The 53113-nt window shown below is 43.7% G+C and carries 52 protein-coding genes and 4 pseudogenes; 20 read left to right on the plus strand and 36 right to left on the minus strand.

The features are described 5' to 3' along the window. Positions 1–137: 137 nt before the first annotated feature. The 6 genes from ACQEXR_RS12825 to ACQEXR_RS12850 all read left to right on the plus strand — a co-directional run bounded on the left by ACQEXR_RS12825 (position 138) and on the right by ACQEXR_RS12850 (position 7041). The gene (locus ACQEXR_RS12825; RefSeq protein ID WP_427020460.1) at positions 138–1097 is read left to right on the plus strand and encodes a hypothetical protein; all 960 of its coding nucleotides are present in this window, start codon (positions 138–140) and stop codon (positions 1095–1097) included. 8 nt (positions 1098–1105) lie between these two features. Further along, positions 1106–1450 carry a DUF2523 family protein gene (locus ACQEXR_RS12830; RefSeq protein ID WP_427020461.1) on the plus strand — a complete coding sequence of 115 codons (345 nt, stop codon included), beginning with the start codon at positions 1106–1108 and terminating at the stop codon, positions 1448–1450. A 2-nt stretch (positions 1451–1452) separates the two neighbouring features. Beyond that, complete coding sequence (locus ACQEXR_RS12835; RefSeq protein WP_427020462.1) at positions 1453–2874, plus strand: zonular occludens toxin domain-containing protein; 1422 nt, start codon at positions 1453–1455, stop codon at positions 2872–2874. Positions 2875–3659: 785 nt separating this feature from the next. After that, a complete protein-coding gene (locus tag ACQEXR_RS12840) occupies positions 3660–4577 on the plus strand; it encodes a reverse transcriptase family protein (RefSeq protein WP_427020463.1) in 918 nt (305 codons plus the stop codon). 166 nt (positions 4578–4743) lie between these two features. After that, the gene (locus tag ACQEXR_RS12845) at positions 4744–5946 is read left to right on the plus strand and encodes an AAA family ATPase (RefSeq protein WP_427020464.1); all 1203 of its coding nucleotides are present in this window, start codon (positions 4744–4746) and stop codon (positions 5944–5946) included. Positions 5947–6525: 579 nt separating this feature from the next. Continuing rightward, positions 6526–7041, plus strand: a complete 516-nt coding sequence (locus tag ACQEXR_RS12850; protein ID WP_427020465.1) for a helix-turn-helix domain-containing protein — start codon at positions 6526–6528, stop codon at positions 7039–7041. Here ACQEXR_RS12850 and ACQEXR_RS12855 read toward each other — a convergent pair. From ACQEXR_RS12855 to ACQEXR_RS12875, 5 genes are all read right to left on the minus strand, one after another. Next, positions 6955–7224 carry a Txe/YoeB family addiction module toxin gene (locus ACQEXR_RS12855; RefSeq protein ID WP_138971494.1) on the minus strand — a complete coding sequence of 90 codons (270 nt, stop codon included), beginning with the start codon at positions 7222–7224 and terminating at the stop codon, positions 6955–6957. The two genes, ACQEXR_RS12850 and ACQEXR_RS12855, sit on opposite strands and share 87 nt — an antisense overlap. Beyond that, positions 7217–7471, minus strand: a complete 255-nt coding sequence (locus ACQEXR_RS12860) for a type II toxin-antitoxin system Phd/YefM family antitoxin (RefSeq protein ID WP_138971495.1) — start codon at positions 7469–7471, stop codon at positions 7217–7219. Before ACQEXR_RS12860 ends, ACQEXR_RS12855 begins: the two co-directional genes overlap by 8 nt. A 207-nt stretch (positions 7472–7678) precedes the next feature. After that, positions 7679–8179 carry a hypothetical protein gene (locus ACQEXR_RS12865; RefSeq protein ID WP_138971496.1) on the minus strand — a complete coding sequence of 167 codons (501 nt, stop codon included), beginning with the start codon at positions 8177–8179 and terminating at the stop codon, positions 7679–7681. A 7-nt stretch (positions 8180–8186) separates the two neighbouring features. Next, positions 8187–8522 carry a hypothetical protein gene (locus ACQEXR_RS12870; RefSeq protein WP_427020466.1) on the minus strand — a complete coding sequence of 112 codons (336 nt, stop codon included), beginning with the start codon at positions 8520–8522 and terminating at the stop codon, positions 8187–8189. Next, positions 8522–9040: an Hcp family type VI secretion system effector gene (locus tag ACQEXR_RS12875; RefSeq protein WP_427020467.1), complete on the minus strand. Its 519-nt coding sequence runs from the start codon at positions 9038–9040 to the stop codon at positions 8522–8524. The genes ACQEXR_RS12870 and ACQEXR_RS12875 overlap by 1 nt, the downstream gene beginning before the upstream one ends. 539 nt (positions 9041–9579) lie before the next feature. On the opposite strand from ACQEXR_RS12875, the gene ACQEXR_RS12880 reads away from it, so the two are divergent. Then, positions 9580–10650: a GTP pyrophosphokinase gene (locus tag ACQEXR_RS12880; protein ID WP_427020468.1), complete on the plus strand. Its 1071-nt coding sequence runs from the start codon at positions 9580–9582 to the stop codon at positions 10648–10650. A 40-nt stretch (positions 10651–10690) separates the two neighbouring features. Here ACQEXR_RS12880 and ACQEXR_RS12885 read toward each other — a convergent pair whose 3' ends face one another. The 12 genes from ACQEXR_RS12885 to ACQEXR_RS12940 form a co-directional block, all read right to left on the minus strand. After that, positions 10691–11056: a regulator gene (locus ACQEXR_RS12885; protein ID WP_427020469.1), complete on the minus strand. Its 366-nt coding sequence runs from the start codon at positions 11054–11056 to the stop codon at positions 10691–10693. 147 nt (positions 11057–11203) lie between these two features. Then, positions 11204–11617, minus strand: a complete 414-nt coding sequence (locus ACQEXR_RS12890) for a hypothetical protein (protein WP_427020470.1) — start codon at positions 11615–11617, stop codon at positions 11204–11206. Between the two features lie 141 nt (positions 11618–11758). Next, positions 11759–12169 (minus strand): hypothetical protein, encoded by a 411-nt coding sequence (locus tag ACQEXR_RS12895; RefSeq protein WP_138971501.1) that lies wholly within the window; start codon positions 12167–12169, stop codon positions 11759–11761. 526 nt (positions 12170–12695) lie between these two features. Further along, the gene (locus tag ACQEXR_RS12900) at positions 12696–12842 is read right to left on the minus strand and encodes a YoaH family protein (protein ID WP_006880120.1); all 147 of its coding nucleotides are present in this window, start codon (positions 12840–12842) and stop codon (positions 12696–12698) included. 80 nt (positions 12843–12922) lie between these two features. Further along, positions 12923–14131, minus strand: a complete 1209-nt coding sequence (locus ACQEXR_RS12905; protein ID WP_331416624.1) for a conjugal transfer protein TraF — start codon at positions 14129–14131, stop codon at positions 12923–12925. Positions 14132–14190: 59 nt separating this feature from the next. Next, on the minus strand, positions 14191–15072 hold the full coding sequence (locus ACQEXR_RS12910) for a DUF2861 family protein (RefSeq protein ID WP_427020471.1): 882 nt from the start codon (positions 15070–15072) through the stop codon (positions 14191–14193). Then, complete coding sequence (gene vxrB / locus ACQEXR_RS12915) at positions 15072–15731, minus strand: response regulator transcription factor VxrB (RefSeq protein WP_138970607.1); 660 nt, start codon at positions 15729–15731, stop codon at positions 15072–15074. The genes ACQEXR_RS12910 and vxrB overlap by 1 nt, the downstream gene beginning before the upstream one ends. After that, positions 15706–17169 carry a sensor histidine kinase VxrA gene (vxrA, locus tag ACQEXR_RS12920; protein WP_171052117.1) on the minus strand — a complete coding sequence of 488 codons (1464 nt, stop codon included), beginning with the start codon at positions 17167–17169 and terminating at the stop codon, positions 15706–15708. Before vxrA ends, vxrB begins: the two co-directional genes overlap by 26 nt. 139 nt (positions 17170–17308) lie before the next feature. After that, the gene (gene pntB, locus ACQEXR_RS12925; protein WP_138970609.1) at positions 17309–18685 is read right to left on the minus strand and encodes a Re/Si-specific NAD(P)(+) transhydrogenase subunit beta; all 1377 of its coding nucleotides are present in this window, start codon (positions 18683–18685) and stop codon (positions 17309–17311) included. Between the two features lie 13 nt (positions 18686–18698). Continuing rightward, on the minus strand, positions 18699–20249 hold the full coding sequence (locus ACQEXR_RS12930) for a Re/Si-specific NAD(P)(+) transhydrogenase subunit alpha (protein WP_427020472.1): 1551 nt from the start codon (positions 20247–20249) through the stop codon (positions 18699–18701). A 301-nt stretch (positions 20250–20550) separates the two neighbouring features. After that, the gene (locus ACQEXR_RS12935) at positions 20551–20829 is read right to left on the minus strand and encodes an HlyU family transcriptional regulator (protein WP_427020473.1); all 279 of its coding nucleotides are present in this window, start codon (positions 20827–20829) and stop codon (positions 20551–20553) included. 18 nt (positions 20830–20847) lie between these two features. Continuing rightward, the gene (locus ACQEXR_RS12940) at positions 20848–21213 is read right to left on the minus strand and encodes a late competence development ComFB family protein (protein WP_427020474.1); all 366 of its coding nucleotides are present in this window, start codon (positions 21211–21213) and stop codon (positions 20848–20850) included. 222 nt (positions 21214–21435) lie between these two features. Here ACQEXR_RS12940 and ACQEXR_RS12945 point away from each other — a divergent pair, with 222 nt between their 5' ends. Continuing rightward, positions 21436–22671 carry a GGDEF domain-containing protein gene (locus tag ACQEXR_RS12945; protein ID WP_426951358.1) on the plus strand — a complete coding sequence of 412 codons (1236 nt, stop codon included), beginning with the start codon at positions 21436–21438 and terminating at the stop codon, positions 22669–22671. 3 nt (positions 22672–22674) lie between these two features. Here the strand turns inward: ACQEXR_RS12945 and ACQEXR_RS12950 are convergent, their stop codons facing one another. Continuing rightward, a complete protein-coding gene (locus ACQEXR_RS12950; protein ID WP_427020475.1) occupies positions 22675–23664 on the minus strand; it encodes a Solitary outer membrane autotransporter beta-barrel domain in 990 nt (329 codons plus the stop codon). 77 nt (positions 23665–23741) lie between these two features. After that, positions 23742–24674, minus strand: a complete 933-nt coding sequence (locus tag ACQEXR_RS12955) for a GGDEF domain-containing response regulator (protein ID WP_427020476.1) — start codon at positions 24672–24674, stop codon at positions 23742–23744. 214 nt (positions 24675–24888) lie between these two features. Here ACQEXR_RS12955 and ACQEXR_RS12960 point away from each other — a divergent pair, with 214 nt between their 5' ends. Next, entirely contained in the window at positions 24889–25326 is a 438-nt protein-coding gene (locus ACQEXR_RS12960) for a DUF3069 domain-containing protein (protein WP_138970615.1), read from the plus strand. A 34-nt stretch (positions 25327–25360) separates the two neighbouring features. On the opposite strand, the gene modC is transcribed toward ACQEXR_RS12960, so the two are convergent. Genes modC through ACQEXR_RS12980 form a run of 4 tightly spaced genes read right to left on the minus strand, consistent with a single transcriptional unit; the run spans position 25361 to position 29393 of the window. Then, on the minus strand, positions 25361–26464 hold the full coding sequence (gene modC, locus ACQEXR_RS12965; RefSeq protein ID WP_427020477.1) for a molybdenum ABC transporter ATP-binding protein ModC: 1104 nt from the start codon (positions 26462–26464) through the stop codon (positions 25361–25363). Beyond that, entirely contained in the window at positions 26461–27159 is a 699-nt protein-coding gene (gene modB / locus ACQEXR_RS12970; RefSeq protein WP_331426808.1) for a molybdate ABC transporter permease subunit, read from the minus strand. The genes modC and modB overlap by 4 nt, the downstream gene beginning before the upstream one ends. A 6-nt stretch (positions 27160–27165) precedes the next feature. After that, positions 27166–27930, minus strand: coding sequence for a molybdate ABC transporter substrate-binding protein (gene modA / locus ACQEXR_RS12975; protein WP_427020478.1), 765 nt, complete (start codon positions 27928–27930; stop codon positions 27166–27168). Further along, on the minus strand, positions 27930–29393 hold the full coding sequence (locus tag ACQEXR_RS12980; RefSeq protein ID WP_427020479.1) for a cobyric acid synthase: 1464 nt from the start codon (positions 29391–29393) through the stop codon (positions 27930–27932). The genes modA and ACQEXR_RS12980 overlap by 1 nt, the downstream gene beginning before the upstream one ends. 167 nt (positions 29394–29560) lie before the next feature. Between ACQEXR_RS12980 and ACQEXR_RS12985 the strand changes: the two genes are divergently transcribed. After that, on the plus strand, positions 29561–29935 hold the full coding sequence (locus ACQEXR_RS12985; protein WP_427020480.1) for a YgiW/YdeI family stress tolerance OB fold protein: 375 nt from the start codon (positions 29561–29563) through the stop codon (positions 29933–29935). A 95-nt stretch (positions 29936–30030) separates the two neighbouring features. Continuing rightward, positions 30031–30549: a hypothetical protein gene (locus ACQEXR_RS12990; protein ID WP_427020481.1), complete on the plus strand. Its 519-nt coding sequence runs from the start codon at positions 30031–30033 to the stop codon at positions 30547–30549. 69 nt (positions 30550–30618) lie between these two features. Here the strand turns inward: ACQEXR_RS12990 and cra are convergent, their stop codons facing one another. Beyond that, on the minus strand, positions 30619–31596 hold the full coding sequence (gene cra, locus ACQEXR_RS12995) for a catabolite repressor/activator (protein ID WP_269378471.1): 978 nt from the start codon (positions 31594–31596) through the stop codon (positions 30619–30621). 315 nt (positions 31597–31911) lie between these two features. Between cra and fruB the strand changes: the two genes are divergently transcribed. The 5 genes from fruB (at position 31912) to glgC (ending at position 39258) form a co-directional block, all read left to right on the plus strand. After that, a complete protein-coding gene (gene fruB, locus ACQEXR_RS13000) occupies positions 31912–33045 on the plus strand; it encodes a fused PTS fructose transporter subunit IIA/HPr protein (protein ID WP_427020482.1) in 1134 nt (377 codons plus the stop codon). Between the two features lie 9 nt (positions 33046–33054). Continuing rightward, complete coding sequence (gene pfkB, locus ACQEXR_RS13005) at positions 33055–34029, plus strand: 1-phosphofructokinase (protein ID WP_331416638.1); 975 nt, start codon at positions 33055–33057, stop codon at positions 34027–34029. A 19-nt stretch (positions 34030–34048) separates the two neighbouring features. Then, a complete protein-coding gene (gene fruA, locus ACQEXR_RS13010; protein WP_427020483.1) occupies positions 34049–35782 on the plus strand; it encodes a PTS fructose transporter subunit IIBC in 1734 nt (577 codons plus the stop codon). A 206-nt stretch (positions 35783–35988) separates the two neighbouring features. Next, a complete protein-coding gene (locus tag ACQEXR_RS13015) occupies positions 35989–37890 on the plus strand; it encodes a sensor domain-containing diguanylate cyclase (protein WP_427020484.1) in 1902 nt (633 codons plus the stop codon). Between the two features lie 153 nt (positions 37891–38043). After that, complete coding sequence (gene glgC, locus ACQEXR_RS13020; RefSeq protein ID WP_427020485.1) at positions 38044–39258, plus strand: glucose-1-phosphate adenylyltransferase; 1215 nt, start codon at positions 38044–38046, stop codon at positions 39256–39258. Positions 39259–39306: 48 nt separating this feature from the next. On the opposite strand, the gene ACQEXR_RS13025 is transcribed toward glgC, so the two are convergent. After that, positions 39307–42456 carry a chitinase C-terminal domain-containing protein gene (locus ACQEXR_RS13025; RefSeq protein ID WP_427020486.1) on the minus strand — a complete coding sequence of 1050 codons (3150 nt, stop codon included), beginning with the start codon at positions 42454–42456 and terminating at the stop codon, positions 39307–39309. A gap of 377 nt (positions 42457–42833) precedes the next feature. Continuing rightward, positions 42834–43072 (minus strand): annotated as a pseudogene (locus ACQEXR_RS13030) (helix-turn-helix domain-containing protein); the annotation flags it as partial. A gap of 10 nt (positions 43073–43082) precedes the next feature. On the opposite strand from ACQEXR_RS13030, the pseudogene ACQEXR_RS13035 reads away from it, so the two are divergent. Beyond that, positions 43083–43270: pseudogene (locus ACQEXR_RS13035) on the plus strand (NADH-dependent alcohol dehydrogenase); the annotation flags it as partial. Between the two features lie 67 nt (positions 43271–43337). Here the strand turns inward: ACQEXR_RS13035 and ACQEXR_RS13040 are convergent. After that, entirely contained in the window at positions 43338–43862 is a 525-nt protein-coding gene (locus tag ACQEXR_RS13040; RefSeq protein WP_138970630.1) for a GNAT family N-acetyltransferase, read from the minus strand. A gap of 9 nt (positions 43863–43871) precedes the next feature. Further along, complete coding sequence (torS, locus tag ACQEXR_RS13045; protein WP_427020487.1) at positions 43872–46769, minus strand: TMAO reductase system sensor histidine kinase/response regulator TorS; 2898 nt, start codon at positions 46767–46769, stop codon at positions 43872–43874. Positions 46770–46849: 80 nt separating this feature from the next. On the opposite strand from torS, the gene torT reads away from it, so the two are divergent. The 3 genes from torT (at position 46850) to ACQEXR_RS13060 (ending at position 48759) form a co-directional block, all read left to right on the plus strand. After that, positions 46850–47860: a TMAO reductase system periplasmic protein TorT gene (gene torT, locus ACQEXR_RS13050; RefSeq protein WP_426951382.1), complete on the plus strand. Its 1011-nt coding sequence runs from the start codon at positions 46850–46852 to the stop codon at positions 47858–47860. A gap of 9 nt (positions 47861–47869) precedes the next feature. Then, positions 47870–48325, plus strand: coding sequence for a methylglyoxal synthase (locus tag ACQEXR_RS13055; RefSeq protein ID WP_138970633.1), 456 nt, complete (start codon positions 47870–47872; stop codon positions 48323–48325). Between the two features lie 236 nt (positions 48326–48561). Then, the gene (locus tag ACQEXR_RS13060) at positions 48562–48759 is read left to right on the plus strand and encodes a hypothetical protein (protein WP_269378439.1); all 198 of its coding nucleotides are present in this window, start codon (positions 48562–48564) and stop codon (positions 48757–48759) included. A 7-nt stretch (positions 48760–48766) separates the two neighbouring features. Here ACQEXR_RS13060 and ACQEXR_RS13065 read toward each other — a convergent pair whose 3' ends face one another. The 8 genes and pseudogenes from ACQEXR_RS13065 to ACQEXR_RS13100 all read right to left on the minus strand — a co-directional run. Further along, positions 48767–49414, minus strand: coding sequence for an HAD-IA family hydrolase (locus tag ACQEXR_RS13065; RefSeq protein WP_427020488.1), 648 nt, complete (start codon positions 49412–49414; stop codon positions 48767–48769). Between the two features lie 150 nt (positions 49415–49564). Then, a complete protein-coding gene (locus ACQEXR_RS13070; RefSeq protein ID WP_269378437.1) occupies positions 49565–50071 on the minus strand; it encodes a flavodoxin in 507 nt (168 codons plus the stop codon). 184 nt (positions 50072–50255) lie between these two features. Beyond that, on the minus strand, positions 50256–50669 hold the full coding sequence (locus ACQEXR_RS13075; protein WP_427020489.1) for a hypothetical protein: 414 nt from the start codon (positions 50667–50669) through the stop codon (positions 50256–50258). A 133-nt stretch (positions 50670–50802) separates the two neighbouring features. After that, entirely contained in the window at positions 50803–51168 is a 366-nt protein-coding gene (locus ACQEXR_RS13080; protein ID WP_427020490.1) for a hypothetical protein, read from the minus strand. 190 nt (positions 51169–51358) lie between these two features. Beyond that, a pseudogene (locus tag ACQEXR_RS13085) lies at positions 51359–51502 on the minus strand (S-type pyocin domain-containing protein); the annotation flags it as partial. A gap of 402 nt (positions 51503–51904) precedes the next feature. Continuing rightward, the gene (locus tag ACQEXR_RS13090; RefSeq protein WP_427020491.1) at positions 51905–52303 is read right to left on the minus strand and encodes a hypothetical protein; all 399 of its coding nucleotides are present in this window, start codon (positions 52301–52303) and stop codon (positions 51905–51907) included. Between the two features lie 178 nt (positions 52304–52481). Next, positions 52482–52736, minus strand: coding sequence for a bacteriocin immunity protein (locus tag ACQEXR_RS13095; RefSeq protein ID WP_138971736.1), 255 nt, complete (start codon positions 52734–52736; stop codon positions 52482–52484). A gap of 2 nt (positions 52737–52738) precedes the next feature. After that, positions 52739–53113: pseudogene (locus tag ACQEXR_RS13100) on the minus strand (S-type Pyocin domain-containing protein); the annotation flags it as partial.

Consider the following 53113-nt stretch of genomic DNA (forward strand, 5'->3'; position numbering starts at 1 on the left):
CCGAATACATTAGCGCAAACCAACTCCGTTATTACTAAATTGTAGTTGCAATAACGGGGCGGACCATACATTTTTATGGCGATTATGATGCGACGAGATGCACGCTTAATTTGTCAGGCTCTACCGCTTGTGTGGATGTGGGAAGTAATTCGGAGATAACACCAAGCACCACCTGTTCTGCTGAATTTTCTTACAGTGGCGCAAGCTGTACTGATGCCCCTTTTTACGGTGGTACGCCTCCAGAAACACCGACTGACCCTGATAAACCCGATAAACCTGATAATTCTGGTGACGGTGTAACAGATTATATTCATGTCAAAACGCTCTCGGTTGATGGCTTGCAAGGATTGGCCTCACAACTCAGTCATGGTCATAACCAAATCAATAAGCAATTGTCGAAAAACAGTACAGCACGATTCAACGAGCACAATTTAGTTATGGAGCAAGACAAAAACCATTACCAAAAAATAGAGCCGTTACTTGCCAGCATGGATAGTCACCTTTCAAACATTCGTGCCAAGCCTGATTCGCCTTGGACTCAAGAAACGTTAGATAAACTCATCGATGGGATAAACATTCTCAAAGACTGCGCTCAAGGTGCTGAAGATTGTAAAACTAATTCTGATAATACAAAGAATTGGCAATCGTTGCTTACGGATGTGGGTTATCTGTCTGATACAGTGCCTCGGATAGAGACAGCAATCGGCAATCAGACCTACTCACAAAACAATCATTTATCACGTCTGTTAGATCACTATCTCAATGCTGGAAAATCGTTTACAACGCCCAATGCTCCCGATTTTGAAACACCTTTCAAAGATGGGGTTTCTGCTCTTGAGACTGAAATTGCCGAGCTGAACAAAGAGCTTGAAACCAAATTAAGTCAATCCCCTATTAAGTTGGGTTCAATGAACTTCCAAGGGGGTGGTTATAAAGGGATTAACCTGTCGTTAGATGTTCACGGTCGCCCAATGTCGGTCGGCTTTAATCTTCTCGATACCATCAACCCTCACCTAGACCTAATCAGAGGGGTGATCATCTTTATTGCGCTTCTTGCAGGCGCGGTAATTATTCTAAGTTCTGGCCGTAGTTCATAGGGGCAAAAATGGATTATATCTACTCAATACTCGACTTTATTGCAGGCGTAGGCAGTGACTTAAAACACTTCCTTTTCGGTATTCCTAGCTTCTTTATGGATATGTTCGCTTACGCTTGGTTCTGGGCGATTAAACTCTGGCTAGAGTTTAAAATCGCAGGCGTCGAACTTGCTTATAAAGTCACGACCATGCTCTTGCAGGATTACGAAGTGTATACGGTGCTCAATGGTGCGTTTAATCAGTTGTCCCCTGAGTATCGCGCTATCTGTCATGCAATAGGCATTGTCGAGGCGATACGAATCGTGATTGATGCGTTTGCTACAGCTTTAGTGCTTCGTATTATGGGGTGGTAGTCATGGCGGTTTATTTTAGACACGGCTCCAATGGTGCGTATAAATCGGCTTATGCGGTGTGGTTCGAAATCCTTCCTGCGCTTCGGGCTGGTCGTGTTGTCGTGACCAATATTGAAGGGCTAAAAAAACTAGAGACTATCGAGCAATTGCTTGGCGAGAAGTTTCCAGTCAGTGCGCGGCTCATTCGTATTTTTAGCCGCAAGATACAAGGCATTGAACTCTGGCAAAACTGGTTTAACTGGATGCCTGTTAACTCTCTGGTCGTGATTGATGAATGTCAGGACATCTTTGCGCCTGAAGTTGGTTTTAAGCGTGAGAAGGCTTTAAAACGTCCCCTTGAGGATTTTCTCGAGCATCTTCCTGCTGGCTTTTCTGAGTTGTTTTATGAACGTTGGACAATGGCGGATACCTCAAGCTTAGAGGAAGGCGATACGGATGATGTCGGAGAGACGCAATTAGACGAAAAAGGCCGCTTGTTGTATCCCGATAACTACTACGGTGCGTTCATGCGTCACCGCAAGTATCAATGGGACATTGTCCTTTTAACGCCCGATTACACTTCAATCCCTAAGTGGATGTTAGGTTGTGCGACGGATGCGTTTTCTCATACGTCTACCGATACCTTTTTTCGCAAGCGTCGGCCTCGGATTTACAATCACCGCCCCAAATCATCAAAGACTGCCCCAAGCACAAAAACGGATTTAGCGGCCTGTAGTAACAAGAAAATCCCTATCGAGGTGTTTGCTTTGTATAAGTCAACGGGTACAGGCGGTTTCAACGAATCAAAAGCAGATGTGACGATTTTGAAGTCACCAAAATTCATTCTGGTCATATTGGTTGGCCTTCTGGCCTTGGGTAATTTTGTGAGGGAATCTTATGCGCTCTATGTTGGCAATAGTGACGATACTGTTGAAGCGACTAGCGAGAAAGTTAACGCCGATATTTCGCGTGTTGAGGATGGCACTAGCTTGGCTTTGGATGAAAACAAAAACACCTCGCAAGGTTCTGCTCGCGTGGCTTCTGGCCGTGGTAGCAGTCAAAATAGTGCTCAAGTTGTTTCTGATGCTGTAAATCCGTTTTATCAGCATTTCCCGATATTTAACGGAGCTAGGTCGGTTTACTTAACGAGTGTGATCAAACAACGTATGGACGACGGCCTAACGCTGACTAACTACCGCTTTCGTATCGATAAAGACGAAGGTGAGTATTACATTAACTCGCCTATTCTGGTGAGTTATGGTTATGAATTTGTTCACTTCGATGATTGCGTTATTCAGGTAAAACTTGATGACGTGGTCAGTATGCTGACGTGTCCCCCACTTGGTGAGCCTAAAAAGACAAACGATATAGGATCATTTGATAGAAGCCAGAAACTACAGGAAGTGGATATTTTCAACCTAGCCAAAAACAGTGACCAGGCTTAACTGCCCCGCAGGGATAAGCTCACTCGATAAAGTTCGGGGGTTGACTGACTCAACTGAGCGATAACAAGCGCAGCGCAGCTCCCCCAACTGAAACCACAAAAACACCTCAGCACTGCTAGAACCCAGCCTCGCAGAGACTAACCGCACCAGTGGCGCTCAATGCCACTGCAACCCAGAGAAGCCAAACACGCTATGCGCAGTCGCGAAGACTGAGCAGCGAGCATAGCAGTGTTGGCGTTCCTATCGCTTGCAGAGAATCAATCGAGTGTCGAGATTGATTACCCTTCCCTACGTTCCGCAAACGCAGTGCGCCAGTGTTTGAGCGTTAGCGAGTCAACCCCGTATAGTAATACGGGGTGAAAGTCCTAGTTTGAAACAAGTTGTAGCAACATATCACTTGATTTGTAGCAAAGAGACCTTAGAATAGAACTATACCACGCGACTAGGAGTATCTCCGGTCAATAGGCGAGGTCCCTACAGGCCATGAGTCATGTTACCCTCACCCTTTTCTAAAACTAGAACTGGGTGAGATTGTAACCTTCTAATTCTACCTACAACCCAATAATCTAAAAACCAACACAGCAGCAACTCTAGGTTACACCAATATACTCTTCAAATAGCGAATACGTGTTCGATGTATCTAGATAAACACCTGAAATAATGCTACATTTTCGCACAAAGTTAACACGTTAGGGTCATTGTTCTTGAGTTATATTAAAAGTCGAAGAACTCTCGAGGAAGTTTTTAAGTCAACTTTCCATAATAAGCTCACTTTCGAAGATTTCATGAGCATTAATATCTGTGATGAATACAGTATTTCTATGTTCAAGAAGAGAGAAGTCTACTCGCCTAGCGATAAGTTAAAGAAAATTCAAAGGTTTATCAATACCAGCATTTTAGACTACGCAGATTACAATAGAGAAGTAGTTTATTCATATATTAAGGGCAAATCTGCAAGAGATGCCGTCGAAGTTCATTCCAAAAACCAGTATTTTTTTCAGACGGATATCTACAATTTTTTTGGAAGTATATCAGCGAACAACGTTAAAAATTCATTAGCTAGGCAATTAGCCAATGTCCCGATATCGGACATCAATAACTATGTGGATTTTTTGTTTAACCTACTTGTTATAGATGACAAACTACCTATTGGATTCTCAACGTCGCCTATGCTTAGCAATATATGTTTAAGAGACTTTGATTATGCATTGAATGAATTCTGTAGAAGAAAAAAATACACATACACACGGTATTCTGACGATATTTTGATATCTTCAAACTCTCAGTTCTGTATAGATGAATTGTCAAAACATATACAGACTCTACTTTTTGAAAATGTTAATAAATACATCACTCTTAATAAAGCCAAGACCAAGGTTCATACAAAAGGTGAGAGATTCAAGATACTTGGGTATAACATCCTAATCAATAATGAGATTACGATATCAAGTAAAGATAAAAAAGAGGCTGAAATATTGCTTCATTTTTATCTTAATGATTTGGATAAATTTGATAATTACGTGGTTAACAATATTGCCCCAAGATTCAATCAATCCGGTGAGAAATCGATTAGAGAGATTGGGACATCTTCTCTATCAGGGCGACTAATTGGTATCAATGCAATGGATAAGAAGTATTTAACCAAGTTAAGACGCAAGTATGGAAACACTTTAATTGACATGTTTTTAAGAAAAACGGTGTGATCAAGTGAAATTTACCTTAACTCTTAACAACGTACAGCACATAAGTGAATTCAAGTTGGACATTGATACTTCATCGGGCAAGTTGATGTGTCTGGTAGGCAAAAATAGCGCGGGAAAAACTACAATACTCCGAAGTATAAGAAACATTTACTTGAGCAATACTTTTGTGGAAACTGCCGCACCTTACATATTCGACGAAACCAGTTTTATCGAGTATTCCTTTGATGGCAAGTCTTACGTATACAGTTACAATGCTAAGCTTAATACTCTTGATTCTAAAGAGGTTATTCCTGACGAAATAAAAGACCTATTTCTGGTAGAGCTACCCATCCCACACGGTGATAGATTCAGCCAGTTTTCAAAGTTAGTCTCTCTAGATGAAAAAATCAGAAGTGACATATCATTAGGTGAGTATCAAGAGCCTACTGATTTAATATCTTTTTTAAATAACGTATATAGTGACGAGCGCTTTAAAAACCTTAAAGAAGTAGCGATAGGAAAACACAAGTACTATTTCATACTCCGAGACTCAAAAGATAGATTTTATATTAGAGAAGACTACTTGAGCTCTGGAGAGTATTTCGTAATCAATCTTTATCGACATATAAAAAGTGGAAAGAAAATTATCTATATCGATGAAATAGATATTTCACTAGACTCGACTGCACAAGTAAATTTACTAAAAGTACTTCGAGAAATTTGTGAAAATGATGGATTAAATATCGTATTTACCACACATAGCTTAGCTTTAATGAAAACGGTTGAGCCGGATGAGTTATATTATATAGAGAGGGATGATGATAGCCGAAAGATATCAATTGAAAACCGCTCATATAACTTCATTAAAAGTGTTCTGTATCGATTCACTGGGTATGATAGGTATCTATTAACCGAAGACAAACAACTAGAAAAATATCTTAATTACATATTAGACAAATCCGAAGGTACTTTTTTCAACTATCAAATAATATATATAGGTGGCGGTTCTCAAGTAGTAGACCTATTGGTGAGAAATTCGAAATCACACTTTCTAGCGCCTAATAGTGATGTTCTTGCTGTGTTGGATGGAGACCAGAAAGAAGAGAAGTATCACGAAGGTTGTGAAAATATCTTATTCCTTCCATTCTCCAATATAGAAATGGAAGTATTAGACCGATACGAAAATGGCTGTACTTACCTACCTAAAGGTATAGAAATCGACGGAAAAAAACGGGCTAAAAGAGCTAAGAACCTAGTATGGAAATTAACAAAATTGCATGACGGAAAACAACTCTTGAGTATCGAGGACATATATATGTACCTCGAACTATTTTACGAAAAAGAGCTAAACGATTTAGAAGAAAAAGTCACTTCATTTTTGTGTTATTAAATTTATTGTTTAGTAGTAAAACATCACTTGCATTTTATATCGCTAATTGCCCGAGCTAGCTTTACGAGCCTAGTGGACGTTTTGATTTCCAGAACGGAGTTTATTTCTAGCAATCCAATCCCCGCAAGTATCTGCTGAGGAGATACTTGTTGTCCTGTAGGGAGCTCTAACCTTCCTCTGTTCATTCTGAAACCTTGCCATTCTTCATCATGAGAGAGCTCCAATCGACTCTGGTTACGCATAAGCCTCTTACATTCTTTCGGAATATCGTAACCCTTGTCCCATTGTTTGACTGTTCTCACACTTTTGAAACAAAGTTCAGCAGTCTGTTCCACGGTTAGCCCGCATTCAAATTCACGAAAAATATAGTTTTTGGTCATTTCGTGATACTTCATGATTTACTCTCGCTAAAACGCAAGAGTTTATTAATTCATAAATTGTTGTGATACCAGTTCCATTGAACATAAGTGCACATAATACGCACTAAGGTTGTTAGAGCAATTTAGTAATGTCCGGTTTTAGCCACTTTAAAATGTCCTCCTAAGATTAACAATATGTTTGCTTTTGAGGCTTTAACCGATGTTGATTACGATGAGTGAAAAAGATATTTATCGATTTAAGGTTTTATCTGACGTCCGTGAAAAGCGATTACGTCAAGTTGATGCTGCAGTTATTCTAAATGTGTCTGCTCGTCATATCCGGCGCTTACTCAATCGATTCTCCACTTTAGGAGCTCAAAGTCTCGCACACGCTGCTCGTGGTCGTCCTAGTAACCGGCGTTACTCTGAAGATTTTAAAGCTGAAATACTAAAGATCTATTCTGATTTCTCACCAACGCTCGCTCTAGAGAAACTCTCAGAACAACACAACCTCGCTGTATCTAAAGAGACTCTGCGTCAATGGATGATCGCTGATGGTCTTTGGGTTCCACATTCAAAGCGAAAACCTCGAATCTATCAACCTCGTTATCGCCGAGACTGCTTAGGTGAACTGATCCAAATTGATGGCTCAATAATGGTAACGGCACGAAATAATCGTTATGGCTTGTTCATCGACGACATAAACCAGTCGGTTGGTATCATCAATTCTGCGTGACCAGAATCCAGATAAGTTCTCTTTTAACGGCTCTGGTTTACCAATACCTTCAAACGGAGAGCGTTTCACATCGGTAATGAGCTTGTTGATGCGCTTGAGGGTTTTCTTGTCTTGGCCTTGCCAATACACATAATCCCCCCAGGCTTCATCGGTCCACGCCAATAAACGGCGCTCACTACTCATCGATCAGATCTCGCTGGGTTGTTTTCCCCGCTCGATACTGTGCGATAGAACGATTCAAATGCTCTGCATTTTGCGGTGAACGCAGCAAATGCACGGTTTCCATCAGACTGTTGTAATAGTCTAAAGACATCACAACGGCATCTTCAGCATCACGACGCGTGATGACCGTGGTGTCAGCGTCGTTCACGACACCATCCAGCACGGCTTTAAGACCATTTCTAGCCTCAGTAAAAGAGACAACTCTCATAGCACCTCCACATGTACAGTTAACAGAACAAGTATAAACCTACACGTTAGACATGTACACTTTAAAGTACATCTAGAAGTTATCAGTATGCTTAAAACCCCATAAGTCTAAAGTAACTATCCCACTCCCCAGAAAACATCAATTTGTAAGTATTTTCAGTTGTAATGTGCGTTGAATGTGACGCACAAAAAAGCCCACGTATGTGGGCTATCTTTCTTTCAGCAAGTCTAACGCTAACTTAGTTTGAATTACATCGAATGGTTGATAATGCCGTTCTATCAACTTCTTCAAATCAGCTTCGTCATCGACACTCAATTGAATGTGTTTTCTATCTTCAGGACTCACAAACTCACCATAAACCGGTGGAGATAACCAACCTTGTTCTTGAATCATTGCTAAAAACTGGGTTTCTCCTTGCTGCTTCAACATCCACTCTAATTTATTTCGAGCGTCTTCAGAGCAATTGAACATCGCCATATTAGACAAATACATCAACACACTTCCTTGCTTGTCTTGTGGCAATCCAATAAGCCATTTACTGACAGGAAACGGATTATTGTTTCGAGTTTCTTCTAAGCAAAAACCGACTTTATCATCAAAGTCTCGAACGGCAGATTGAGCAATATCTGATAATTGTCCATAGCCAGCTATATCAGTGTATAGTTTTTCTGCACTAACATTACATGATAGTAAAATGCTTACACTCATCAGTATGTTACCTAGTAGCTTCACTGACACACCTCCAAAACTCTTGTTCTTTACCTTGAGATTTTAGCCACTGGGACGTTGATATGTTGTAGATTTTCATTCGGTTTATATTGCTTATAGAAGTCATTACCGTAGCAAATCCCTCCCAATCATACGTTGCAACGTTCGTCAGCTTTTCATGAGGTTGACCTTTTAGAAAAATATCAAAAAACGGGATCACGGCGATCACTTTCGCTAACAGGTTCGCGCTTTCTACCGTATCGATAATCTCTTCTACCGCTTTAATACCCGATACAGATAAACGGTCTGGATCCATTTCACACTGTGCAATATTTATCATCATCAAGCCTCTACAGGTTTCCGCCAGTCGTCTACGCCATAAGTACTCGCCATATGGTGCGCCCACTCTATTTTGCGGTAGTTGAAAAACAGGTTTACGAATTGGTTGATATTGCTTGCTTTATCCTCTCTGGAATCAGGCAAAAGCACTTGAATTTCACTAAGACGAGCGTTTGTTAATGATGTCGTGAAAAAACGTTCCTGTCTCCCACTCAATGACATTCGATACCAGTCTAAGGAGACCGATTCTATGGTCTCACCTTGGCAAAGTGCATTGTACAGCAGTGGTAAAGCGCTCGTGATTTCACAAGTCACTTTTAATGGACCATGAACACGCTGTCCACTAGGTTGACCACTTTGTCGGTCTGTGGGGGTAAGAATCAGATGTCCAATACTTTGAACTAATATTTCGTGTTGGTGAGGTTCGACCGCCCCATCGCCTACAGAATCGTGTGAACCAGCGTTTCGGGTAATTAACCCTTGATTGGTTCCTATTATGGTTAAGTAACAAGGTTGTGGCATCGTTAAATATCCAAACGGTTGTATACGTCCATCGAGCCTATCAAATCGCTTGTATTCACTTCAAGTCAGGGCTTGGTGTTAATGAACGCATATCACTGTGATACAATATCTCACTCGCTGATGTCACAAAAACACTCCATCACTGCTAGAATCCAGCCTCGCAGAGACTAACCGCACCAGTGGCGCTCAATGCCACTGCAACCCAGAGAAGCCAAACACGCTATGCGCAGTCGCGAAGACTGAGCAGCGAGCATAGCAGTGTTGGCGTTCCTATCGCTTGCAGAGAATCAATCGAGTGTCGAGATTGATTACCCTTCCCTACGTTCCGCAAACGCAGTGCGCCAGTGTTTGAGCGTTAGCGAGTCAACCCCGTATAGTAATACGGGGTGAAAGTCTTAGTCGCTTTACACACTATTTCAATAATTAACGTGCCATACAACCATCTCTAACGGTATACTGGACGGCATGTAAGTAACTGGTTCAATGTGTTTATTTGCATTTTTCGAGTATAAAAGTTGTTAACAAAACGAGTTGGCTAGATGAACGTTAAAGATTTTACGGAATGGTACATTCACAATAGACCTGTATATAAGAGGCTATCAGAAAAGGTTGAATCAGTATTAATAGAGTTATTTGAAGCTAAAGGCATTAGCTACCACATGGTCACATCTAGAGTTAAAGATATAGAAAGTGCGCGTAAAAAAGCTAGTGACGATAAATACGAACAACCTACCGATCTGCAAGATTACGCCGGGATACGCGTTATCACCTATGTGGAAGATGAAGTGAAAGCTGTAACCCAAGTGATTGAAGAGTTATTTGATATAGACCATCAAAATAGTTCGAATAAATCAGAGGCACTTGGTATAGATAAAGTCGGATACAAGTCCGTACACTACATAGCCAAGCTAAAAGCAGATCGATTACAGTTACCGGAATACAAGCAATACGTAGATAAGTGTTTCGAGATTCAAATAAGAACAATTCTACAGCACGCTTGGGCTGAAATTGAGCACGACCGAAATTATAAGTTCTCTGGTAAGCTTGATACCCAACTAACTCGCCGCTTTAAATTGCTTTCAGGTGTTCTTGAACTCGCAGATAGAGAGTTCAATTCAATCTCAAATGAAATAGACGAGATAGCTGATAGTGTAGTTCAGGGTAAACTAGATACAGAAATATCTTCAGCCGCTGTAGCGTCATTGCTTAAATCACGATTCGCCGGAGTCATTGAGGAATTATCTTTGGAGTACTACCCTGACGTCAGAGGTACAGGTATTGCTGAGTTAGAAAGGTTTGGAATCACTTGCTTAGAGAAGTTAAGTGATATGATTCCTGAAGACACCGACGAGTATTTACGTATTAGCGCAAGTGAAGTCGAAAATGAAGAATATTTTTATGAGCTTGGTATTTTGCGCAATGTGATGATAATTGCTGATACAGATAGATATTTTTCTGAAGCTATGCTTCCGTCAAGTCGTTGGACTTCATGGTGCCACCCCGATGAAATCGGGCTTCGTGAACGCTCTAAGGAATATCTCGAACGCCATGGCGTAGACATAGAACACATAGAACAAACGTATGGGATACCTTACTATCCTCCGCATTAACATTTATCTCGTTACCAAGGCTCCTATCGGAGCCTTGGTATCACATTCTTTTAGTTATAATACGAGCGTATTTGAGCAACTTCGAACAGGTTTTAATTTCTAACTCTGATTTTATTTCTAACAGGCATATACCCGTTATTATTTCTTGTGGCTTTACTAGCTGCCCTGTTGGTAGTTCCATCATCCCCCCCTTAATTGCAAATCCCTCCCAATCTGAATTTTTTGAGAGTTCTAGGCGTTTATACATTCTCATCAGCCTTTTACATTCTCTTGGTATATCCTTTCCTTGATCCCATTTCTTGACCGTTCTCACACTTTTGAAACAAAGATCAGCAGTCTGTTCAACAGTCAGGCCACATTCAAATTCACGAAAAATATAGTTTTTGGTCATTTCGTGATACTTCATGATTTACTCTCGCTAAACTGCAAGAGTTTAATAATTCATAAATTAATGTGATACCAGTTCCATTGAACATAAGGGCACACAATACGCATTGAGCTTGTGGGTGCATTTTTGTGACGCACAAAAAGCCCACGTATGTGGGCTTGTCGTTTAGTCATGCCTGAACTTGAAGAGTAATTCTCCCATACCTATGCCGTTAAAAGGCAAATAGTGTTGCTCAGTAAGTTGAGTCAGTGCTTTCTTATCGTCTTCGGTCAATTTAATTAGCGCTTTATCTTGTTTGCTTGTGGCTAGCTCTCCGTAAACAGGGATATTCAACCAACCTTCTTTTTTCAACATAGTTAAAGCGTGTTGTTCATTTTCGCTTTCAAGAGTATCGATAAGCTTATCTCGTTCAGAATCCAGACATCTAGACTCTGCCAAGCTATATAAATAAACCACAACACTAGCTTGTTTTTCTCGTGGTAGAGAAAGCAGCCAATCGTTGACCGGATATGGGTTATTCGTGCGGTTTTCTTTTCCCTGAGACTCTAACCATTGTTCAAAAGCTATGTCAGCAATCACCTTTCGATGTATATCATTTACCGATTGTTAGCCTTACTATGCATGGTTACACCGTAACTTACATGTCACATCCGATGTACTAGGGATTAACCAGAAAAGGTAATTAACCCCTAATACCCCATCAAATTTGTTACGGCGTCACTATTTTAGGGCTTGCTTAACCGGCGCTAATTGCCAATCGTTGTATGCATATGAGCGCGCGCCGGCCATATAACGTAGGTTTAAATTGCGATTTGAAAGCAGTATTTCGACGAATAGATCGTTTTCGCTGCGGCTAACGGGCGTAAACCTCAGAATATCGCCATGACAAGTTCTTGCAAACTCCAAGGGCGTTCCATTCGCAAGAATACTAACACTCTCATTATCGACGAAATACTCACTGCTGCCGCACTCTACTCCTCGAAGGGTCAAAGAAAGTTGCTTTTGCTTCGCCACCTCTAGCGTGGGCAAAGCAATAGACTCTGCGATAACGTCTTGTTGTTTCGCGATTACTGGCGAGGCAGTTATCGCCAAAAAAACAGCGGCTAGGCTGAATTTAGTTCGTAGGTTCATTATGTGTTCCTGTGATTCACTATATTTCTAAGCCTATCAGAGACATCACAAAATGGAATCCAATTCATCAACTAGTGTGACGTTTTTTCAGTACTTTCAAACCACAACACCAAACTTCAGTAAACAAACAGCATATATCGATACCATGAAATTACGATACGGGAATCGTTACGCCGCAACCCGACAGAACAATACACTGGGTGACAGTAAGCGCTTGCACACTGCACTTTTATTTATGTAATTTAATTACAAACCATGTTTATTGGCAATCGCCAATAGCACAAAATACCACGCTAAGTTATTGAAATAATTAAATAATTGATAATCACCAGCCTTTATCAAGTAGACTTTCAGTAACTTACAGAATCTATGGTTTGGCAGTTGATGGAGCTACGTACGTTGGACTGGAGGATTTTTGTTATTGTTTGTTGGTATGAAGATTTAGTTATAGTGCGCATTGGTTCAACAGGTATAAAAAAAGAGCAGTTCCCTGCTCTCTTTATAATGTTTAGTATTTTCTCGTCGATTACTGTTTGGCAGCTTTTTCTCGAATCTGTTCAGCGACAACTTTAATCGCTTGTGCTGTACTCATGCCCTCTGCCATTAGTTTTTGAATTTCTTCGACTGCTTTTTGTTGTTGTTCGTGTGTCAGTGGTGGCAAATCGTCAAACATAAAAAAGGCTCCTGATATTTTAGGAGCCGACTATAGTACGAATTACAGAGAAAGGCTAGTGACCTACCCTAACGATTTAGTTAGTAACTTGTCAGGAAGTTAATGTAGGCTCCCATTGAATTTTCGTTGGTGTAACTCGCGCCAATATCAAGTTGGAATAGGTTCAATGGAGACAAGCCGATACCAGCAGTAACCGTGTCATCTAGATTGTCGTAAGCCAGATTGCGATTCCAACCTGCACGCAGTTTTAACTGGCGCATGATGTCAATCTCACCACCAACTCTTAACATCTGAGTGTTGTCGTTAAAATTGGTGTAGCGCTCTTCTTCATTTAAATCGTAGTCAACACTAATCGTTGCGTAATCAGCAACCAATCCAACACCCACGGTATAAAGTGGTCTCATCTGGTATGAGTAACTAACAGGATCAAATGTACGGCTTTGCGTGGCATCGATTTTAGAAGTCACCGAAGAACCAGCCAACTCCTGAGTATTAATGTCACGAGAGACTAAGTTTGTTGCAGCAAAACCAACTCTGAGCGGGCCATAAAACCAAAGAAAACCAGCGTCCATATTGAACATGGTTTCACCAGTGCCGTTATCGCGAATATCTTTAATGTCGTAGTTGTTCAAGTTAGCTGAATATACATAAGTGTAGATCCGCTGAAGCTTTGGTGTAATACCGAATGAAATGTGTTGGCCTAAGAATGTCTGATATTTAGCTAATGAAATACCCACTTCCGTCACCCCGACACCAACAGCATTTACTGCACTTAGTTCTGCATTTATGGCAGGATTAAGTGCTGGGTCGATACCACTGTTAGCACCTTTGTAGATATCTGTTTGCGCAAATGACTCTGCATAGGCTTTGCCGAACACATTCGCTGCTACATATCGGTTTGGTATTGCAAATGCAACGACACCACCAAATTCAAGTTTTGCAATGTCACCTTCTAGGGCGTTTAAGGTCGTTCCTAGTTCTGATATGTTTGAATAGTCACCACCAATCGCTTTGTCGATTAAGCCTGCGGCCTTGTCGAGGTCATCAACCATCATATGTTCATCGCTATACGATAAACCAAAACTTGGTGTGATCATGCCAACGTCATCATTACGACGATATATTGCAGTGAGTGCTGGGTTGTAGAAAGGAGCAGTTAGAAAATTTGCAGAGACAACGCCAACGCCACCCATTGCATCTCCGCGAGCTTCAATCGCGTAGTTAGCTGCCAAAGCCGTTCCCGAAGCTAAAGCGATAGACAACGATAAGAGTGTTAGTTGTTTTTTCATATCGGTATAAACTTTTTTATTCCATGTGTTTATAGCGACCTATTGTCTATCAACTTTAATTATTCCTCTACTGAAACATCATACGTTTTGCTAATTATTTGTGATTGTTCAACAATTATCGGCCCTTGCCAGCGTTGATGGTTAATTGCGACCGCTAAAACATAGCGTCCGGGCTCGATACCAATGTTGCCGAGTGAAGTTGGATAATCTGCATCAACGGTTTGTCCCCAAACACGAACATAATTGCCATCGACATAGTCATAGACCGATGTATCCAGTTTAGGCAGTGGGCAATGTGGATTGAGTAAAGCGTTACGCTCTACTTTCCATTGGGCTTTGGCATTCCAGCGCACTGAGACTGACGCTTTCGGTTCCCCAAGAATTAGCCACGAACTCCAAGATGTCTGATCTGCGGCGGTGACATCAATTCGATATAATCCCATGGTGACGCGACTATTTAGATTGTATCGTTTGGTGTAAATCTTAGTTCCGACTTCGTTGTCTTTTGGGGTTGCTTCCGTAAAAGTATTGTCTGTCGAAATTGGCTTAGACACCCAACGCGTTAAAGAAATGTCTTTGATCTCTTTACTGGCTTCGACCTCTACGATAGCACGGTATGCATCACGACCAGGACTTTGAATATCTGTCCGACGTACGATGACATTGTTGATCCACTGAGGTAACGATTTGTTGTCGAGTGTTTTACCACAATCTATTTCTAGTGACTGAAGTAAAAGGTCATTTAGATGAGGTGTGATAGAGCGATTCTGTTCCAGTTGCCAAACTTCTACTAGAGACGAAAACATAGACGGAAGATCGTCATTAAGCAGATGCTTATGCGCCTGTGTTAATGGTGAATTGCTTTCGAACCAAGGTACTTGTAGGGCTGAAAGCGGTGCACTGACCAATAGTGCACCGAGTAATAGGCTTGGTTTAACCATTAGGCTTTCATTTTGTATCCAACGCCACGAAGCGTTTCAATCTCTAAACCTGGTAACTTTTGGCGCAGCTGCAACACGTGTGTGTCTACAGTACGAGTTGTTGGGAAATGATTGTATCCCCAAACATGGTCTAATAGTTCGTCACGGGTAAACACTCGGCCTAGATTGCTTGCCAAAAAGAGCAGCAAATCGAACTCAGTACGCGTTAACGTAATCGATTCGTCTCGGTAGAAAACTTCACGAGTTGCCTTATCGATGATCAGATGCTCTGTAACCACTTTAGTGTCGTCGAAAGAATCCCCTTCAGGTGCACGCAGTTGCGCTCGAATACGGGCAAATAATTCCGCTTCGGCAAAAGGTTTGGTCAAATAATCGTTCGCACCTGCGTCTAAACCCATCACTTTGTCTTTAACCGTCACTAGTGCAGTCAGTAGGATAACAGGTACATCTTTCAGCTTTTTCCACTCTACAAGGTGGTCAACTGAGTCACCATCAGGTAACTGACGATCAAGGATGACAAGATCCGCTTTTTCCCAGTACTGAGTGACGTCAGCAATTGTTTCTGAGTGGAAACATTCGTATCCCGCTTGTTCAAGGCTGACTAGCAGGCCATCAGCTAAGTTTTTGTCATCTTCAACGAGAAGCAGTGTCTGTTTCACAAGGTATCTCCAAAATAAACGTTGTTGGTGGACCAACTAGCGACATTTTTCCGCCCATCCTTCCAACCATAGATTCTACGATGGTTAAGCCTAATCCTAGGCCACTTTTACTTACAAACGGCTTTCGAAGTTGACGCCAATCTTTAGCAGACAACTCGCCCTGATCCATCACTTTAACCGTAATTTTTTGTTTCGCTGTTGTCACATCGACAACAACAGGTGCAACACCATACTTAACCGCATTGCGTATTAAATTGTCTATACAGGTTCCTAACCAATATACATTGAGTTTGGCCGCCACGTCTTGGTTTATGACAAATTTGACGTTGCTATTAAACTCTTCTTCAACTTTAAATTCTAACCACTCTCCAACCGATGGTACCCAGTCTGTTGCAAGAGGTTTGTTATCAGATTGCAAGTAATCTTTACTCGCTTCAGCAAGCTGACGTAAACGTCGTGAATCTTCACATAGGCGGCGAAACTCGTCGTAGACAGTTTCGGGTAGCTTTTCAAATTCACGGCGAAAGCCTTCGACCGTTAACGACAAACTGGCGATCGGTGTACGCAGCTCATGAGTCAGAATTTGCAAAATGAGCATTCTGCTCTTCATCTCTTGTCGTTTGGTATTCCAGCGATAAACAGACCAGCCCATCACCAACAAAATGTTGGCAATGACTAAAACCACCATACTAATGCGTAAAAGATCAGAGTGGTCTTCAACTTCCCAACACAAATTACCGCGTTGAACAAAACAGCTCGCGCTCGAGTCTCTTAAATTAAATGTAACCCCTGCTGTTTCGATGTTCTTTCGCCATACGCTCTCCGGAAACACGAGATAATTATCATTTTGGCGTAACCATAGCTCATTACGCTCAACGAACATGCTCGAACCAGAAATCAAAGCAAGGACGGCATCTTCGTTCATTCGCTGTAAACGCCCCAGCAAGGTCGTATCCGGAGCGAGTTCGCGCTCCTGAATATGCATGTACTGTTGTAAATTCTCCAACTGGTCAGGATGCCCTAACACATAACGACTAGCATATGTGCCGCCGCCCGGATGAATCAACGCACTGCGAGCAAACCATTTTTCGCTCAACTGAGTTCCCTTACACATCGCTCTCGTAAACACCAGTGGTTCGGTGATTAAAGGGCTAAGTGGAAGTTTACCTGTACAGTTTTGTGCAAGGTTATAGAGACGTTGAACATCTCGCAGCGGATACGTGGCGGTCTGAGGCAGCATAGATTCAGGCGTGAGCAAACGTGTGGGATAGTCAGACTGCAAACTACGAATATCGTAAGACACCGTCGCCTGCGACTCATCAAATAGATCCACAAATCTGTCAATGCGCTCTGGCAGCGACTCAGCGTATACACCGCCCGACTGTAATATCAGGCCAATTATCGCTGCTTTTAGTATCGTCTTTATCAATGCAAAAATTCAATAAATCAGTAGGTTAGATTTAGAGTAAAACATTATGACAAAAATACAAAATCGAAATGTGATATCCATGTCAGAAATAATGCTCATAAATAACAAAAGCCAGCATATTGCTGGCTTTTATATTGAAGTGTTGAGCTTATAGTGCTTTAGAGATTGCGTCTACGCTCTCTTTCGCATCACCAAACAACATCTGGGTATTTTCTTTGAAGAACAGCGGGTTTTGAACGCCTGCATAACCTGTGTTCATAGAGCGTTTGAATACGATAACATTTTGCGCATTCCATACTTCCAGTACAGGCATGCCTGCAATCGGGCTGTTTGGATCTTCAAGCGCAGCAGGGTTAACCGTATCGTTTGCACCGATCACCAATACTGTATCGGTTTGAGGGAAGTCGTCATTGATTTCGTCCATCTCTAACACGATGTCGTAAGGTACTTTAGCTTCGGCAAGTAACACGTTCATATGACCAGGCAGACGACCTGCAACTGGGTGGATACCAAAGCGAACTTCAACGCCTTGCGCACGTAGCTTCTCAGTGATTTCATGCACTGGGTACTGCGCTTGTGCTACCGCCATACCATATCCTGGAGTGATAATAACTGACTTCGAGTTCTTCAGCATATCCGCCACTTCTTCAGCCGACGTTTCACGGTGTTCGCCCTGCTCTTCGTCGGAAGAGATAACCACTTCTTGGCCGAAGCCACCAGCAATAACGCTGATAAATGAACGGTTCATTGCTTTACACATGATGTAAGACAGAATGGCACCCGAAGAGCCAACAAGCGCACCTGTTACGATCAAAAGGTCGTTCGCTAACATAAAGCCCGCTGCCGCTGCTGCCCAACCTGAGTAAGAGTTCAGCATTGAAACAACAACTGGCATATCGGCACCACCGATTGAAGCGACCAAGTGATAACCAAATGCAAATGCAATTAGAGTCATCACGATAAGCGCAAACATGCTGCCATCAGCATTAACGAAATGAACCAAAAGCAACGTTGAAACAACAATCGCGGCAAGATTCATTTTGTGTTTATGCGGTAGATTTAGTGGCGAAGATGAGATAATGCCACGTAGCTTACCAAACGCAACCACCGAACCTGTAAAGGTCACCGCACCAATGAACACACCGAGGAAGACTTCCACAAGGTGAATGACATGCTCTGCGTGAGTAGCTGACTCCGGTGCATCAAGATAGCTGTTAAAACCAACAAGAACCGCCGCCATACCGACAAAGCTATGTAGAATCGCAACCAATTCTGGCATCTCGGTCATTTCTACTTTCTTCGCGAAATGGATACCAATGCCACCACCAATTACCATAGCGATGATGATCCAAACTAGACCTTGAGAGTCTGGACCAAAGATCGTCGCGATCAACGCAATCGTCATACCTGCGATACCATAGTAGTTCCCTGATCTCGCAGACTCCTGCTTAGACAATCCGGCTAAGCTCAAAATAAAGAATAATGCAGCAACAATATAAGCTGCTTGTACTAATCCTGCAGACATTCCCTGTTACTCCTTAATCTTTACGGAACATTTCAAGCATGCGCTTGGTAACGGTGAATCCACCGAAGATGTTGATACTCGCTATCAGTACTGCGATAAACGACAGGAATGATACGACACCATTGCCCTGACCGATTTGCAGTAATGCGCCAACAACGATAATACCGGAAATCGCATTTGTTACTGACATAAGCGGAGTGTGGAGTGCATGGGTAACATTCCAGACCACGTAGTAACCTACTACGCACGCAAGCACGAACACGGTAAAGTGAGATAGAAACGCCGCTGGAGCGACAGACGCGATCCAAGCAAATGCACCTACCGCAGCAACTAAGCCTGCCATTTTCTTAACTGGTGAAACTGGCTCTTCGACTTTAGGTTGTGGTTTCGCTTTCGGTTGCGCTGCTTTTTGCTCAGGTTGCGCTGAAACTTGGATTGGTGGTGCAGGCCAAGTAACTTCACCTTCCTTAATAACGGTGACACCACGAAGTACAACATCTTCAAAATCGATGTTAATGTTGCCATCTTTTTCTTTAGCCAGCAGTTTAAACAGGTTTACGATGTTGGTCGCGTAAAGTTGCGAAGACTGGGTAGGAAGACGACCGACCATATCGGTGTAGCCTACGACCTTAACGCCATTTGCTGTTGTGATGACTTTGTCTGCAACCGTGTATTCACAGTTACCACCGTTAGCTGCCGCTAAGTCGACGATAACGCTACCTGCTTTCATGCTATCTACCATCTCTTTGGTAATTAGCTTAGGTGCAGGACGACCAGGAATGAGCGCTGTAGTAATGATGATATCAACATCTTTCGCCTGTTCAGCGTAAAGTTCAGCCGCTTTCTTGTTGAACTCATCCGACATTTCTTTGGCGTAACCATCGCCAGATCCCGAGTCCTCTTTGAAGTCGACTTCTAGGAACTCAGCACCCATTGATTGGACTTGCTCTTTAACTTCAGGACGAACATCAAAAGCGCGTACAATCGCACCGAGACTGCCAGCCGCACCGATAGCCGCAAGACCAGCAACACCCGCCCCCGCAACGAGTACTTTCGCTGGTGGAACCTTACCTGCGGCAGTAATCTGACCGGTAAAGAATCGACCAAACTCATGCGCAGCTTCAACGACCGCGCGATAACCAGCAATGTTCGCCATGGAAGACAGCGCATCAAGGGCTTGTGCTCTTGAGATACGCGGCACAGCGTCCATCGCCATTACGTTAATGTTTTTGCTTGAAAGCTTTTCCATTAACTCTGGGTTCTGTGCTGGCCAGATAAAACTGATTAAGCTTGCACCATCTTTTAGCAGTGCAATTTCATCATTCTTTTCATCTGCAAGAGGCGCATTGACCTTTAAGATCAAATCCGACTCCCAAACCTGCTCGGTAGATACGATTTTCGCTCCCGCCGCTTCAAAAGAAGCGTCATCGAAACTCGCGAGTTCACCTGCCCCAGCCTCTACGTTAACTTCGAAGCCTAATTTTAATAACTGCTCGACCGATTTCGGCGAGGCAGCCACTCGCGTTTCACCCGCGAGTATTTCTTTTGGCACACCAATTTGCATTAGCTATTCCTTGACTATCAGCAACAATGATTGTTCTGTTTTTATCCAACGAATTTAGATACTTCAAGCATTTTGTAACAAAAACACAAAATATCATTACATATAACCGTTGGGAATGAATAAACCAGCTGGTTAGATCGTTCAGCAATATGCCACAGATTAGGTCAGAAAAGGTCTAACCAGTTGGGAAAAATTACCGTTAAAACAACCGATTATGTAGCATCTAAATACTAAAAAGAGCCATCAGCATAACGACTAATGACTCTCAAGTTTATGATGCTTATCAATTTGCGATAGGATCTTATTGGAAAATGTTGTCGCCCATTTGATCAATGAACATTTGCGCTTTCTTCAACATAAATTCGTTGGCATCGTTCGCAGTTGGCAAAACGTCCGAGCGAATAAAACGGTGTGATTTTATCTCTTCACCAAACTGCTTGGTGATTCGCCCTGCTATCCGGTATTGACCACCCTCAGGCTGTGCTTCTTGATAGATCAAATAACCCTTATATTCAACAGGTTCTACGGCAACTTCTGGTTGCGCTTTCTGGCCCCCAAACAAGCGAGAAAAAAGTCCCACACACTACTCCTTGGTTAATTACTTAGCCTTGTGCAAAAGTGGTTTTTCGAACCACTCAAGTTCAATGTCGTCATCAAATGCCTGCTTACTGAATATGACAGGCACTTCATCTTTCCTATTTTTACGTCGGTCGTCAACAATCATTGTCTTGGCGGCTTCAACCGCCACCGTCGCATATTGCTTTAACGTCACTAAACGTTCTTCAGCCAACGCCGACAAAAAATCGATGTCATGGCGAATATAGACTGGCCTCAATTGACTCAATGCTAAGCACGCTAGATCAGCCAACTGCTCATGATCAAAGTTTTCAATATATTCTGGCTGGGCTAAGACTTGCCCGACCAAGTTTTCCATATAGTTATGTACGTCAACACTAATCTGCATATAACTTAACTCCCTTTAAGAGTTACCTATCCTAACATTGCTTACTTCATCGCGGCATGTGGTTTTCATTGTGATGCGTAATCAAACACCATTTTTTGAACACAATTCATACACGCCTTAGGTTTTCATAGATAAGTTTAGTAAAAAGCTTGGAAATTCATCAAATAAAAGTATTCTTAACGAGTTATTAATCAACAATTGTTTCTATTCAGGCTAGGTTTCATGTCGTTTTCCGTCGTCACTACAAATTGGTTCCGAATTGCGTTACCTCTGCTATTGCTGACGTTTATCGCCTTCGGTATGGACAATGTAGTGAGACTCACTCAAGCGAACCTTGGTTTCGTCACCAAAATGCCTTTTGTTTTGTTCGCAACGGCTATTTTGCTTGCCAATCCATTTAAACAAAGTCGCATCGCGATGACAGCGAGCGCCCTTGCAGTGGCTTACTGGTTGATCCAAAACCGTTTACAGTCACCTCTGTCTTCTGGCACCACAATCTTAGAGCTTTCGCTGCTGGCTGCATTGCTACCTATCGCATTAGTTTTAGTGTTTAGTTACAAGGACAGCAATCTGTTTTCACACTCTTTTGCCATCTACTTGGTTAAGCTTGGCCTTTTTGTACTGTGGTGTTATCTCATTCTGACGCATTTCTATGACGGCGGCTTCGACGACATTAATGAAACTTTTTTGTTTGTGATCCCAACCGTTTCAAAGCTGCCGTTTATACTCGTAGTCTATCTACTGGCTATGGTGCTGATATTTGCCATCTGTGTGCTGAGTCAAAATCGGATAATCGATGTCGTGCTCTATTCGTCAGCTTTGCTCGCGTCGACGACATTTGTTTTTTTCCATGTTCCGCATATCTCGAGCACCATGTTCTCTCTCGCTGGTATCTTGCTATTGGTCTACTTGTTGTCTGCCAGTTACGAATTGGCGTTTAAAGATACATTGACCGATATCCCTGGTCGCCTAGCGCTTGAGTCTGATTTACGCCATCTTGGCAGGCGTTACACTATTGCCATGCTGGACATCGACCATTTTAAGTCATTCAATGATACCTACGGGCACGATACAGGCGATGATGTGCTTAAACTTGTTGCGAGTCGCTTGCAGCTCGTTGGTGGACGTGCCAAGGTGTATCGCTATGGAGGTGAAGAGTTCACTGTCCTGTTCAAAGGAAAGCTGGCTGACGAAGCAAAAGATCATCTTGAACGGCTTAGAACCTCGATTGAGTCTTACGAAATGACCCTGCGCGATCAGGATTCTCGTCCAAAGAGTGACAAATTAGGTTCTAAAAAACGTGGGCCGAAAAAGAACGAAGAGAGCGTTAATGTGACCATCAGTATTGGGGTTGCAGACAGCAGCGAAACCAAGGATGTCTCCACGGTTATGAAGAGTGCAGACGAGGCTTTATACAAGGCCAAAAAGTCTGGACGAAATCAGGTCTGTCTCGCCTAGCCGTCAATCTGCCTGATTAAAGAACAGTACAATACTGCCCCCTTTGAGATTACTCCCGTAATTGATATTCAGGCCGATTCCAACATTATCAATCCAATCCGATTCAAACGGTGGCGTCATTAACCAACCGACAGACCCTTCGTAATAGAATGAAGTACCAAGTGGTTTGCTGGTATCGCCACCAATATCTATTCGTCGAAAACTACTGTAGATAGATTGAACTGAGCGACCGAAACGGCTGACGTTGTAATAGGCTGCAATACCATTCGCGCTATACCAACCTTCTGGATTGCCAACTTCTCCAAAGTTAGCCTCGCCCCAACCTTGTCCATAAAAATAGTGGAAAGATGACGACCAATTCCAACTTCCCCATGTGGTGGGTTTGTTGTGCTTAAATTCAACATGTGGTTCAACCGATAGCGCCCAGGCATCAGTGTTAAAAATGACATTATCCAATGCGGGTTTTACGACATTATTCGAGAAATCACTGCGGTAATCGTGATTATTTCTAAAATATTGGAGATGTAAGCCAACGCCTGGGGTCACTGTCCAAAAGTCTGTCAGCTGGTATTTATATCGGTAGGCAGTAAACGCACCTAACACAAACTCGTGCTGATAATCATCTCTATCCTGTGCGCGGATTTCGTAGTCTTGTCTCGAAGCAAGCACTGAGAACCGTGTAAAGATTTGGTGTTTATGGATCGCTTCATCGTCGCTAAGATCAAAGGTATATGGTAGCGCCGAAACCGCAATTTGCTGACGCAAAAGAACCGACTCCTGTGAGCCGATATCTTCGTTGTCGAGATTGAACCACTCGTTTGGATCGAAATCGTGGACACCGAAGGTAAAAACGTCACTATCAGTTAGCACGATAGCCGCTGAAAAAGCTTGTTCCAGATAGGCCTGATACGCTTGACTGCCCTTCGCACACGCGAACGGTGACACAAGCACTAAAGGCAGGGATACATAGCGAGATAGCCGTGAAACAGACATCGAGACCTGAACTCAATTAGATCAATAGTAAGAATAAGTTAACGTCAAAATTCCGGTTAGGCAATACGAACATTTGACTATTTTGAACACTTAAATTGATTACGCCCCGCCACCTTAGCTTGGTAGAGTAACTTGTCGACGGAGTCATAAAATTCGTCGATACTTTCACGACCGGTAGGAACTTTGCTGAACACACCCTGTGACACCGTCACGTAATTGGCAACATCACTGTATTCGTGCGCTATTTGGGCATTTTCCAATGCATCTTGTATGCGTTGAGCATCGGTGTGCGCTTTGTTTTCATCGCTATGGCCGAGAATAACAACAAACTCCTCACCACCATAACGACCTACGACTTCACCACTTCTTTCGAACAAACCGTTAATGATCGAAGCAATAGTGACTAAGCAACGATCCCCTTCCAAGTGACCGTAGTTATCGTTGTAAAGTTTAAAGCGATCAACATCGAGTAATATCAAGCTCAATGGCAGTTCATGGCGTCCATGTAACGTGATCATCTCTTTAAGCTCTGAATCGATAAAGCGACGATTTTTAACTTTGGTCAAACCATCTTCTTGAGCGAGTTGGGCAAGTTCTTGGTTGGCTTTGGCCAGCGCTGCGGTTTTTTGTTTCAGTTCACGACGCATAAAGGCAATGCGTTGCATCGCAACAAGCTTAGAATTTAGGACAATTATATCAACGGGCTTAACGAGATAGTCATCACCACCAGCCTCAATGGCATTTGCGACCATGCTTGGCTCATCATGCCCACTAAGAAAGATGATAGGAACCCAGTCAGGATAGAGCTCTCGAATTTTGCGTGAGACCTGAAAACCGTTCATGTCAGGCATAGAGATGTCTAAGAGGATCAATTCAGGTTCAAACTGTGGATAGAGCTCAAGTGCTCGGCTACCAGAGTCAGCCATTTCGACCGTATGGCCAAGTTGCTTGAGACGAATTGCCAGTTGAATACGTTCCATCTGAACATCATCAACCAACAAAATCTTCATGGAAGAACCGTTTATTTCCACTCTATCAATATCCTAGTGCGGGTATCCGCTAATAAATCGTCAAATCTTCGTTTAAGCCGGAAAAACAATCAAGAAATCACACGCTTAATAAAAGCATACTCTACCACGGGTTATTCATCCATTGAAGGTTGACTTTTAGCGCCATTTTTTTACGATAGCGCGGTTACTAAATACATTTTAAGAGAAATCATACATGTCTGACGTTAATCAAACAGAACAACCAAAAGTAGACTTAGCAGAAGTATCAGCAGAACTTCGTCAAGTAATTGAGTTTGACCAAGTTCCGGAAGCGATGCACTACATGGTGACGTCAATCCATGAAGTTTCTGAAGAAGCCGTTCGTGAATCTTGGAATGAGCTACCAAACAGCGCACAAAACGTTTTGGATAACTTTGAACAGTTTCATGCACTTGTTTCAGTAAGTCAGGCATTTGCTGGTCTTAATGTAATGGAAGAGTTTCCTTCATTAAACCTACCGAAAGAGATGACTGAAGAGCAAAAAGAAGAGTACCGTGCTCAACTGCTTGATCAAGTCCTTCACAACTGTGTGAAAGATATGGTCAAGCAAATTAAGAAAGCACGCCGTGACCCTATTCTAAAACGCGACTTTACTGACGTATTCGCGAAATAGTAGAGTTTAAAAACGCCGCTAAATGCGGCGTTTTTTAGTTCGATAGCACAATGTCTCTCTGAGTAACACTGACACCTTTGATTTGCGCATAAACGCTCATGCCTACGGTCAAGGCTAATTCATCTCTCGCCCAAGCGGTGATTGTGGCACCTAAATAACAGTTTTCAGCTAACTTTAACTGGATCGATACACTCTGTCGTTCTTGCCCACTTGAGTATGTTTCAATGCTGGCTATCGTCGCCAAAAAGATGTTGCGGATTGACGTTCGTTTCGGCTCTTCAAGCATCAATGACACGTCATTTGCCCTAACTTGTAGGCGAACAGGCGCCCCAATTGTTCCATCAACCTTTTGCACCCACAAATTGATATCTGGAGCAAGTTCGACCTTAGATAATGCGTATTGGGTATTATGCTCAATAAGGCGACCCTCGAACAATGAGCTTTGCTCTGAAAAGGACTGCCATGGCTTCATTACCTGTGAAGACCAGACTTGATCTATCGGTCCCGCTAGCGCAATTGTCCCCTGTTCTACCACAACCAGATGATGCGCTAAACGCAAAACCTCGTTCAAGCTATGCGAGACATAGATAATCGGAATCTCAATGCTGTGGGCTAACTGTTCCAAATATGGCAACACCTCACGTTTACGTGGTAAATCAAGGGATGCGAGAGGCTCATCCATCAATAGAATGCTCGGTTTAGACAATAGCGCACGACCTATGGCAACGCGCTGCTTCTCGCCCCCTGAAAGCTGGTGAGGATAACGATCAAGCAAGGTTCTGAGCGCTAAGAGTTGCACAACGTCATCAAAATGCACGGGATCTGCCGACTTAACTCCATAGGTAAGATTTCGGTTGACTTTAAAATGTGGGAACAACCGAGCATCTTGAAATACATAGCCAACGTTGCGTTTGTGAACCGGCTTATTAAAGCGCTTTGAGGAGTCAAACAGTGTTTCACCATTTATCACAATGCGACCTTGTGATGGCGTGGTTAGCCCGGCAATGACATTAATTAATGAGGTTTTACCCGCGCCAGAACGACCAAATATTGCGGTGATACCTTTCTCTGGTAAATGAATATCGATATCAAAATTGGCATCGCCCAGTGACTGCTGGTAGCAAATTTCCAAACTCATAAGTTGCCCCCTAAGCGCTTAGCACCGACTCGGCTTAACCACTCGGAGGCAATCAGAGAACTCAACGCGATTGCAATTGAGATAATGCATAAACGCATCGCTTCTGTTTCTGAACCAGGAGTCTCAATAAAGTTGTACATCGCCAGCGGGATAGTTTGCGTTTCGCCTGGGATATTCGATACAAAACTGATGGTAGCGCCAAATTCACCCAGGCTGCGCGCAAAGGAGAGCATCGTCCCTGTAATTATCCCAGGAATCGTTAACGGAAGAGTGATGGTGAAGAAGATCCTCACTGGTGAAGCGCCAAGCGTCGCCGCAGCTTGCTCCAACTTGACATCAACGCTCTCCAAACTCAAACGAATCGAGCGCACCATCAATGGCAAAGCAACAACGATACACGCCAATACTGCCCCTTTCCAACTGAATGAAAAGACAATATCAAACTGTTGATATAGCCACTGACCGACAAACCCTTGTCTGCCCATAGAGATTAGCAACAGATAACCGATCACAACGGGCGGCAAAACCAGTGGCAGGTGCACCAAGCTATCGACAACGCTTTTGCCAACGAATTGTTTACGTGCAAGACCCCATGCTATACCAATACCCATTGGGATGAGCCAGAGAATGGCAAAAAATGCCACCTTGAGGCTGAGCAAAAGTGCCTGATATTCGTATTCTGTTAGCACATTCAGTTCCTATTAATGTTCGACTTCGAATCCATAGCGTTGCAAAACGTTGCGCGCCTGTTGTGTTTTCATAAACTGCGCGAATGCCTCTACTTGCGGCTTAGCATTAAGTTGAGCCATGGGGTAGACAATCGGCGAGTGGCTTGATTCAGGGAGGCGAGCAATAATTTTAACCCCCTCACTCATTAACGTATCCGTTTTATAGACTATTCCCAAAGGCACTTCGTTACGCTCAACCAGCGCAAGTGCAATGCGAACGTTATTGGTCGGTGCAAGGGATCGCTCAACGGCGCTCCAGATACCGAGACTCTCTAGAGACTCTTTAGCATAGATGCCTGCTGGAACCGCGTTGGTCTGCCCTATGGCAATACGCCCTTTTTGAAGATAGTTTAGCCATGAGGCGCTATCATTGATGTCCAGCGAACCTTGGTGGTTAACCGGAGTGATGACGACGAGCTGATTTTGAGCAACGTTAGTTACAGCGTCACCATTAATAACCTTCTGTTCTATAAGGTAATTCATCCATTTTTCATTTGCCGCGATAAACACATCGGCGGGTGCTCCTTGGTGGATTTGTCGAGCGAGAGACGAGGTACCGGCGTAAACAGGAGTAGCCGAAATCGACGACTGTTTTTCAAACTCACTGACCAATTCGTTCACCGCGTTGGTCATGGATGAAGCCGCATAGATGCGGAGTTTGTCTTGTGCTTGTACTGACACACTCGCGGATAGAAGTAAGCCCGCACCAAATGTTGCTAGGAGATTTTTTATTGTCATCACTTATACAGTTCAGGCCAAAGTTGTTTGAGATCGAGATGTTGTTCAATTGCATCCGCAATTCGGTCAATCGCGCGTTGCTGATTCGCTTTGTGATCGACCTGTGCCACATTGTCAGCGCCTGCCCAACGGAATATGGTGTCAGCCGCTTTTGGATCATCAAAGATACCATGTAAATAGCTACCAAACACTTGATTACAATCACTAATCGCTCCATCAGCCACTGATGAGTCCAATACGATTGGTGCGAAACCACAGCTAGAAGTGATGCCCGCATGAATTTCATAACCGCTAACCGTCGCTGTTTGTCCACCTAAAGTCAGCGTTCCTTGGACATTCGTTAATGTCTTATGTGGCTTTAGCTCTGTATCGACCTGCAAATAACCAAGCCCAACACTAGAACCTGCCGTACTCTCGATACCAAGTGGGTCATGTATCCACTCACCCAACATCTGATAGCCGCCACAGATCCCCATTACTTTACCGCCAAGACGTATATGGCGCTGGATATCACTATCCCAGCCTTGGTTACGCAAGTATTCCAAATCGCTGCGTACCGCTTTTGAACCGGGTAATATGACTAAGTCGGCATTGTCTATGCGCTGACCATTCGTTACGTAGCGGAAGTTAATCTCAGGGTTTACCCTTAAAGCATCGAAATCAGTATGATTGCTGATGCGCGGCAAGATCGGGACAACAACATTTAAACGGCTCGTTTCTCCAGTCACTTGTTGCGCATTAATCGCATCTTCAGCCTCAAGATCAAAGCCGTGCAAATATGGCAAGACACCAATGACAGGTTTACCCGTTTTCTGTTCTAGCCAATCTAAACCTGATTGTAACAACGAAATATCACCCCGAAAGCGGTTAATTACAAAGCCTTTTACTCGTTGTTGCTCTGATTCCGATAGCAGTGCCAACGTTCCGTATAGGTGAGCGAAGACGCCACCGCGATCAATATCAGCAACAATGATCACTGGGACATCGGCTTGCTCAGCAAATCCCATATTAGCAATATCGTTTTCTCGAAGATTAATTTCTGCGGGGCTTCCGGCTCCCTCAATAAGCACTGTATCGTATTGTTGCTGAAGAATGGCAAACGACTCCATAACAATCGGTAAAGCCGTTTTCTTATAGCTCTGGTAACCGATCGCATCGACCGTGGTCGTCGCTTTGCCCTGAAAAATAATTTGCGCCCCAGTGTCGCTTTGAGGTTTGAGTAACACAGGATTCATATGCACGCTTGATTCGATATTCGACGCTAACGCTTGCACCGCCTGTGCACGACCAATTTCACCGCCGTCCGGCGTTACTGCACTATTGAGTGCCATGTTTTGTGGTTTGAATGGCGCGACCTTGACGCCCTTTCTGGCGAGCACTCGGCATAAACCTGCCACAAGGACACTTTTACCGGCATCTGAGGTGGTTCCCTGAACCATAAGAGCTTTTGAATTGGACTGCATTTGTTTTATCAATCGTGGTTTAGCGTTGAGTCATAATAAACGTTTTTTAACTATTTCCTCAAAAAAATGAACGGAATATGAATCTCATACTCAGCAATGGTTCAAGAAGCGCCTGCTTTAATAGCATCATCGATTTGATACTACCTAGTTAAACAAGGAACACAAAAATGAAAAAAATGATTCTCGCAACGGCAGCCACTCTAATCCTTGCTCCTACTTTTGCAATGGCAAACGATGGACACCATAAACAATCAAGCCGCGTTTCATACACAGGGCCTGTAGAAATCACCAACGTTGATACCTTGCTTGCTGATACGAGCATGTTTACCGAGCGAAACGTGGTCGTCGAAGGTACATTGTTACGTCAAGTGAAAGGCGATACGTTTATCTTCTCTGACGGTAAAGGTGAGATTCAAGTGGAACTCGATGATGACATCATCATGACTCAACCAATTAACGAGACCACAAAAGTTCGTCTATTTGGTGAATATGAAGGTGGTAGAACCCCAGAAATTGAAGTGGATCATATCCAAATTCTATAATTAAATGAATTAGTCTCTCGATTAAGTTATTATTTGGCTTGCTTATTGCAAGCCATTTTTTTAGTCAATTTATTGTTGTTAGTCGGAGACTACATTTGAAAAAGATCATTTTGGCCAGTGCCTTAGCATTCGTAGGCATCAGTGGAAGCGCCCAAGCAAATAATTTCAATTACAACTTCTTTGAAGTCCGTACTGCGATTGGGCCTGAAATGACAGGTGCAGAATTCAGTACCTTCTTCACTGAAAACTCGCATTTTATACTCCGTGCCGATTCCCAATTCGATAAGGACTATGACTTAGCTGGCGGTATTGGCTTCAACGGCCCAATTAGTCAGTTTGCCGATGTTTACGGTCAGTTATTACTTCATCAAGTAAAGTTCACTAAAGAAGCTGGCGGTGAAAGTGAAACTCAAGCTGAAGTGAATATTGGTGTTCGTCTTTGGCTAACTGATCAAGTCGAAGCAACGGCAAGACTTGGCCGTAACGACGATTCATCCGTTGCTCATGCAGGCGTTCGTTTCCATTCGACTCAGCAACTTTCGCTTTCTGCTGAAACGCGTAATAACGGCTTATATGGCCCACAAATCACGATGTCAGTGCGTTTCCAGTACTAACCTTTCGATACGATTGCCAAAATAAGAACGCCCAGCTCAATGCTGGGCGTTCTATTTCGAGTCTTAGCGTTAGCGAACCACAATCTTTCTTGGCACCAGCTCAACCCCTGGCTGGTAACGCTTTGACGCGGCATTGAGGGCAAGTGCCATCGCGCTGTCAGCAATCAGCTCAAATTGCTGTGGCAATGAGTTAATTGGCATAGGAAGAAAATCAAGGAGACGATTGTCACCAAACGTAGCGATTTTTAGCTTACTTGCGAGTTCTGGTCGCTCTAACAGTACATCAAGAACCCCTTCAAGCAGGGTGTATGACGTAGTAACAATCGCATCTGGCAACTGACCACTATCACACCAGTCACTCAATACCTTTTTGCCATCCGCACGATTAAAGTGCTCACCATAGCCAATGGTGTACTGAGCCTGATGTTGTTTAATCGCCTTTTTGAATCCAAGTTCACGTTCGCGAGATATATTCAACTCAGGTAAGGCGCCAATAAGCCCGACCGTAGTTACACCGTCACTTAAAACGGACTTCGTCAATTCGAAAGCACCACCAAAGTCCTCACTGATCACGCAAGAAAAATGTTCGTCGTCTAAAGGACGGTCAAGTGCAATAACGGGAGTCCCTCGGTTCTGCAAATCGATGTAATAATCGCTAGCTTCTGGTATGACACTAGCAACAAACAGCGCGTCCACTTTTCGACTCACTAACGCATGCACAACACTTTTTTCAGTTTCTGGATCATCATCAGAACATGCGATTAAAATCTGATAGCCCGCTGAGCGAGAGTTTTGCTCCAAGAGTTTGGCTAAACGCGCATAACTGGTGTTTTCTAAATCAGGAATTATCAGGCCAAACGAACGGCTTTGCCCTGCTCTAAGCGTACTGGCCGCCAGATCTGGGCGATAGTTATGCTCATCGACCACAGCCATGACTTTACGCTGTGTTTTCTCACTAATTCTGTATTTTTGAGCCTTACCATTGATTACATAGCTGGCGGTGGTTTTCGAAACCCCTGCCAATTTGGCTATTTCATCCAGTGTCATATCACCAACCTTTGTTCTGTGCGCGAGATCATAATACTTCATAAAGGATCTCTCGATGAGTTGAATTATATGCTGAAACGATTCAGTATAAAAGCTGAAAGGATTCAGCAATACTCATAAAGTGAGCCAAATCACTCAAATATAGCGATAGTGAATGTAATAGGTTCCTTATAACTCAATCAGTTAGAGTGAAATGATGCTGAATCCACATATTTTTGTCTTTTTGCTGAATCGATTCACCTGATATCAGCAAAAAGCGAGTGACTTTTTGGGCACAATTAACCCTTTTAAAATCCTTAAGGCTGGAGAAGCGCCATGCTTAAGTTAGCAAATAGCGACATCACACTCGCTCAAGTAGCAAGTGACAAATTTCAAGCGATTCAAAACATCGCAGCAAGCCTCACCCAAGCAGGTCTTGTAGAACAAGGCTATATTGAAGGCATGCTGAACCGAGAGAAGCAAAACTCGACATTTTTAGGTAACGGCATCGCGATTCCTCACGGGACTACTGATACACGATCAATGGTCAAAACAACAGGTGTTGCTGTCCACCACTTCCCTCAAGGCGTTGAATGGGGAGAAGGCAACAAAGTTTACCTAGCGATTGGTATTGCGGCTAAATCAGATGAACATCTCGGCATTCTTAAACAACTGACTAAAGTACTATCCGCGGATGGTGTAGAAGAGCGTCTACGCGATGCTAAAAGCGCACAAGAAATTATCGCGTTGCTCAATGGTGATGTACAACTTGAGGCTGACTTCGACGCGTCATTAGTACAACTGCAGTTCCCTGCTAGCGACATGGTTCAGATGAGCGCTGTTGCTGCGGGTTTACTGAAAAACACTGGTTGCGCGGGTTCTGAGTTTGTTGCAGACATCGTATCAAAAAATCCTACGCACCTTGGTCAAGGTTTATGGTTAGTAGGTAGCAATAAGCAAGTTACACGAACTGGCGTATCGTTTGTTTCAACGGCAAACGACTGCGAGTTTGAAGGTCAAAAGGTACGCGCACTCGTTGCTTTTAGTGCATGCAATAGCGCCCATAGACCTATCCTTAACCAGCTTTCACAACTCGTATTCAACCAACAGCAAAGTAAGCTAATCGACTCTTCTGTTGAACAAGTGCTGTCACTGCTAACGGGTGAGTCTCAACCTTCATCGCACGTCGAAGCGACGAATAGTGCGGTATTTAAAATCAAAAACGCCCATGGCCTGCATGCACGTCCAGGCGCGATGTTGGTTGCAGAAGCTAAGAAATTTGAATCAAACATTCGTGTCGCAAACCTTGATGGTGATGGTAAAGAAGTCAACGCCAAGAGTCTGATGAAAGTTATCGCTTTAGGTGTTAAACACGGTCATCAACTCAAGTTTTCAGCTGAAGGTGCTGACGCATCAATGGCGTTGGAGTCCATCGGTAAAGCAATCGCTTCCGGCCTAGGTGAAGGCTAAGGAAACGGTATGAATCAAGTGAAAACTAACCGAGTGGTAACTATCACACTAAACCCTGCCCTAGATCTGACTGGCACACTAGACAGATTAAATACCGGTTCGGTAAGTCTTGTTGAAAAAAGCAACCTTCATGCGGCTGGTAAAGGCGTCAATGTTGCAAAAGTACTTAGCGATCTCGGAGCTAATGTCACTGTTACCGGCTTCCTCGGCAAAGACAATCCTGAACTCTTTCAACAACTTTTTGATCAAATCGGTGTGGATAATCAGTTCATTGAAGTCGAAGGCGCGACACGTATCAACGTAAAACTTGTTGAATCCAGTGGTCAAGTCAGTGACATCAATTTTCCTGGCGTGCAAGTAACTCCTGCCGATGTGATGCGTTTTGAGCAAACCCTTTTCTCACTCGCTGAGACCCATGATTACTTTGTGTTAGCGGGTAGTTTGCCGGGTGGTGTAAGTGCAGAACAATGCGCCACTTGGATCGAACAACTCCGCCAAAAAGGCAAGAAAGTTCTATTTGATAGCAGTAAATCTGCGCTTCGCGCAGGTATAGATGCTCGTCCTTGGCTAATCAAACCAAACGAAGAGGAGCTAGGTGATTTCATCGGCCAGCACCTCACTACACCAGAACAATGCCAAACGGCCGCTCAGACTCTCAGCGATAAGGGCATCGAAAACATCGTCGTCTCAATGGGAGCCGATGGTGTGATGTGGCTCAATCAGGGCCAGTGGCTTCGAGCTCAACCTCCGAGAATGAACGTGATTAGCACAGTAGGTGCAGGCGATACGCTTGTGGCTGGCTTGTGTTGGGGCCATATGCAATCAATGCAAAAACAAGAATTACTTCGCTTCGCAACTGCGCTGTCAGCTCTGGCTGTTAGCCAAGTGGGCGTAGGACTAACCAGTGAGGAACAACTGGAAAACATCAAGCTGCAAACTGAAGTCAGCGAACTTTACCCTAATACGCACTTAGACAAACACTAAGGAACAGAAGGTTATCAGTATGAATATTGCTATTATTACAGCTTGTCCGAGCGGTGTTGCAAACAGCATCCTCGCGGCAGGACTATTAGAACAAGCAGCAGCGAAATTGGGCTGGAATGCAAAGATTGAATGCCAGTCAAGCGTGATTGAGCCAACCTTACTTAGCAGTGATGATATCGCGCAAGCCGATGCAATTATCATCGCGTCAAATACGCCTGTTGATACTTCGCGCTTTGTAGGTAAAAAAGTTTACCAAGCCGAAATAAGCTCTGTGGTTAATGATGCAACCGCATTTTTGCAAACCGCACTCAACAATGCGCAAATCCTTTCACAGCCTACAACAGTGGGCGCGAGTTCAGACCATGTTGCGGCTGGTAAAAAAATCGTCGCTATTACCGCTTGTCCCACGGGTGTCGCGCACACTTTCATGGCCGCAGAAGCACTGGAAGAAGAAGGCAAACGCCGTGGTCACCAAATTAAAGTCGAAACTCGTGGTTCAGTGGGCGCAAAAAACCAATTAACCGACCAAGAAATTGCTGAAGCCGATTTGGTTATTATCGCTGCGGATATTGAGGTCCCCCTTGATCGCTTTAACGGTAAAATGATGTACCGCACCAAAACTGGGCCTGCACTGAAGAAAACATCGCAAGAAATGGATAATGCATTTGAGCAAGCATCGATCTACCACCATTCAGGTAATGCGAATTCTGCTGCTGATGATAAAAAAGGTGCCTACAAGCATTTGATGACGGGCGTATCGCATATGTTGCCTGTCGTGGTTGCTGGCGGTTTAATCATCGCCCTATCGTTCGTATTTGGTATCGAAGCATTTAAAGAGGAAGGCACTCTTGCCGCAGCCCTAATGACAATTGGTGGTGGCTCAGCATTTGCACTGATGATCCCTGTTTTGGCGGGTTATATCGCCTTCTCTATTGCTGACCGTCCTGGACTAGCCCCAGGCCTTGTCGGTGGTATGTTGGCAAGCTCTACTGGTGCCGGCTTCTTAGGTGGTATCGCAGCAGGTTTTATTGCAGGCTATGCCGCTAAGTTCCTAGCCGATAAAGTATCACTTCCTCAGTCGATGGAAGCACTTAAACCGATTTTGATCATCCCATTCGTTGCGACACTATTTACTGGCTTGGTAATGATTTACATCGTCGGTGGCCCAGTTGCAGGAATCATGAACAGTCTGACTGATTTCCTCAACAACATGGGCTCAGACAGTGCTGTTCTGCTTGGTGTTCTACTTGGCGCAATGATGTGTTTTGACTTAGGTGGTCCAGTGAATAAAGCGGCGTACGCGTTTGGTGTTGGTCTACTTGCCTCACAAACTTATGCGCCTATGGCTGCGATTATGGCCGCGGGCATGGTTCCGGCTCTAGGCATGGGACTTGCGACTTTCGTTGCTAAGAATAAGTTTGACCAAAGTGAACGTGAAGCTGGTAAAGCCTCATTCGTACTCGGTCTATGCTTTATTTCTGAAGGTGCGATCCCGTTCGCGGCGAAGGACCCTATGCGTGTTATCCCAGCATGTATGGCAGGCGGCGCATTAACAGGTGCCCTATCTATGCTGTTTGGCGCAAAATTAATGGCACCACATGGCGGTCTATTCGTATTGCTAATTCCTAACGCGATTACTCCGGTTGTGATGTACCTTGTGGCGATCGCAGCAGGTACTGCGGTTACAGGTCTAGGTTACGCTTTCCTCAAAAACCGTACAGAATCAAAGCAAGCGACATCGGCAACGGCTTAACTCGATTCATTGCCTCCCCCCTTACTAGGCATAAGCACCTCACACGAGGTGCTTTTTTTGTTATGGGTTCAGTTAACAATCTACAATTCAATAACATAGTCATATGCAATTACATACTAATTGCATGCATATTTTGACCTGTACGCAGTGCGAATTTGTTGTATAGTGTGCGGTTTTTTTCATTAACTTAGCTTATGTCGTTCTGAATGCACAAACTCGGTAGCAAACTCTTTATTCAATTCACGCTTGTTTTTTGTGCTATGTCGTTAGTGCCTTTCCTCTATTTCTACACACAATTCAACCAGTTAAATAGCAAAACTGAACAGTTTGTTGAACAATTGAACCGGAATAAGCTTGAATATGCAAAAGCCGAGTTGCAAACCTCGCTTCAGCAGATGACATCATCGCTACGTTACTTGTCAAATAACGGCATGATCAACCAGACCATTACCGACCCAAGTAACGAAAATATTGATTCTCTCGAACAGTTTTGGCTTCTTATCGCACGTACACAAAGCTACTACTCCCGACTTCGCCTAATGGATAATTCAGGCATGGAAATTGTTCGTATCAACATCGGCGAACGTTTTACCGAGATTGTTAATAAGAATTCTCTCCAATATAAAGGTGACCGCGATTACTTCCGTTACGCAAAAAACTTAGCTAACAATGACGTTGGCCATTATGGCATTGATATAGAGTCAGAAAATGGTCAACCTGTCTCTCCGCTTGTTCCCGCTTACCGAATCATTTACCCGCTTACAATTGATGGTGAGCGTAAAGGTTACTTTATCGCTAACCTCGATTTACAGCGTATTTATCGCTCACTAGCGTATAAGCGCAATTCATTGAACCTACCGAATATCGTCACATCAGAAGGCTATTACCTGATGTCGTCAGGTGGCGATAAACTGTTGGGCAATATCGTTCAAGCTAACGCCAGTTCGAATATCGCGCTTCAATACCCTCGCCTATGGAACAGTTTAAAGTCCAACAGCATTGGCACAATCAAAGATAAGAACTTCTGGCTTTCTTATACAACGGTTGAGCTCGACAGCGTTGATAATATCGACACGTTAATCTTCTTTACCAAGACATCTTTGTCAGAGGCGCACTCTTTTACCTCAGAGCAACGCAGAGACCTTTACTTACAGGCCACGTTTATTTCCATAATTCTGTTGCTACTTACGTTTACTTTCGTTACTTGGAACCACAACCACGAAAAGAACAGTATCGACAGTAAAATCGCTCGTGCGGCGATGAATGGAATGTCTGCAATGGTCATCACTGACCGCAATAATAGAATCATTCAGGTTAACGATGAGTTTACCCGCGTTAGTGGCTATAAACTCGAAGATGTGAAAGGCCAGCCACCATCACTGTTTGCGTCTGGTAAACACCAACAAGAATTCTACATGAACATGTGGAAAATCCTTGAAACTCAAGGACTTTGGGAAGGTGAAGTGGTTAACAGACGACGTGATGGCTCGCTTATTACTGAAATTCTGCGAATTCAAACCGTTAAGGATCGCTACGGCATCATCCAGTTCTATGTTGCCTCATTCGTCGACATTTCGCACCGTAAGGAACTTGAGAACCGTCTAAGAGAGTTAAGTGAAAAAGACGCGATGACGTCACTTTGGAACCGCCGTAAATTCGATTCTGAAATGCAGACACAAGTTCAGCGCACAAAGCGTTACAAAAAGAATGAAGTAACTGCACTCGCCCTACTCGATATCGATCATTTCAAACGCATTAATGACACTTATGGCCACGACTGCGGTGATCAGGTCATTAAATCTGTTGCACAGTCACTTACACATCATCTGCGTGAAACCGACATTATTGCTCGAATTGGTGGTGAGGAGTTCGCTATCATCATGCCCCATACCTCACTAAGAGAAGCTGAAGTGGTTGTAAACCGACTCCGAACTGCGATCCATCTTGAAAGTGAACTCAAGGTAACAGTGAGCGCTGGCTTGACTGAAATATCTCACAGCTCAGAGCAATCATACAAACGAGCAGACATCGCACTCTATGAGTCTAAGTCTTCTGGGCGTAACCGTGTATCCATACTCCCTGCTTGTGAAGCTAGCACGATTGCTTGATTTTGGTGCATCTATTTGACCTATGATGCACCAATTCGTAACATTGATTTTGTAATCCATTTCTAACTTACTGATCTAACAGGCATCTTCTTCTTGGCTTAATTCTTGTACTACTCTCTATATCACCTTTACTGCACTAATATGGAGATTAGAATGCAAGACACTCTCACCGTTATACTCGCAGGGGGAATGGGTTCTCGACTTAGCCCACTCACGGATCACCGCGCTAAACCAGCCGTTCCTTTTGGTGGCAAGTACCGCATCATCGATTTCACGCTGACTAACTGTCTCCATTCAGGTTTGCGTAAAATTTTGGTGCTGACTCAATACAAATCGCATTCGCTGCATAAACACCTACGTGATGGTTGGTCGATTTTTAATCCTGAACTGGGTGAGTTTGTCACCGTTGTTCCCCCGCAAATGCGTGGCGGTGGCAAGTGGTACGAAGGCACGGCTGACGCGATTTATCACAATCTGTGGTTATTAGAGCGCAGCGATGCAAAACATGTGATTGTGCTATCTGGCGATCATATCTATCGCATGGATTACGCTGAAATGCTTAAAGATCATATTGAGAATAATGCCGCGCTCACCATCGCTTGTATGGGAGTGCCAAGAAAAGATGCGTCTGCTTTTGGTGTCCTCTCAGCGAATCCCGATGGGCTGATTGACACATTCAGTGAAAAGCCTGCAAACCCTGACCCTATGCCAGGCGATCCTGATAAAAGTCTTGTCTCGATGGGTATCTACATTTTTGAGATGGAAACTTTGCAAAGAGTTCTAGAACAAGATGCAGCCAGTGAAAACTCGTCCCATGATTTTGGTAAGGACATCATCCCCAAACTGATCGATGAGCGTAAAGTCTATAGCTATAATTTCTGCTCTGATCGTGGACGTGTTGCAAAAGACTGTTACTGGCGTGACGTTGGCACCATCGATTCGTTTTATCAGGCCAATATGGATTTACTTGAGCCTATACCTCCAATGAACCTGTATCAGCCAAGCTGGGGGATTCGGACCTACGAACCTCAGTTGCCCCCGGCTCGAACGGTCTCATCCGCTACTGGCAATGAAGGCATTTTCATCAATTCGATCATCGCCAATGGTGTGGTCAATTCTGGTGGTTCAGTGCAACATTCGATCATCTCATCCAATGTTCGCATTGATGATAGCGCAACCATTGTCGATAGCATTCTTTTTGATAGTGTTAAGGTCGGCAAGGGTTGTAGGTTGATCAACTGCATCATCGATAAGCACGTCGTGATCCCCGACAATACAGAGATTGGTGTTGACCCAAAACAAGACGCCAAGCGTTTCCAAATATCGGACAAGGGTATTGTGGTCGTTCCTGAAAGTTACAAATTTTAGTTAGATTGATCGTATAAGGCCTTGGAATAATCCAAGGCCTTTTTTTGTTTATAGTGGGCAATTCACCTCATCCCAGAACCAGTTAGATTGGGTTGGTGATTCCCAAGTTCCTGGGCTGTTTTTAGCGATAAAACACTTATCGTTATAGAGGTATGTAGTGCCATTTATAGCTTGGGTCACACCCGGTTCCCACTGCACTGCTGGACCAGTTGGGTTAGTACCGCCGTTGTCGCCACCAGTTCCACCATTACCGTCTCCGCCCTGTGAAAGATCTGCAAGTGGTAGATCAGGGTATTCCGCCTTCAATGCATATTCGACTCCGTTGATCTTCACTGTGTAGTTAGCCGGGCCAGAAATGGGTAAGTAATAGACCATGTCTAACTCATAAACCTCACCATTGGCCATGTTTTTCCAGCTTGGCAAAGAGAACGACACGCGGTGCATTGTGCCATCAAGCCCGCCAATGTTGTCCGCTCTGGTATGTCCAGAAGAGATAACCGCGAGTCCACCGCCCGATTGATCTTTGGCGTTATCTGGCGCTGAGACAGGAATATCAAACTGGAACTCCGTCCCACCAGGAATGACCTGACCGGTATTGTTGGTAAAGGTTAATTTAGGGTTAATTGGGTAGTTTTGATCCCCGACTTTAAAGCCGCCCACCGTTACCGCTATATCGACAGCTTCTGCTGGCATTGCACCCGTCGCAACTTTATTGCCATAAGGTGTCGCCGTTGCAAATTTGTCGTAGATTGCCTTAGTCATCGTGTTACCCATATGGTACTCACCACTACCGTTAGCACACGCTTGTTCTGTCACATCTACGCTGGTACGTTGACCATTCGCATCTAGGTTATAACAGTTATAGTCCCCTGCTAATTCCCAGAACATGATTCCACCAATCTCTTTGTCAATGACGTAGTCCGCTTTGACGGAAACTGACTGCTCATCTTCGGTTGAGAGGAAGACACTCTTCTCTGCATTCCATAACCAAGGAGCAACGGCAACCGAATCATAGTTGCGTGTATAAGTACCAACCAGTTGGTGCTGGGGATTATTTGGGTCTAGTTTGTACGCCGATGTGTAGCTGCCTAAGATACCATTTTCTAGGTTTTTAGCGTGCCACATTGGACCTGAGCCTGCCCCCATCTCATTCCCTTTAGGGTCAGTATCGTGCCACATATTATCGATACCAATAGCACCGTTACCGCAATTGTTGCTTTCACCTTCACCCGTACCTTCAGGACATTCGGCCTGATTTGGCAGTGCAGCTCGACCCCATAGACCATTCGTCCCACCAGTTACTCCCTGCCAACCGCGTGTATAGTAAGGTACGCCGATATTGATTCGGCCAGCTGGCATTGAACCGCGGAAATAGTGGTATGCCCAATCGGTGTTAAGATAACCTATACCACCGTACTGAGCAGTGTTGTAAACGTTCCATTGCGCCAACTCTGAATCTTCACCAGTGTCATACAGTGCGGCGTTGTGACCAACATGATCGTTCCATGCGCCGTGCAAGTCGTAAGACATAATGTTGACGTAGTCGAGGTACTTGGTCACATCAAATGTTTCCATGCCGCGTAACAGGTACCCAGAGGATGGCGCGGCAATGGTGAGCATGTAGTGCGTACCATCCTGTGCGGAAGCTGCATCGAGTTTTTGACGAAGTACCTTCATCAATTCTTGGTACGATGCCCATAAGTACGGACGGCGTGGTTCCATAAAATCTTTATCATATGGGTTTCCTGCGCCAGCCATTGAAGTTGGATATTCATAGTCAATATCTAAACCATCAAAACGGTAGGTACGCATCATGGCCACCGCAGAGTCGACAAACTTTTCTATCCCAGCGTGGTTAATTGAGCCGTCGGCATTCGTGGTCATCGAGTAGAAACCTCCGTCAGCAACGCGATTCCCATCAGCACCAAAGTGACCGCCAGTTTCTGCCCAGCCACCAATCGAGATCAAGGTTTTAACGCCATAGCGTTCCTTGTATGTAGCGAGTGCACCAAAGTGGCCTTTGAAGCCAAGGGTTGGGTCAATATCGACGCCTTGCCACTCTTTTCCAGTCGCGGCATTATTCGGATCATTGACATCACCCAGATTGACTTTACCATCCGAGCCAATCCCTACAAACGCATAGTTAATATGAGTAAGCTGTTCCCACGGAATATCTTTCACCAAGTAAGCGGATTGAGGATCATCTCCCGCGCGCCAGCTGGTAAAGTAGCCAATAACTCGACGTGGATGATCCGCGCCCATTAATTCGCGTCCATCCTCGTCGTACTTGGTACAATAAGGGACATTGATGCCTTCCGTTTGATACAGGCCGTCAGGTCGACAGTTCGCTGCCGTTGGTTCACCGTTAACCACCAGCGAAGTCGTTGTTGAATTGGTTGTGGCACCTAGGTTGTCGGTCGCCCTTGCATATACAGGCAAACTACCCGCTCGGTTCGCGGTGTAGTTAAGTACATATGGTTCAGTAGTGACCGTTCCGACAAGAGCCCCAGAGACAAAGAAGTCAACCTTATCGATCGTTCCATCCGAATCAGCAGCATTGGCGGTAAGGGAAACTTGTGCCCCCTGGTCAACAACTTCATTCGACAATGAGATATTTATCGTTGGTGCAATATTATCTGGCGTGTTCGAGCTGACGTTAATTTGCACGCTGCTTAGTTGACTCTTAACGCCAGCGTCATCATAAGATGCTACTGCAATTTGGTGCGATCCAGATGTTGCAACCCAAGTCGACGTATAAGGAGCAACGCTTACCTCCGCCACGACTGTGCCATCGACGACAAACTCCACTTTGCTGATTGTTCCATCGGGATCCGCTGCGTTGGCAGACAGAGTGACAACGTCACCTTCAGCAATCACATCACTCGCTTGAGGTTGAGTTAATTCCACCGTTGGAGCTTGGTTATCTCCTGCTGAAGTACAACTGCCTAATTCACTCCAGAAGTCCCACTGGCTCGATGAGTTTAACGCTGGATCATTGTTCCTTGTCCAATAATTAGCCTGATATCCTTTGCCCTGATACTCAACTTTATCGCCGCCTGAATAGGCAACGGTAGAGTCCCAACCAACTAGCGTCGTACAATCTATCGCTGCGTAGCTGTTAAACGCCATTAAACATGACGCACTTAACGAGCTCAGCGTGAACACACGTTTAATTGTGTTCGGTTTAGATGTATGCATTTCCCGTAATCCTTAACTTGTTGTTTCAAAATTAGATTTATTTTTGATTAACGCTGACGGACTTAAAATCCCCAGTAAAATAACACTAGATAAGATTAGGAAAATTCGCACGAAGATTATCGCAACACTCCAAATTGACTCGCAATATGGAATGTTGTAGATGCAACAAGGTGACACTTAATTTGCATCGATAACTAATTTTTGATTTATTTCATCAGAAAAAATAAACCTCTCCACGCTTAGCATGAAGAGGTTTATTGTCGAAGATTGACTAGATCTCCTATAGGTAAGAAAGAGAATAATTCTTTTTCTGAAAACAGTATTGCCCAATTGACTGGCAAAAAACACTGTAAAGATGTCAGCGTCAGTTTCCCCTTTTATGCAGCATTTGCCTTCGGGGTTTCATTAAAGTGACGCTTAAATTCGCGTGAAAACTGAGAAGTACTGTTGTATCCAACCAATCGCGCTGCATCTGCTGCTTTCAGCCCTTCAAGCTGGATCAGTTCTCTTGCTTTGTTCAGTAAGTTCTTGCACGGTGACTGTGTCGGTATAGTTCTTCTAAAGACTTAGCGACACGAGCATAATGCCCCTCGTGTCTTACCAAATCAAACAAGAGGCAAGTCGCAATGCAATTTAGCTACGTAAACCCAACCCAGATTCACTTTGGTCAAGGTCAGATTCAAAGTATCAGTTCGACAATCCCTTCAGATCAAAAAGTTTTAGTTATTTATGGTGGCGGTTCTATTAAGAGCAACGGCGTATATGATCAGCACTAGAAGGTCATCAATGGTCCGAGTTTTCAGAAGTAGCTCCGCGTTTTCCCGCCATGTTGTGATAATCCACCTATTACACAGCACTAGCGCTTTTTACCCTCTCTGTCGTTACTTAACCTGATAACGATAGATCAAGTCATCGTAATACTGACCACCGATTTGGTAAGCGTCTTTCTCTCTTTCCGCGAGACTGAAACCCGCTTTCTCCAGCACTTTACACGACGCAACGTTGCCATCGGTTACAATCGCATTAACCGTTTGAATTGGGTAGTTGTGAGTAGCATGGTCGATCAACGCAACCAATGACTCTGTCCCGTATCCACGTCCATGAAATTCCGGCAACAGCAAATAGCCCACTTCAATATGCTGTTGGTTGTCTTCAGACAAACACAGCCCCGTCACCCCAATGGCATTACCCGATTGTTTCTCTTTAATCACTAAACACAACCAATGGCTGTTAGGCCAACTCCACTTTGGAAGACGAGATTCAAAACGCTGACGAATTTGCTCTTTCGTCGGTTTATCAAACGCATAACGAATCACATCATCATCTTGGTGCAATCGTTCAAAGAGCTGCCAATCATTTTCCGTGATTTGATCCATCAATAATTGTTTTGATTCTATTGGATACATTTAATTCCTCTAAGCTAATATCTCATCAAGTGCGTGCTTTGATTGTTCGACCAATGACCAAAGCTCACTTCGATGCTCCAGATACATCTCACATGGTTGCTGTGCTTTTTCTATCTCGAGACACAAATCGAACAGTACCCCTAAGCCTAAACTGCCCGCCGATCCTTTGAGTTTATGAGCAAGTTGTTTAATCTCTCTTTGATCATTTTGCCCAGCCGCGCTATCTAACTGCGTAACAATCTCCTGAGCACCATCGCTGAACAAGCCACAGATTTCCACCATTTTGGCTTGCCCTAGCACTGCCATATCCGCAATCACTATTTTGGGGTCGATAATGGCTTGATTAACTGGTCGCACTGGCATGTCTTCTTTATGACAATCGTTTTGTTCTAATAATAACGACTTGCCCTCTAAACTATTTTGGATCATTTGGCTAAGTGCGTCCTTATCGAGCGGCTTAGGCAGATATCCATCAAAACCTGCCGCGATGTAACTTTCAACTTCTTCATTGTATACATGCGCCGATACCGCGATCATTGGCGTCGGCATTCGGTTGGACGAGTCAGTTTCAATTTGTTTTAACTCACCTAATAACGCAATTCCATCACAATCAGGCAGGTTGATATCCATCAGCACGATATCGAACGAATGCTGCTCGAAGTCACTCCGAGCGCTCTTTCCATCAACCGCCGTCATGACTTGATGTCCCATACTCGCCAAAAATCCTTCAGCGACCATGCAGTTAACCGGATTGTCTTCAATCAGTAAAACGCGTGCGGTCACGTTACAGTTGGTTACGGTATCTTGTTGTTGTACTTCCTGACCTAACTGTAGGGGAACAGAAAACCAAAAACGGCTCCCTTCGCCAAGTGAAGACTCAAGGTGGATCTCTCCGCCCATCGCCTCAACCAATCGCTTACTAATCGCCAGCCCTAAACCTGTGCCACCTTTACTGCTCAATCCTCCTGATGCCTGAGTAAACGCATCAAACAAGTTGAGCTGCTCTTGTTCGCTGATACCTACGCCCGTGTCCGACACTTCGAACAACACATGTCCATCATTGTCAGGGTCATGAGCAACATAGATATCGACATGGCCTTTGTCAGTGAACTTGATAGCATTTCCGACAAGATTGTTAAGAACTTGACCGATTCGCGTCATGTCACCAAACCAGAATTTATCCACATCGCTTTCGATACAATATTCGAGTTGCAGCGACTTTTCTTGAGCCCTTCCATTTAGTAATTGCTTGGTGTCATCCACCATCGCGTGCAGATTAAAGTCGATTGGACGAATTTCTAAATGCCCCGCCTCAATCTTTGAGTAATCGAGTACGTCATTGAGGATAGCAAGCAAGCCGTTACCACTGCGATTGATCACATCGACATAGTGGCCCTGTTGACTGTCCAGCCCGGTATCTTTTAACAACCTAGCAGTCCCGAGTACGCCATTCATTGGTGTGCGAATCTCGTGACTCATCGTCGCTAAAAACGCCGATTTGGCACGGCTGGCTTGCTCGGCCTCTTGACGGGCGCGTGCATGGTTTTCTACTTCCTCATTTAACCTGATATTGGCGAGTTGTAATTGATGAGTACGCTCAGTCACTAGCTCCTCTAGATGGCCCTTATGCTGTTCGAGTTCTCGCTTCGCCTTGGCTTCACTTTCTGCGACCACCTTTAAAGCCTTTGCCGTGTTACGTGCAGTAATGATCGCTTGCCCCATATGTGCCAATTCATCATTACCTTTAACGGTAAGTTCGACTTGCAACTGTCCTTTAGCGATTGAAAGCAACGCCGAGGAATATTCTGCAAGACGTTTAACCACGGATATATAGACCACTTTCCATACGATCAACACCACGATGACCATACCTAGAACCGTAATAATCGTTAGTGTTAGCTGAGCGTAATCGAGGGTCGTTTTTAGTTCTTCAACCGCCCGAGTCGTTGAAGCATTAGACTCGTCGACCAGCTTGTTTACGGTGGCATTAAGTGTAGAAAACTGAGTCAAAGTATCTTGCATCAATTGCTGCGCTGAACGTTCGTTCTCATATCGTTGAGTCAGCACATCAAAAACCACTTCACGACGTTCAAGTTTCTTGAGAAGTTCCGCCATCTGTTGGGATCGCGTAGGATCTTCTACAGCCTGCACGCGTCGTTTCATAATATTCAGATTACTACTGAACTCTTCTCTAATGGTTTGAATACGATTGATATCCGATACCGTACGCGCCTCCTCTATATGGTTGAGTAACTTGAACGCCAGTAGATGAAGTTCGTGTAATCGCTCGGATAGATCAAGATCGACTTCAACCAGAGCATCAAGCGCGTTATACGCCTGCTCTATCTGGCGTTTATCAAGGAGTGCGTAGATGTGAGTTACATTGGCAACAGCAATGGTAGATGTGTTGGCGACTTGAGTACGAGTAAGTTGTTCCAGCTCTAGAGCAAGGTCCCGAAGTTCACCTGTTCGTACCACAATATCTTGACTGAGGAATAACCTTTTCTCGACCACAATTCCAAACTTAGCAAGCGTATCGATGACGATCTGAACATCCGACTCCAACCTCGTCAGTAACCCAGAGTCAAACGAATCAGAACCTAACTGTTTGATATGTGTTAGCAAAGATTCCAGCTGAGAAAACAACTCTTTTCCTGAACGTTGACGCTGCTCTTCGCTTTTCGCATTGGACAGCGTCTGTACAGAAGAAATGATGCGTGAGCTTAATTCGGACACCTGTCTTGCTTCAATCATTGACGGGATCGCCGAATTAACCACATTTCGCTCTGTTTTTGCTACAGAACTAAAGCCAAATACCCCGATTAACGCAGAAATCAAAACCAATAACGCCATCGCAAGGAATGCCAACAGCAGTTTGCGTCCAATACTGGCTTTAGCTAGTAACATCGAGAATCTTCACTTCTTAAGTCTTCTATAATGCGCTATATTTTGCAGTGTTTAATCCGCCTTTACCAACGAAATACTGCATGTCTTTGATCTCAGCTATCCAAAAGCGAGCCACACTGTTAACTTCAATGCTACTCCTCGCAGCGGCATTTAATGCCCACGCGGAACAACCGCTACGAATTTGTGCCATCTACCCGCATTTAAAAGATTCATACTGGTTATCGGTCAATTACGGGATGGTTGATGAGGCAAAGAAACAACACGTCGATCTCAGAGTATTGGAAGCGGGAGGCTATCTTAACCTCGAAAAGCAACGCGAACATATGTCTCTGTGTGTGCGTTGGAATGCCGACGCGATCATTCTTGGTACAGTCGCCCCAGATCTGTTTTATAGCTCACTTCGTCAGAGCGTTGGTTCGATCCCTGTGTTTGCAACGGTAAATCAGCTGATTGTAGACAAAGAAAACAGCTCCGCTCTGAAAGGTGAAGTGGGTGTTGATTGGTACTGGATGGGCTACTACACCGGTGAGTATTTAAAAAACAAACACCCACAAGGTTCCGGTCAAATAAATGTTGCGCTTCTACCTGGCCCTAAATCGAGTGGTGGGACCAAACCGGTCATTAAAGGCCTCTATTCTGCGCTTAAAGGCAGTGATATCCATATCGTAGAAACATTATGGGCTGACAATGACAAAGAGTTACAGCGTAACCTTGTTCAGCATGCCATAGACAATACTGAGTTGGATTACATTGTAGGCAGCGCAGTAGCCATCGAGGCTGCGATCAGTGAATTACGCAGCACAGACCAAGTTGGGCAAATTGGATTAGTTTCAACTTATCTCAGTCACGGTGTCTACCGTGGTCTTTTGAGAAATCGCGTTGAGTTTGCCCCGACAGATAAGATGGTCGAACAAGGTCGTCTGTCTGTCCTTCAGGCTGTTCACTATTTGAAAGGCGAACCTTACGAAAAGATCCAAGCACCGATCATAGAACCACTGACACCAAACAAACTCAATCCGAAGGTGATTGCCCAATCCCTTTCACCCTCGGAATATCGACCCACTTTTTACGTCTATAACGAAAACAATTAGGAAGTCTAAATGGAAAAAACGACTCGTACCCTGCCTGCACATAAACATGTGGCGCTTGTCGCTCACGACAACTGCAAACCAGAGCTATTACGTTGGGTAAAAGAAAATAAAGAGAAGCTACAACGCCATTTTCTTTATGCAACAGGCACCACTGGCACAATGCTAAGCAAAGAGACAGGGCTCGCGATCAAAAGCATGATTAGCGGCCCAATGGGCGGCGACCAACAAATTGGTGCGCTAATCTCTGAAGGTAAAATTGATGTATTGATTTTCTTTTGGGACCCACTCAATGCAGTGCCTCATGATCCTGACGTAAAAGCACTACTTCGTATTGCGAGTGTATGGAATATCCCAGTAGCGACAAACCGTGCAACGGCTAAGTTACTGTTTGCATCACCTTTGATCGAACAAGAAGTCGACATAGAAATCCCCGACTATCAAGCCTACCTAGCGAATCGCACCTAGTTGGTTGTTAATTGCCCGTGGTAGTCACGGGCTTTAAATTTATCAGATTGACAATTGAACCTATTGTCGCTTTGGCATCCGTTTCTTCACCAAATTAGGGCACACATCTCATCTGTGACCCCAATTTAGACCAAAATCCAATTGTAAGCATTATCTTATATCGCTACTCTGTGGGTGAATAAGAAATAAACTAATAAAAGTATCCAGTCTGATTTTTGCTGCTGAGAGATCCCGTTATGGATAACAATGACAAGCTCAACGAAATACTGTGCTGCCCGTTATGCGGCAGTGAAGAATACCTGCTTTCCGAATCGGATAGCATGTTATGTGCGGAGTGTGGTTCATTCTTTGAAGATGTCACACAACTCACAACAAACTGCGCTCTGCCTACAGTCAAGCTGCAATGTCGCGTGATATCTTCAGTAAGTCACTAAGCTATCTTTATAGAATCTGTTCGAGCTCAGTAAGATGGTTGATTTTCCTTAGCTCAAAAACATGTTGACGATCATTTAATCCGGCTAAATGAATAGAACGGACGCCTGCTCTTACACCGGCCTCTAAACCTTTAGGCGTATCGTCGATATAGAGACATTGTTCACGGGTAAAACCCATATTCATCACACAGTATTGAATAAGATCGGGCTCTGGCTTCCAACTATTGGTATCAAATGCAGAGAAAATTTTACCGCTGAAGTAAGGCAACAGACCAGTTAGGTCAAGACAACGCTCGATTTTATCTTTAGGACCATTTGACGCGACACAGTACTCAATGCCTTTGTCATCGAGAAACTGTAATAAATCAAACACCCCGTCCATTGGCTTTAGCTGTAGTTCAAACAGTCGATCCAATATATCTCTGTAAACGGGTTCGAGTTGGTCGATAGAAACGTTGACATCTAATCGCTTCTTAGTGGCCGCAAGAATATCAGCAAGCTTACCGCCTTCGAAATGGCTGGCTGCTTCTTCATAAGTGAGGGTAGCACCAAATAGAGCAAACGTGTCACACAGTGCTTGGCAGCAAAGTCTCTCACTATCAACTAACGTGCCGTCACAATCGAAGATTACACACTGAACTTGGGACTCTGTCATGCTCATTACCTTGTTAATTCGCCAAGAGAAATAATAAGGTAGTGAGTATTAAATGGAATGATGTGCTTAACACTTCCCTTGATAAATAGAAGTTTATGTCAGATTTTTAGACCATGTCACCATTTTATCGTTGGCACAATGATGAAGTCATCACTGCTCAATGATGAAGGTGTGGCTATCGTCAAGTGGCAGATCGAGTTTGGTGTACAGCGCAGCAAGAAATCCCTCTTCAGTCACCTCAGTGCCGCTGCTTTTCAATACAACATCAGAAATGAGAACCGTTTGCTGGTCTATGGTGACTATCGCCGCAGCTACCGCCTCACCTTCTTTAAAACCAAGATAGAGTGAGCAAGGTTCTGAATAGATGATTTGGGTTAAAAACTCAACGATCAGTTGCTGATCTGACTCATTACTCCAGCGACTAGCCTGCAATAATGCAAACATCACTGTAAGTCGATGGAAGTCGACCAGAAAGATATCTTCTGGTGCCATCTGGCTATCCGCTACCGGTATCTCTGACAACGTTTGGTATTGACGGCTAGATACGGCGTCTTTGTACAGTTCCATACCCGCGATGCTCTCTTTGGTAGGAAACTCGACATCTACTTGCTGATAAAGCCATTGGTTTTTGATTTCAGCAATTTTTGGCAAAGTCATAGTCTAGGGTGAACCTGTACAGATAGTGAGAATGGAGCGAGAAGCTTACTAGATAACGCCTTGAGGCGACAAGTCTTTTAGCCAGTTATTCGCAAACCACTATAAAAAGCGGATATGCTAATTACATTAAAGCGCAGTCTAGCCATTTTTGCTCAGGATAACGCGCTATGGTGTAAAACTATCACTATGAACCGAATCGAACTTCTTCAACTAAGCCAGTATCAATAGAGTAAGTCACCTCCACATTGCCTTCGAACTTATCAAAAGGTGGAACCATTCCTAAAACAGGTAGTTTTCGCGCTTGAACTATTTCAATTGGATCCCCAAGAATGCTACGAACTTCATCCGCATCCATACGACTATTCAATGACTTGGGGAAACGCCCATCAACTCTTTTCTTAAAGATAATAACTTCGAGTATCTGAGTGTGCTTATTGAAGATCAACTCAGCTTGACTGCTATCCGAAACGATATAGAAACTATTCAAACTCTCATCAACAATTTCAGGTACGTTCCCCCCTATAAGTGAAAGAAAGGATGCATCTTTTAATAAAGTTTGATACGTATTTCCTACTAAGTATTCATAAGAGTGGCTCATTTAATAACATCCATTTTGTTTATTGAGTCCGAATGAGTCGGAAAGACTTTACTGGGAAACTTACAAAACTGTGGCCAATTTTAGTTGACCACTACATTGCCAACTTAAATCGTTACTGCTTTCTAAACCATAATTACATGAGTTTTTCTACAAAAGATAGGGAAGGAACTAGAAGCCAACTCCATATCCCAATACTATTAATCCACATAAACAATCTAAATGTTTTTGATTCAGTCTTAACTCGATATCTTATAAAAGGGTAAGCTATCCAGTACCTTGTTAGACGACTAACTATTGAGTAAGAGGTTTGGAATTGCCATCTTAGATAACCTTTTTCATCGTAAAGTTTGTCTAAGTCTTTAGCTAGTTGCTTATCAATAAAAACAATGCGTTGTACGTTACCTAAACCAACCACAGCACTCATGAGTACGCCAGGGATTCCCCAGATAATGGCGTAAATTGCAAAAACTCCACTTATAACGTTAAGAAAATCACTCAAAATAAGTCCTCAACTAGTGCTTCAGTTACTTCTGTAAACTCGATGGCCTTTTCATACATAATATCTCATGTGCTTTTACCAATAGTTGCCCCTATAACACCTCCGGCAGCTGCGATATTTCCACTGGTGGTTCCCCAAGCAACTGTCGATACGTGAATACGAAGAGCTTGAGAAATCGAGCATCTTCAATGAATACTAGGTAAAGAGGAGGCAACCCTGCATCCGCAGGGAAAGTCACAATATATTCGGCTAGATCGTCCTCAGGGTAGAGAACCGTGCCAATTTCTTGTTCATGCTCTTCAATTGGGCGAACCCAGATATTGTGAACATCCATGTGCAGCTTCAGTGAATGATCAACCTATAGTCCCTAACCATTTCACCAATAGGGAAAAGCATGATGCGATAACAAAGATCCAGCTGCCAATACAATTAACCCACATAAACAGTCTGAATTTTTTAGATTTAGTGGTCACTCTATGTCTGATAAAAGGATAGGCAAGCCAGTAACACATCAATCGAGTTCCAATTGCGTAGGACATTTGATAGTTCCATTTCATATACCCTTGGTCGTCGTAATATTTATCTAAATCCTTAGCTACCTGCTTGTCAATAAATACAATTCGTTCAATATTTCCGAATGAAACCATAGCGAACATAATCGCACCGAGTACACACCAAATAATAAAACACCAAAATATAAGCACTGTAAATAAGGCCAAAACTAATTTAAATGTAATCATCTAGCATTTTCCTGAATAGCTTCAACCTGATCTTTCCCCCACTGATAAGCAATATACATAATGTCACCAGTAGCTTTACCTAACATTGAGCCTCCAATTCCACCAACCACGCCTCCAGCAATAAAAGCACCAATTGAAGCAATCGCTAACACTGGCGCTGAGGTAACTCCTACAATACCCAACACCAAAAGAGTACCGCCGGCTGCGATATTTCCACCGGTGGCTCCCCCTCCTATACCACCAATAAATCCTGTTATTTCACGTGCTGTGACTTTACCGCATTCTCCTGAACCATCAACAGAACAGGCTTCATAAATATTCTTCACGCCACTTGCTGCACCAAGCACTAGCCCTACGTAACCGACTCCACGAGACGTCGCGATACCAATCGCCACATTCGCTATACGCTTACCTAAATTCGGTACCAGACCTTTTGCAATAATTTCATCAGCATTATGGATAACAGAATGAGTAGAGAGTTAACACCATCACAACACGGCTTGCCATCGCAACTTGAGAGACGTAAAGGTGGTTAATTTCAAGAGCCCCATCTAATCGACAGGCTCATTTATATCATTTTTTAAAACCAGGTAAGCCCTGAGACAAGCGCCATTTTTTGACGATTCTAACAATATTTTCTGGCGTTCCATCTATAGGATTTTCTGGGTAATAAATTAGGTCTGAACCATCTGGATGTTCTGTTGTAGCGATAAAGTTTTCAAGTAATTCATCTTGATATTCTTCAGAACCTTCTGCGCTGATAATAATGTTTAGTAACTCCAAAAACTCTAACTCGGTATAGTCTTCTAACCTATCATGTAATCTCATCGTTAACCCTTATGAATGTTTATATGGTTCTTAGGTGTATTAACTTTTATGTTATCAACATTGTAGACATCCCCACCATGTTGAATTTCTTTGAGGTGATGTAATTCAAATGAACGGCGTCCACCCACCGTATCTTTAAATCTTGCTCGGGGAGCCTTACCATCTTTCATCCGTTTTATATTCGAAGGAATAAATTGGAGAGCCAATATTGAGTCTTCAGATACCTCTATCCAAAAAGCCTTCCTAAAGCTATCAAAACTACTGAATTCCTTATCCCTCAACTTGTCAGCAATTTGCGATGGAACTGGTGAACCTAACCCCTCACTGGCTTTCTCTAACCATATGCCCGTTATATCTTCGCCATTCCCCGTTACCAC

Source organism: Vibrio sp. TRT 2004, assembly GCF_050113735.1.
Lineage (GTDB): Bacteria > Pseudomonadota > Gammaproteobacteria > Enterobacterales > Vibrionaceae > Vibrio.

What these genes read in the sequence shown, in the direction of transcription:
- ACQEXR_RS12870 (WP_427020466.1), bottom strand. Translation starts at nt 8,522, where the DNA reads ATGATGATAAATATTGCACAGTGTGAAATGGATCCAGACCGTTTATCT.
- ACQEXR_RS12985 (WP_427020480.1), top strand. Translation starts at nt 29,561, where the DNA reads ATGAAAAAAATGATTCTCGCAACGGCAGCCACTCTAATCCTTGCTCCT.
- ACQEXR_RS12835 (WP_427020462.1), top strand. Translation starts at nt 1,453, where the DNA reads ATGGCGGTTTATTTTAGACACGGCTCCAATGGTGCGTATAAATCGGCT.
- ACQEXR_RS13070 (WP_269378437.1), bottom strand. Translation starts at nt 50,071, where the DNA reads ATGACTTTGCCAAAAATTGCTGAAATCAAAAACCAATGGCTTTATCAG.
- ACQEXR_RS12910 (WP_427020471.1), bottom strand. Translation starts at nt 15,072, where the DNA reads ATGGTTAAACCAAGCCTATTACTCGGTGCACTATTGGTCAGTGCACCG.
- modC (WP_427020477.1), bottom strand. Translation starts at nt 26,464, where the DNA reads ATGAGTTTGGAAATTTGCTACCAGCAGTCACTGGGCGATGCCAATTTT.
- ACQEXR_RS12945 (WP_426951358.1), top strand. Translation starts at nt 21,436, where the DNA reads ATGTCGTTTTCCGTCGTCACTACAAATTGGTTCCGAATTGCGTTACCT.
- ACQEXR_RS12830 (WP_427020461.1), top strand. Translation starts at nt 1,106, where the DNA reads ATGGATTATATCTACTCAATACTCGACTTTATTGCAGGCGTAGGCAGT.
- ACQEXR_RS12940 (WP_427020474.1), bottom strand. Translation starts at nt 21,213, where the DNA reads ATGCAGATTAGTGTTGACGTACATAACTATATGGAAAACTTGGTCGGG.
- ACQEXR_RS12895 (WP_138971501.1), bottom strand. Translation starts at nt 12,169, where the DNA reads ATGAACCTACGAACTAAATTCAGCCTAGCCGCTGTTTTTTTGGCGATA.
- glgC (WP_427020485.1), top strand. Translation starts at nt 38,044, where the DNA reads ATGCAAGACACTCTCACCGTTATACTCGCAGGGGGAATGGGTTCTCGA.
- ACQEXR_RS13075 (WP_427020489.1), bottom strand. Translation starts at nt 50,669, where the DNA reads ATGAGCCACTCTTATGAATACTTAGTAGGAAATACGTATCAAACTTTA.
- ACQEXR_RS13095 (WP_138971736.1), bottom strand. Translation starts at nt 52,736, where the DNA reads ATGAGATTACATGATAGGTTAGAAGACTATACCGAGTTAGAGTTTTTG.
- torT (WP_426951382.1), top strand. Translation starts at nt 46,850, where the DNA reads ATGTCTTTGATCTCAGCTATCCAAAAGCGAGCCACACTGTTAACTTCA.
- ACQEXR_RS13015 (WP_427020484.1), top strand. Translation starts at nt 35,989, where the DNA reads ATGCACAAACTCGGTAGCAAACTCTTTATTCAATTCACGCTTGTTTTT.
- ACQEXR_RS12860 (WP_138971495.1), bottom strand. Translation starts at nt 7,471, where the DNA reads ATGAGAGTTGTCTCTTTTACTGAGGCTAGAAATGGTCTTAAAGCCGTG.
- ACQEXR_RS12950 (WP_427020475.1), bottom strand. Translation starts at nt 23,664, where the DNA reads ATGTCTGTTTCACGGCTATCTCGCTATGTATCCCTGCCTTTAGTGCTT.
- ACQEXR_RS13055 (WP_138970633.1), top strand. Translation starts at nt 47,870, where the DNA reads ATGGAAAAAACGACTCGTACCCTGCCTGCACATAAACATGTGGCGCTT.
- fruB (WP_427020482.1), top strand. Translation starts at nt 31,912, where the DNA reads ATGCTTAAGTTAGCAAATAGCGACATCACACTCGCTCAAGTAGCAAGT.
- ACQEXR_RS12980 (WP_427020479.1), bottom strand. Translation starts at nt 29,393, where the DNA reads ATGCAGTCCAATTCAAAAGCTCTTATGGTTCAGGGAACCACCTCAGAT.
- ACQEXR_RS12885 (WP_427020469.1), bottom strand. Translation starts at nt 11,056, where the DNA reads ATGAAGTATCACGAAATGACCAAAAACTATATTTTTCGTGAATTTGAA.
- pntB (WP_138970609.1), bottom strand. Translation starts at nt 18,685, where the DNA reads ATGTCTGCAGGATTAGTACAAGCAGCTTATATTGTTGCTGCATTATTC.
- ACQEXR_RS13040 (WP_138970630.1), bottom strand. Translation starts at nt 43,862, where the DNA reads ATGTATCCAATAGAATCAAAACAATTATTGATGGATCAAATCACGGAA.
- ACQEXR_RS12865 (WP_138971496.1), bottom strand. Translation starts at nt 8,179, where the DNA reads ATGAGTGTAAGCATTTTACTATCATGTAATGTTAGTGCAGAAAAACTA.
- modA (WP_427020478.1), bottom strand. Translation starts at nt 27,930, where the DNA reads ATGACAATAAAAAATCTCCTAGCAACATTTGGTGCGGGCTTACTTCTA.
- ACQEXR_RS12930 (WP_427020472.1), bottom strand. Translation starts at nt 20,249, where the DNA reads ATGCAAATTGGTGTGCCAAAAGAAATACTCGCGGGTGAAACGCGAGTG.
- ACQEXR_RS13025 (WP_427020486.1), bottom strand. Translation starts at nt 42,456, where the DNA reads ATGCATACATCTAAACCGAACACAATTAAACGTGTGTTCACGCTGAGC.
- torS (WP_427020487.1), bottom strand. Translation starts at nt 46,769, where the DNA reads ATGTTACTAGCTAAAGCCAGTATTGGACGCAAACTGCTGTTGGCATTC.
- ACQEXR_RS12855 (WP_138971494.1), bottom strand. Translation starts at nt 7,224, where the DNA reads ATGAGTAGTGAGCGCCGTTTATTGGCGTGGACCGATGAAGCCTGGGGG.
- pfkB (WP_331416638.1), top strand. Translation starts at nt 33,055, where the DNA reads ATGAATCAAGTGAAAACTAACCGAGTGGTAACTATCACACTAAACCCT.
- ACQEXR_RS12955 (WP_427020476.1), bottom strand. Translation starts at nt 24,674, where the DNA reads ATGAAGATTTTGTTGGTTGATGATGTTCAGATGGAACGTATTCAACTG.
- fruA (WP_427020483.1), top strand. Translation starts at nt 34,049, where the DNA reads ATGAATATTGCTATTATTACAGCTTGTCCGAGCGGTGTTGCAAACAGC.
- ACQEXR_RS12840 (WP_427020463.1), top strand. Translation starts at nt 3,660, where the DNA reads ATGAGCATTAATATCTGTGATGAATACAGTATTTCTATGTTCAAGAAG.
- ACQEXR_RS13060 (WP_269378439.1), top strand. Translation starts at nt 48,562, where the DNA reads ATGGATAACAATGACAAGCTCAACGAAATACTGTGCTGCCCGTTATGC.
- ACQEXR_RS12880 (WP_427020468.1), top strand. Translation starts at nt 9,580, where the DNA reads ATGAACGTTAAAGATTTTACGGAATGGTACATTCACAATAGACCTGTA.
- ACQEXR_RS12850 (WP_427020465.1), top strand. Translation starts at nt 6,526, where the DNA reads ATGTTGATTACGATGAGTGAAAAAGATATTTATCGATTTAAGGTTTTA.
- ACQEXR_RS12960 (WP_138970615.1), top strand. Translation starts at nt 24,889, where the DNA reads ATGTCTGACGTTAATCAAACAGAACAACCAAAAGTAGACTTAGCAGAA.
- ACQEXR_RS12875 (WP_427020467.1), bottom strand. Translation starts at nt 9,040, where the DNA reads ATGCCACAACCTTGTTACTTAACCATAATAGGAACCAATCAAGGGTTA.
- ACQEXR_RS13065 (WP_427020488.1), bottom strand. Translation starts at nt 49,414, where the DNA reads ATGACAGAGTCCCAAGTTCAGTGTGTAATCTTCGATTGTGACGGCACG.
- ACQEXR_RS12900 (WP_006880120.1), bottom strand. Translation starts at nt 12,842, where the DNA reads ATGTTTGACGATTTGCCACCACTGACACACGAACAACAACAAAAAGCA.
- cra (WP_269378471.1), bottom strand. Translation starts at nt 31,596, where the DNA reads ATGACACTGGATGAAATAGCCAAATTGGCAGGGGTTTCGAAAACCACC.
- ACQEXR_RS12905 (WP_331416624.1), bottom strand. Translation starts at nt 14,131, where the DNA reads ATGAAAAAACAACTAACACTCTTATCGTTGTCTATCGCTTTAGCTTCG.